Raw genomic sequence first — 57,671 nt, forward strand, 5'->3', positions numbered from 1 at the left:
CAGAAGTCGACGTTATTGGATTAGTAGAAAACCCTGATACGTATCCGATGGCCGCTAAACGACACAGCATCGAATACCTTCGCGAATACGCACACTTGCGCCCTCGTACTAACGTTATTGGTGCGGTAACTCGCGTACGCAACTGTTTATCACAAGCTATCCACCGCTTCTTCCACGAGAAGGGCTATTATTGGATTTCAACGCCTATTTTAACGGCAAGCGATACCGAAGGCGCGGGTGAAATGTTCCGTGTTTCAACCTTAGACATGATGAACCTTCCTCATGACGACAAGGGCAATGTTGATTATTCTGAGGACTTTTTCGGCAAAGAAACCTACCTAACAGTAAGTGGACAGCTTAACGTTGAAACTTATTGTACGGCAATGTCTAAGGTATATACCTTCGGCCCAACCTTCCGTGCTGAAAACTCAAATACGTCACGTCACCTTGCTGAATTTTGGATGATTGAGCCTGAAGTGGCTTTCGCCGACCTAAGCGATGTGGCACAACTTGCAGAAGACATGCTCAAATATGTATGTAAGGCCGTGCTAGAAGAACTTCCCGACGATATGGCGTTCTTCGCCCAGCGAATAAAGAAAGATGCAATAGAGCGTCTTGAAAGCCTAGTGAATTCTGAATTTGTGCGCATGGACTACACTGATGCTATCGAAATCTTACAAAACTGTGGCAAAACCTTTGAATTCCCAGTTGAGTGGGGCATTGACCTCTCATCAGAGCACGAACGCTACCTAGCAGAAGAGCATGTTGGCGCGCCGATTATCATGCAAAACTATCCAAAAGATATTAAAGCCTTCTACATGCGCATTAATGACGACGGTAAAACCGTTGCTGCAATGGATGTATTGGCTCCAGGAATTGGTGAAATTATTGGTGGTTCTCAACGTGAAGAGCGTCTTGATGTTTTTGACGCCCGCCTTGAAGAAATGGAACTATCAAAAGAAGACTACGCGTGGTATCGAGACCTTCGCCGCTATGGCACCGTTCCTCACTCAGGCTTCGGTTTAGGATTCGAACGTTTAGTTGCTTACGTAACTGGAATGCAGAATGTACGTGATGTGATCCCCTTCCCTCGTACACCAGGCAATGCAAGCTTCTAAAAAAGAGTTGCTTTACATGTACCTTTGAAGCCCGCTATTGCGGGCTTCTTTGTTTACGCCAATTCAATTTCAAATGCCTATTTACCTATACTGCTGTATAGGGAAAATACGAAAGATACGTTATGCTTTAGCAATTTCTTAACAAAAATAAATTTAAAAACAATGTTAAATAGAGCTGCCAAACCTTTAGTTAAACTGGTTGAGCGTTATCTCCCCGACCCGTTTGTTTTTGTTCTTATTCTGACTGTTTGCGTCTTTTTAGCCGCTGTAATCATTGAGCAACAACCTGTTGTTACTGTTGTTGAACAATGGGGAAATGGCCTGTGGGGACTACTCACATTTTCTATGCAGATGTTGCTGGTACTTGCCACTGGATTTATGCTGGCTTCTACTGCGTTCATGCGAATGCTGTTAGAAAAGCTGGCTCACCTTGGCAACACGCCGGGAAAAGCAATTCTATTGGTGACCCTTGTTTCACTCTCGGCAAGCTGGATAAACTGGGGTTTCGGATTAGTTGTGGGGGCACTGTTTGCCAAAGCCTTAGCACGAAAAACTCCCGTGGATTATCGACTTCTTGTGGCCAGTGCCTATTCAGGATTTTTGGTTTGGCATGGCGGCCTTGCGGGTTCAGTACCCCTTACTATTGCCACACCGGGTCACTTTAGTGAAAACCAAATCGGTGTAATTAGCACAAGCGATACCCTTTTCAGTGGGTTTAATATTGCGCTGCTTTGCATTCTTTTTATTGTTGTTCCGCTGGTAAATTGGCTAATGCTGCCATCACATCAAGACAGCGTTATTGTCAGCCCAGACAAACTCATCGATAGCATAGAACAAGGCATAGAAAAAGAACGTAGCCTAGAACAAGTAAAAAGCAATGAAAGGCCCGCTGATAAGTTAGAAAACAGTAAAATTCTGGGCATTCTCATTGGCGTTTTGGGGATAGCGTACCTTGTTAATTATTTTATAAAAGACGGCGGTTTAAACCTCAACATTGTGAATACTATTTTCTTGTTTTTGGCTATTGCTCTACACGGTACACCCAAACGTTTGCTGCAAAGTCTGCAGCAGGCAGTGAAAGGCGGCAGTGGAATTATTATTCAGTTTCCTTTTTACGCCGGCATTATGGCCGTCATGGTACAGTCTGGATTGGCTGAAAGTATGTCTCAGTGGTTAATTAGCTTTGCTTCTGCCCAGTCGCTTCCGGTGCTTACCTTTATTAGCGCAGGTATAGTGAACATTTTCGTCCCCTCTGGCGGCGGTCAGTGGGCAGTGCAAGCGCCAGTGGTGCTTCCTGCAGCAGCCGAATTAGGGGCAGATATTTCTCGCATTGCGATGGCCGTTGCTTGGGGTGATGCGTGGACAAATTTAATCCAGCCATTTTGGGCATTACCAGTGCTAGCGATAGCGGGTTTGAAAGCCAAAGACATTATGGGTTTCTGCTTAGTCCAGCTTATCATCACGGGTGTAATAATCGCCTTAGCGCTGCGTTTTTTTTAGTGGGCAAGTAGTTAACGTGTGTACTTACCCAATGAAGATAGTCTATTTATGTATACACTACGCTATTTTGTAGACACTAAATATCAATGCTTTATATTGTTGATATAACACATAACGGATGTCGTTAGCGACTAGTATGGAAAACCCAGAGCAATTAACAATAGTGTGCGACCAATGCCACACTAGTGTGAGTATCCCCACGCTCGCCCATCGTCAACGAGCGACATGCCCCAGATGTGCCCATACGCTGATTTTTTTCAAAAACAATGCCACTGAAAAATTGCACGCTTATGCCCTTAGTGCGTTATTGTTTTTGTTACTTTCGCTGCCCTTTAACTTTCTTACCTTTAAAGCCAGCGGGCAAAAGCACAGCATCGATTTGCCAAGCGGTATCACTGTGCTCATTGAAAACGACTACCTCTCGTTGGCGATTATCACAGGGCTAGCCACCGTTTTATTGCCTGGATTGGTGCTTATTGGCTTAGCCTGGCTTTCTTTCGCGCAACTTAAACAGCAGCGGCCATTCTATCTATATCGTCTATTTTCTCTCGTAAAGGCGCTTCTTCCATGGAGCATGGCAGAAATTTTTTTAATCGGTACTCTTGTTAGCCTAATTAAAATAAACGAGCTAGCCGATGTGACTATTGGGCTATCTTTTTTTGCTTTTGTTGGCTTTAGTGCATTCACTACGCTGGCTATTATGCAATTTGACCCGACACGTTATGAAATGTGGCTAAAACAAGGTAAGCCACCAACGCCAAAGCCATTAACCGTGGCCCAAGCAGACGCCAGTATTCAGCGCACGTGGGCATTGCTTATCACATCGTGCATTTTGTATATCCCTGCCAATTTACTGCCAATTATGTATACTGAAATCTTTGGGCAAGAAACGCCTAACACGATTATTGGTGGAGTAATTTCCTTATGGGAGTCGGGGTCTTACCCCGTGGCTATTATCATTTTAATCGCCAGCGTCGTTGTGCCGGTGGCTAAAATTTTAATATTAGCCTGGCTGAATTATTCAGTTCAGCGACAGCGAACCAACTCGCAACAGTTGCGCACACGATACTATCGACTTACCGAGGGCATTGGGCGGTGGTCGATGATTGACGTTTTTGTGGTAGCAGTACTGGTTTCTCTTATACAAATGGGAAACACGCTATCCATTTATCCTGGCCAAGCGGCTCTCGCATTTTGTGCGGTAGTGTTTATTACAATGATAGCTGCAATGACATTTGACTCACGGCTAATATGGCAGCAGTGGAAGCAATTACCATGACCACAAACGATCCAAATAGTAACGAGGCGACGGTAAAACCAACATCATCTATATCTAGAATATGGTTAATTCCTATTATAGTGGCGCTGATTGGTGGATGGATGGTGTACTACCAATGGACAAATCAAGGTCCGCTTATCACTATCGAGCTGCACTCTGCAACAGGGATAGAGGTCAATAAAACCCCTATCAAAGTGCGAGATCTGGACATTGGTCAGGTTAAGAAAATATCACTAAAGCCAGATCTAGACGGGGTGTTAGTCACCGCTAGAATAGACGCCAGCGCTTCTCACCTACTCAATGAAAATGCAAAGTTTTGGGTGGTAGCACCTCGCATCAGCTTTTCCGAGGTCTCGGGCTTAAACACGTTAATTTCCGGAAGCTACATTGCCATGTCTGCCGATGACAATGGCAAAGAGCAACTTCACTTTAACGCCCTATCTCGACCGCCAGTCACCCCACCTGGCACACCCGGGCTTCACGTGATGCTGCGAAGCGATGATGAGTTTGCTTATAAACCGGGCGACCCTATTATTTACAAGGGTTTTAAAGTTGGCGAGTTTGAAGATGCAACCTTTAACATTGAAGAACGTGTGGTCTATTACGACGCATTTATCGAAGCGCCTTACCATAAGTTAATTACTGTAAATACCCGCTTTTGGGATGTGAGTGGCGTAAAGCTTCAGCTTGAATCTAGTGGCGTTAGCGTTGAAACCGGCAGTCTGGAAACCCTCCTTGCTAACGGTATAACCTTTGGTATTCCCGATGGTGTGCCAAAAGGTGAGCTTGTAGTTGAAAATGCATTTTTCACCATTTACGAAGACAACACGGCCGCTTCAGACGCGCGCTACAAAGTTGCCGCTGAATACCTGCTGTTAATTGATGAAAGTGTCAGAGGCCTCACTGTTGGAGCTCCAGTTGAATATCGCGGCATTGAAATTGGCAATGTAACGGGGATTAACTCGCTGCCTGCGATAGAAGGCAATATATTAGAACAAGACTACCCTATTCCAGTGCTCATCAACATTTACCCAGGCAAAGCTCGACAGCCCGATACCGAAGAGGGGCTGAGTGCCATTAAGCAGACTTTGCGTAACTGGCTAGAGCGAGACTTACGGGCCACGTTGAGAATGGGGAACGTGCTTACCGGAGGTCTATATGTAGACTTACAGCATGTGCCTGATGCAGCGGGTAGTGGCAAAGTTTCGATAGTGAATGGTTACGAAGTTATTCCAACGGTAAGCAATGAATTTACCCAGCTTACGCAAAAAGCAGATGCCATTCTCGATAAGATAAATCAACTGCCGCTCAAAGAAATGGTGGCAAACGTACAGTTAGCGGTAGAGGACATGAAGCTGGCAGCAGAGTCGGTGGAAACCGCAAGCACCGACTTCGACCTTCTTATTGAAGACATTGACGCTAAGGCGCTCAATGGCAATTTAAACCAAGTACTGGTAAGTTTGGACAGTCTACTTAAGAACTATAGTGATGGCGGCTTCAATCAGTCGGAAATAAAAGAGACGGTAGATACGCTGCAAGATACGTTGAGAAACATTCAACCCTTGCTGCTGAAGTTGAATCAGTCACCGAATAGCCTCATCTTTTCAAAAGACGGTGGCGAAGATATTCAGCCTAAAGCACAAGAGAAATAACGATAAAATTAGTTTACAGTGCGTTGAAATATTAGGCTAAATTATCCTTTATTAGTTTAATAGTGTGTTATCTGAACGGAAAATGTATCGCATCGCAAAAAACAGCCATCAATAGCGGCGCGTTGCGATAAGAATTTGCGGAAATTAACGCTTATAAGTTCAGATGAAACGTACACTTGAAGTTTTCGCTTACTCGTCTTTTTGAGAAGCGAAATTGGCGTATTTTGATAGTTAGGGAAAGCGCGTGAAGGGACAAAATAAAATAAAAATGACGACTGGGCTTCTTTCGAAAACCCGACACAATACTTTTGCATTAGTTATTGTTTCGCTATTCTTTGCATTATCTGGCTGCACAAGCACTCAAACGTCTCTCTCTTATTACTTGCTTCATTCTGCAGTTTCATCCACGCAGTCGGAAGGTTCTTTCAAGTCATCAGCAGATTCACCAGAAAAGAGCACCCCACTGCTGATAACGAGTATTACCCTACCCGACTATCTCAAGCATCGAGGGCTGGTGTATCAAGTAAGTGATACAAACCTGCATATTTCTACGACTCACCTTTGGGCAGAACCCTTTGAAGAAGGGCTACGCAAGACGCTACGAGATCAGCTTACCAATGACAATCTAGTAGTACTCACAAATAGAGACTATCAGGGCGAGAGTGCAGTTGAACTTAGCATTCACATTTCCGACTTCGTTAGCACTTTCAATGGCAACGTAGTATTGAAAGGTCATTTTATCGTGTCTACCCAGCAACCAGAAAAAGGTCGCTATCCGTTTTTTATTGAAACAACGCTAGAAGAAGATGGGTTTTCTGCCAGTGTTATCGCCATGCGAAGAGCCTTGGCCGTGTTGTCCACTGAAATTGCAGAAAGTGCTAGAGCTAAATAAGCACAATGATTAGTATTTTTAAAAAATATGTGACGAGCGGCGTCAAGCATCACTATAAAGATGAGACTAACCGCAGGATCATGGTAGTGAATCTATTTTCCGCGGTTGGTGTGTCCATCACCTTCTTTTTAGGAATTAGGGCCCTACTTGCGCAAGAGCTCCCTCTCGCCATCATTCTGCTAACAGCGAGTGTTGTTTTTGCTCTTTCCCAACGCATTCAAATTCAATTTGGTACGCGGCGCTCACGCACAGTGTCTATTACCCTGTTGATATCGTGCTTAATGATTTTGGTATTTCTTTTACTCGTTACCGGCGGAAAAGATAACACCGGGCCTTTATGGATTTACTTGGTCCCGCCGGTGACCATGTTTTTCGCGGGGGTTGTACGAGGTCTTCTTGCGCTACTTTTATTTACCATCGCCTGCACCCTGTTATTCTTTGTTTTCGATGAGTCTTTGCTTATTGCGTCTTACTCCTACGCGTTTAAATCTCGCTTACTCTACTCGTTTTTAACGGTGACATTTCTCTCTGCTTTTTACGAATACAGCAGACAGAAAAGTTACGATATTGCGTTAGATTTGTCAGAACAGTTTGAGCAACAGGCTAATCATGACCACTTAACCAAGCTCGTTAACAGGCGCGGTGCGCAAACCGCATTAGAACGTGAATATGCGCGAATTCAGCGAAGCAGCAACACATTCTCAATAGCCATTGCCGATATAGACAGATTTAAAAGCATCAATGATACATACGGTCACGAAGCCGGCGACGAAGTCCTTCGCAAAATTTCTCGAACGTTTAGTGCTCGACTAAGAAAACAAGATATTCTTGCTCGATGGGGCGGCGAAGAGTTTATGTTTATCTTCCCAGAAACATCCGCTAGCGAAGCTGCGAACGTATTAGAAGCGCTACGCGAGGTCTTAAGCTTTGCGCCTATCGCCATATCGGATCATGATATGCACATTACCAGTAGTTTTGGAGTTTGCGAGATAACCTCCCAAATTCCTTTAGCCGATGGAATACGACATGCAGATATGTCCCTTTACCGCGCAAAGGAGTCTGGCCGCAACAAGGTCGTGGTTTACTCCGACAGGTAAAATAACTGTTTACATTTTTCGATAGTCGATGACATTGTCATAACCCCCCTTCTCCACTAGCGTCTGCGTTTTTAGCTGTCTCAGTGCTTTCTTTGTAAGGTCATGTTTAGTTACAAATATAATAGAAAATGTATCGGTATAAGCGCTAGACTATAGGCAGACTCGGCAACCACATAGACTAAACAATGAAATTGATGAAAATTGTATTACCCATAGGCATTCTTATCCTCGGGTACGCAGGTATGAAAGGTATTGAAGTATCAGCTGCCGACAATACGGCCGCCGAAAAAATTGATACGCGACCTACCGTCACCATCGATTCTTTGATTCCTGAAGACGTAAGAATACAGCTTACGTCATACGGAGAGGTTACCCCCTTAGAAACCACCAACCTTTCAGCACAAGTATCCGGCGAAGTTCAAACATGGAACCCGAAACTTGTCAGCGGCGGTTTAGTGCGCCGGGGAGAAACATTATTTACCATAGAGCCCGACGCCTATGAGGCTGCGCTACTTCTTGCACAAGCTAACGTGGCCAGTGCAGAGGCTCAACTGATCCAAGAAAAAGCGCAGGCGGATGTTGCCGCAAGAGAAGCGAAGACCATGCCCAACTCTAAGGTATCCGACTTATACCTTCGAAAACCACAGGTGATGAGCGCAGAAGCCGGGTTAAAATCAGCTCAAGCTCAACTAAAACTTGCCAAGCGTGACTTAGAGAATTGCAAAGTAAAGGCGCCCTACGATGCCCTTATTGTGTCACGCAATATTAGTACTGGCGATTATGTTACCCAAGGCTCGCCCGTGGCGGTATTAAACAATATTGAGTTTGCAGAAGTGACATTTCCCGTTGCAGGCTTTGATACCAAATTCCTTGACGCCAACTCACTTGGCAGAGAAGTCGTCATATCGGACAACAATGCAGAAGGTATATCGCTCAAAGGGGTTATTCACCGTGATACAGGCGTAGTAGATAATAACACCCGGATGTCTTATTTCGTTGCCCGCATTAGTGACCCCTACGCCATTAACTCTAACGGCCCAACGATAAAGTTTGGTTCTTACGCGTCGGTAACGTTTGAGGGCAAAGTACTAAAAGATGTATTTCGCATTCCTCAAGAGCTGGTTACCAATAGAAAGTTATGGACCTTAGATGCAGATAATAACCTGCATTCAAATAAGGTTAACGTGGTTCGTGAAGACAGTGGGGACTTTTTGATCAAGGGCGACTTTGACCCAAAAAGAGTGGTAATGAATTTACCCGAGTATCCGCAAAACGGCATGGCTGTGAAAGTTATTGAAAACCTTTCCGACTCAGTGACAGCGAAAGCGAACTAATTTAGGAACCGCCATGGAAACTCATAACGACACTCAGCACGGCCTTATCGCTTGGTTTGCGCGAAACTCAGTTGCCGCAAACTTATTAATGGTTTTTATCATTATTATGGGCATTGCCAGTTTTTTAACCATACAACGTCAAATGTTTCCCAACATTGAAATTAACTACATCACCATTAATGCAAATTATCCTGGCGCCTCCCCTCAAGAAATAGAAGAGAGTATCTTTATAAAGATTGAGGAAGCCATTAAAGACATCACAGAAATTAAACGCACGGTTTCTCGGGCGTTTAGAGGTAGCGGCACTGTCAGTCTTGAGATTGAAACAAAAGCAGAGCTCACGGACGTCCTTGATAAGGTAAAACTGCGGGTAGACGGCATTGCTACCTTTCCAGCTGGTATGGAGCCGGTCAATGTTTCGCAGGTAGAGTTTCAACAAGACGTTATTGAAATGCCTTTAGTCGGTAATCTTCCCCTTGCAGATTTAAAGAAAATTGCGAAAGAAATAGAAGATGAGCTATTGCAGCTAGGCAATGTGTCTCTTGTGCAAATGTCAGCACCTGATGACGAAATTGCCATAGAAATAAAGCCAGATACGCTTAGAAAATATAGCCTGTCAATTTCTGATATCACTCGTGCAATCAATAGCTATTCAGCAAACATGTCAGCGGGACAAATTCGCACTAATGCAGGCCTCGTATCGGTACGTGTTGAAAACCAGTTTTACAGCGGTGAAGAATTTGCTGCGATTCCAGTGAAAATAGGCGCGGGTGGTGCTCGCGTGACCCTTGGTGATGTAGCCTATATTAATGACGGCTTCGTAGAGGGCGAAAGATACTTTAAATACAACGGCATGAATGCTATCTCAATGGCGGTCAAGGCCACAAAAACACAAGATACCATTCCCGTTGCAGAAACCGTCAAAGCATACATCGAACAAAAAAATCAGTCATTTACCGAAGATGTACAAATTGAAGTGTTAGTAGATTTAACCTACTACCTTAATGCAAGACTGGACATGATGCTATCAAACCTAATTCAAGGTTCGGTGCTCGTTGCCTTTATGCTCACCTTATTTTTGCGGTTTCGATTGGCGCTATGGGTAATGGTTGGCCTCCCCGTTTGCTTTTTAGGTGCGGTAATGCTGATGCCGTTGTTTGGCATTAGTATCAACATACTCTCTTTATTCGCGTTTATTATGGTGCTTGGGATAGTAGTAGATGACGCCATTGTTATTGGTGAGAGCGCCTATACCGAAATTGAAAATCAGGGCGGCGGTGTAGATAATGTTATTCGCGGGGCCAAGCGTGTAGCAACACCGGCTACATTCGGTGTACTTACCACTATCGCTGTTTTTGCCCCCTTTACGTTAAGCAGCGGGCCCGAGGGTGCATTTTTCTATAATATCGCTGTCGTGGTTATCTTGTGTTTAGCATTTAGCCTTGTTGAATCGAAACTGATATTGCCAGCTCACTTAGCACACACGAACTTTTCCCCTATTAAACCAGACAGCTGGCGCGCGAAATTTAATAAGCGCTTTCAAAGTATTATAAACGGCCCGTACAAACGTACCGTTGAAGCGGCGATCAATGCGCGCTGGGTAGTGTTTATGATGTTTGTTGCTCTTCTTATGATCAGTTGGGGGCTAATAAGCGCCAATTATGTACGTATGGTACCTAACCCTAAAGTCCCCCATGATTTTCCTAGTGTCAGAATAGAAATGAACGAAAATGTCTCTGACCTTGCCACAATTAATGCGTTAAAGGTTGTCGAAAACACCATTCTTAGTGTTGAAGAAGAGCTAATAGAAGAATTTGGCACCGGCATGGTTCGCGACAGACTGGCTTTTAATAACTCCCGCAATGAAGGGCGAATTCTTACTCCATTAGTGAATGAAGATGAACGACCAATCGATACCTTTGAGCTGGCTAGACGCTGGCGAGAGGCTATACCTGAAATTAGCGGCATGAAGTCATTCACGGTTATCGACGATGTTAACGGCGGTGGTGGTGATGACGGCGAATTCGGTTATCTTCTTTTTGGCCCCGATATTGATACGTTGAACGCCGCAGGCTTGAAGTTTATTGAAATGCTTCAGCAGCAGGATGGGCTTTTTGATGTCAGTTCTACTATCGACCCGCCCAGTAAAGAAGTGCAGATGTCATTGTTGCCGGTGGCTTATGATTTAGGGCTTACCCTGTCGAACATTGCATCCCAAGTTGGCGCTGGATTCTACGGTGGTGAAGCACAACGAGTAATACGCAACGGTGAAGAGGTGCGCGTTATGGTTCGCTATCCTGAGCTTACTCGCGAACGATTTGCCGAATTAAAATACTCTCTCATTACCACTCCCACTGGCGAAGAAGTCATGCTTGGCGATGTTGTCGTACTTGAGGAAAAACCAGGTATTAGTTATATCCGCCGAGAAGGTGGATACAGAAGCGTATACGTATGGGGCAATATTGACGAGGAAACCGTTGAGCCAAATGAAGTGGTAGAAGAGATTAAAGAAACCTTATTACCTCAGCTTAAAGAGGAGTTTCCTTCGGTGATGACCGAGCTTGGCGGTGACATTGAAGAACAACAGGCTCAACAAAATGAACAGGTCTTATTTTTCATAGCCGCGATGGTGATGGTGTATATACTTCTTGCTGTGCCGTTAAAAAGCTACGGACAGCCGCTCATTATCATGTCGGTTATTCCGTTTAGTCTTACAGGGGCTATCTGGGGGCATTTTATTTTAGGGTTAGACCTTTCTATGATGTCTACCTTTGGTTTAATCGCCGCCGCCGGTGTTGTTATTAACGACTCCCTGGTAATGACCGACTTTGTTAATCAGCGACGCAGCCAGGGTTACAGTGTAAAACACGCTGTGGTTGAAGCAGGTACAGCGCGCTTTAGGGCTATTACATTAACCTCAATAACCACCTTTGTTGGGGTTTTACCCATCATGTTTGAGACTAGTCTACAGGCGGCCTTCGTAGTGCCAATGGCAGCCGCGCTTGGGTTTGCAGTTCTTTATGCCACCCTAGTTACGCTAATTTTAGTGCCATGCCTCTATTTAATATTACTTGATTTGAGGCTGCCCTTTTCATGGATAAAAAGAAAAGTGTTTGGAAGCAGAGGCCTTAATTCAAATGTGGATATAGGCTCCAGCGAACCTGCTGTTGATAGCAATGGTAGTGATTAGCCTTTGGCCCTCGTTTAAAAAATAGCGCACAGAGCACTGCAAAAACGTTTAACATAGATAAAACGCCCTGAGCAAACGTCAGCCTTATTTTTAAGGCCGACGTTTTTTATAGAGTAAATAAGGAATTTCCATGAGTAATGCGCTAAGTATTCGCCAAGCCACGCCACAAGATATCCATCAAATTCGCCAGTTTATTCTAGAGCTTGCGATCTATGAAAAAGCTGAGCACGAAGTTGAAGCCTCAGAAGCTGACTTACACAACACCCTATTTGGTGATAAAGCCACAGCGCATTGCGTTATTTGTGAAAATGATGGTGCACCAATTGGTTTCGCTGTTTATTTCTTCAACTACTCTACGTGGCAGGGCAAAAACGGACTGTATTTAGAAGACCTTTATGTCTCCCAACAATCTCGTGGGTTAGGTGCAGGTAAAGCCCTACTTCAGCACCTTGCGAATATTGCAGTAACATCAAATTGTGGTCGCTTTGAATGGAGCGTACTTGACTGGAACACACCGGCTATCGATTTCTATGAATCACTAGGTGCAAAAGCGAAAAGTGAATGGTTAGGCTATAGAATGGATGGCGAAACCTTAGTGAATTTTGCCAAAACGGGTCAGTAAGGTGGTATCGAGGTCATTGCCTATTGCAGTAGGCAATGACTATTTATGGGCTGCTTTATATAAAACTGAATGTATCTGAAGACCCTAGCTTGCGTATCTACACAGCACGAGTGCAACAATATTTTGAGTAATTCGCCGCTTGTCGTCTTCGCTTATTGTGTCTTCTATCTTAAACAGCTGCGGCCAAAAACACTGCCCTTTAATTAAGCTGTCGATTTCATTAACCACCTGCTCTGGGTCGTCAAACACCAATCGACCATCGGCTTTTCCCGCTTTAAGCCACCGATGTAACGACGACTCTTGCGCTTTCAGTTGCGCAACTTCGTCTTTCAGTTTTTCTGGTTCGTAAAAGAAATGTCCTATGGCAACACGGGCTAACTCTAAGTGACCTTCGCTACACATAAACGTGACTTCTTGAAAAACAAGCTCTTCTAACTGAGCGTTGAGGGGTAAATCATGCTGATACTCAACCCCAATATTCACCAAAGCGCTCTTCCATTGCTCTTTGATTAAATGCATCACCAATTCTTCTTTTTTTGAAAAATGGTTGTATACCGTTCGCTTCGACACCTGCGCTAGCTCCGCCAGTTTATCCATACTGGTGCCGTTAACCCCAAACTCTTGAAACGCTTGAGTAGCGGCTTGAATGATCGCTTCGCGTTTCTTGTCGCTTCGCTTACGTGTAGTTTCAGTCATTTAATAAAGTCTTAATGAATGTTGTCACTCATTTTACACTGAACAGTTTACTTTTCAATGTGACCAAACTAAAATGCACTCATTAGTTTACTTTGTGAAGAAACACTCGTCGGTCTATCCTGTTTCTTCTACTCCCATTTACTTACTTAATATGGATTACAAAACACTATGTCCATGATGCGAATCTCTCGTACCGCTTTTGTCACCGCCCTCACCTTATTCACACTTGCTGCGTGCACGTCTGAAAAAAGTGAAACATCAGAACCTGACTCACCACGCTATGTGAAGCTTGCTGATGTGAGTAATATTCCTAATTTTGATGAGTTTACGTTTCCGGCTGTGGTATCTGCCGTAAAAACAGTAGATTTGAGTTTTGAAGTGTCTGGACGTCTTATTCAAACCGATCTAGTCACCGGCAACGATATTGAAAAAGGCAAACTGCTTGCAACCATAGACAGAAAGCCCTTTGAACGTCGCATGGAAGAATCAAAAACACGTTTAGAGCAATCTGAGCGTGAGCTTAACCGCATAGAAAAAATGTTTTCGCAAAAGCTAGTGGCGCAAAGCACATTAGATTCAGCAAAAACATCGTATGAGCTAGCAATGCTGGACCTTAAAAACGCAGAGCAAGATTTAAGTTATACCCAACTTTACGCCCCATTTGATGCCAAGCTGTCTCAACGATTGGTAGAGAACAACAGCTTTGTTGCAGCAGGTACACCCATTGCTCGTCTGCAAGACGTGTCAAAAATATACTTTAACATTAACGTGCCAGAGCGTTTGCTTACCGCAAATTTAGGCCGTGGTATTAAGCAAGCCAGCGCAACCCTTGCCACCAATAGAAGCCAATGGTATCCGGTAAGCTATGTAGAACACTCTACTCAACCCGATCCGGTGTCGCAGACTTATGAAGTGGTTTTTGCCATGGAGCCTCGGGATGAATTACCGCTAACACCAGGCGCTCGCGCTATTGTAAAAGTGAGCTTGCAAGGTTCTATGTACCCTGAAGGCCTAGTTGTTCCAGTTAAGTCTTTGGTTGGCGATGAGAACAATGGGTTTGCAGTATGGATTTTTGATAAAGCCACCAGCCGCGTCACTAAGCAAGCGGTGAACGTAAAACACATTGAGAACGAGCTTGCCATCATCGAAGGCGATATTAGTCTAGGTCAGCGAGTTGTATCTGCTGGTGCAACGAAGATGACCGCTGACATGAAAGTACTTCCCTACAAAGGAGAGAAGTAATTCATGGATATAGCACGCTTTTCAATTGATAAGCCGGTTAATGTTTGGCTAATGGTGGTGATACTGCTTTTGGGCGGCATTTTGGCAATGACTAAAATAGGTCGCTTGGAAGACCCTGCGTTTACGATTAAGCAAGTAAAAGTGTATACCGCCTACCCTGGCGCAAGTGCACAAAAAGTAGAACGAGAAGTGACCGAGCGATTAGAAATCGCTATTCAGCAAATGCCTCAGTTGAAGAAAGTAAACTCGGTGTCATCGCCAGGACTATCTGAAATTACCGTTGAAGTTAAAAGTACTTACGACAGTGATGTGCTGCCGCAAATATGGGATGAGCTAAGAAAGCGCATTCGGGATACAGCAAGCTCCCTTCCTACTGGCACTCAAGACCCCGTTGTCTATGATGACTTTGGCGATGTGTACGGTTTGTATTACGCCCTAAGTGCACCTGACTTCGACACACGAGAACTTCGCGAATTTGCACGTATTATTCGCCGCGACCTTCTTACCACAGACGGCGTGGCCAAAGTGAATGTGACGGGTGTACAAAACGAACAGATTGTGGCCTACATAGACCCCTATCAGCTTGCGGGTCTAGGTATTTCTTTTCCAGATTTAGCCTCACTGTTTCAAGACAATCTGCGCCCGTTTAACGGCGGCCGGGTAAAAGTAGATGAAAAAAATGTTCGCATTATCGTCGAGCGTGCTCCCGATAAATTAGAAGAAATATCTAACTTATCTGTGGTAATTCCAGGTACTAATCGTTCCTTGCGCGTAGCAGACATTGCAACGCTTAAACTTGAACCTGCTGATATTCAATCGGTATTAGTGCGTTACAATGGCGCCGAGGCATTAACGTTAAGCGTATCTGCCCTTGCAGACGTCAACATTGTAGATGTGGGCGAGCGTGTTAATGCCAAAGTCGACGAGCTATTAAAGCAACTACCAGTGGGAATTACCCTTACGCCTATTTACGATCAAGCCTCAGTGGTTGACGAGTCGGTAGATGGCTTTATCACCAACCTTGTGATGTCGGTTGCCGTTGTAACCCTGACCTTGTGCCTGTTCATGGGCTGGCGCTCAGGCGTTGTGGTTGGCACCGTATTGCTTGTTACCGTGTTAGGTACAATCCTCATTATGTGGCTAATGGGTATTCAGCTTCAGCGTATATCGTTAGGCGCAATGGTTATTGCCATGGGTATGTTAGTTGATAACGCCATTGTGGTAGCAGAAGGCATGATGCTTAGAATGGCCACGGGCACAACGGCAAAAAGTGCAGCAAGCTTTATTGTAAAACGTACTCAATGGCCATTATTAGGGGCAACAGTAATAGGTATAGCCGCATTCTCAGGCATTGGTTTATCAAATGATGCCACCGGCGAATTCCTTTATTCACTGTTTGCCGTAGTACTCGTGTCGCTTATGATCAGTTGGGTGCTAGCCGTAACGCTAGTACCCGTGCTAGGCGCTTATTTTTATAGAAAAGGCATGTCGCAAGGTGAAAACGACAAGCCATCTGCCATGCTGAGTGCCTTTAAGGGCGCACTATTAAAAGCGCTTAAATTTCGCTGGATAACCATAGCAGCCCTTGTCGTTATTACCGTTGTGGCTTACGGAAGCTTCGGCATGGTAAAGCAAGGCTTTTTCCCACCGTCGAATGCGCCGTTGTTTTTTGTTCATTATTGGGGGCCACAAGACCGCGACATTCGCGCTACTGAAGAAATAGCTCAACTAGCTGAAAAACGCATTCTTGGTATGGAAAACGTGACGGCGGTGACTACTTTTATAGGCCAAGGTGCAGATCGCTTTACTTTGACCTATGCCCCTAAAAGCGCTAACGAAAACTATGCGTTTTTCATGGTGCGGTCAGAAACACTCGATGCTATCCCCTCTATTCAAGCTAAACTTGCTGATAAGCTCAGCGACTTAGATTTTGATGCAAACTTTTACATGGAGCGCATGCAGTTTGGCCCTGGGTCGGGCGCAAAATTAGAGGCTCGCTTTTCAGGGCCTGATGCAGAAGTGTTAAGAGAATTGGCAGAGCAAGCAAAGGCGCTGTTCTTTGACGATGAGCAAATTATTGATGTACGCCATAACTGGCGTGAGAAAGGTTTTGCCATTAATACCCAGTACGACAATTACAACGCTGGTATTGCAGGCGTCTCTCATTCTGACTTTAGCCAAACGGTGCAATATGCAAGTAGTGGTGTACAGCTTGGAACGGTGCAAGACGGCGACTATGCCTACAGTATTATAGCCAAAATGGGTAAGGCAGAAGACACTGAACTTCAGTCTATTCGCGAGTCACAGGTGTGGTCGTCACAGCAACGCCAATATGTGCCATTTACACAGGTATCAAAAGGTCTCGAACTGATTACCGAAGAAATGCGAATTCATCGACGAGATCGCCTGCGCACCATCACGGTTGAAGGTGAACCAGGCCCCAATGAAACCGCTGCAAAAGCATTTGAGAGAATACGTCCTGTGGTTGAATCTATTGAATTGCCGCCAGGCTACCATCTTGAATGGGGTGGTGAATTTGAAAGTTCTGGAGATGCTCAAAAAGCGTTGGGCGCGGGGCTACCTGCAGGCTTTTTAGTGATGTTTATCATATCAGTGCTTCTGTTTGGTCATGCTAGACAGCCGCTTATTATATGGCTAGTAGTGCCAATGGCCGTCGTAGGCGTGGTTTCTGGCTTGCTAGCAACCGACATGCCCTTTGGATTTATGTCATTGCTTGGCTTTTTAAGCTTGTTTGGCATGCTAATTAAAAATGCCATTGTATTGATTGAAGAGATTGACCTTCAAATTGAGGAAGGGCTGGCCATTAGAAAAGCCATTGTAGAAGCTACGTTAAGCCGTGTTAGACCCGTCGCATTAGCTGCTGTAACCACTATTTTAGGTATGGCGCCGCTGTTGTTCGATCCATTCTTTGCGGATATGGCGGTGACCATTATGGGCGGACTGTCTTTTGCTACCGTGTTAACGCTCATCGCTGTACCTGTGCTTTACAGCCTGTTGTTTAAAGTGAGCTACCGTAAATCTTAAGGTTAAGTAGCGGCTAAGAACGAAAGCGATATACAGAAAAAAGCGGCCAAAGTCCCAGTTAGCGGACTGGCCGCTTTTTTGTTTTTTGGTTGTTTAAAAACGTACTTCCCTCACCCTCTCGCAGCGTTACCGCTTCGATTCAACACGCTGCTGCATAAAGCGCATCACATCGCGCCAAGACACCATACCTACCGGCTGTGACTTTTCATCGACAATGGGAATACAGGATATTTTGTTGCTATTGAATAGCTCAATAGCGGTGAAAATTGATGATTCTGGAGACAGAGTAATAACCTCGCGGGTCATTATCTGATGCGCCCTTTTGTCCAGCGTTGCCCTATCGGCCATTCGCTCACTAATAGTATCAACAAATGGGCTAACGGCCTTCAATAAGTCTCTGTCCGAAATAATACCCTGTAGCTTGTTGTCATGAACAACCACCAAGTGATGAAAGCCCGTTGCGGCAAACAGTTCGCGCAAAGACTGTAAACTGTCATCCATATAAACGCTCACCACGCGTTTAGACATTATATTTGCAACACTCATACTAAAGGTCTCGTTTTGCTATTGAGTTAAATTGAAGCTGTAAGATTCGAGGATAAAAAGTGCACCAAATAAAAGCAAGGACAACTGCCGTTGACGCAAAGCCCAACACAATCATCATTTATAAAATAATAAAGTAATAAATCGAAAGGATTATGTATAAAAACCCGCTAGCAAGAGCCCGCAATACCCCTTAGACTGCGAACATAAAAATAAAAACGACAGGTAAACCGCAGTGTGCGTAAAGCATACTACAACAAAGGCTTTCGTACGTAACTTTACGCTACAGAAAGGCTCATACTTATCATTTTAGCAACAAGGGTTCTCAATTCAATGGCACAACAAAAAGTAGGTTTAGTGGGCTGGCGCGGTATGGTTGGCTCAGTATTAATGCAGCGCATGCAAGAAGAAAACGATTTTGCGCATATTGAGCCCACCTTTTTTACCACCTCACAAAAGGGCACACCTGCCCCAGTTTTTGGTAGCAATTCCGCAAGTGATGGCACTCACAATGGAAATGGTGTCTTAGAAGATGCCTTCGATATTGATGCACTTTGTCAGCAAGATATCATTATTACGTGTCAAGGCGGTGATTACACTAAAGCCGTTTACGAAGACTTGCGCGCAACCGGATGGAATGGCTATTGGATAGATGCAGCGTCTGCACTTCGAATGAATGACGATGCTATTATCGTACTCGACCCGGTTAATATCAGTGAAATTACATCTGGCATAGACGCTGGCGTTCGCACGTTTGTGGGCGGCAACTGCACCGTCTCATTGATGTTATTAGCACTTGGTGGTCTGTTTGAAAAAGATTTAGTTGAATGGGCATCGCCGATGACCTATCAAGCTGCATCGGGTTCTGGCGCTAAACACATGCGAGAGCTTATCTCGCAAATGGGCGCTATTTCTGACAATGTAAAAGCTAGCATTGAAGACCCAGCGACCGCCATTCTTGATATCGACCAGCAAGTGGCAGAGTTTATTCGCAGTGACGATTACCCCAGTGAACAGTTCGGCGTACCGCTAGCGGGCAGCCTTATTCCTTACATTGACTCTCAGTTACCGTCTGGGCAAAGTCGCGAAGAATGGAAAGCGCAAGCTGAGGCAAATAAAATATTAGGCATTAGCAACGCTGCGCAAAAGGAAATACCTATCGACGGTATTTGCGTGCGTGTTGGTGCAATGCGTTGTCACAGTCAAGCCATTACCATTAAGCTTAAAAAAGACCTTCCTGTAGAGGAAATAGAAACAATTTTGGCATCACACAACGAGTGGGTAAAAGTGGTTCCTAATGATAGAGACGCTACTATGCAGGAGCTTACTCCCGCCAAAGTAACGGGGACATTAACCATACCTGTTGGTCGAGTTCGCAAACTTGCAATGGGGCCAGAATATATTTCCGCTTTCACCGTAGGCGATCAGCTTTTATGGGGTGCCGCAGAACCACTTCGCAGAATGCTGCGCATAGTATTGGCTGCATCTGAAAATCAGCTTTAAAAAACGGGCTGTGGCTTTCCTAAATGCGCGAAAAATTGATGTCGTAACTTGATGTCAAAAGATGCGCAATAACATTTTTGCATTTGTAATAAAAAGCTCCGTTTCTGCAAAGAAACGGAGCTTTTATGTGAGAATAGCTCGTCCTATTCAGGGCATCAGCTCGCTGGCCGACAAGTGCGGCGACCCCGCTCCGTTTTTTTCAGCTCGCTTAACCAATGACACGATATGGCTATTCACCGGAGTATGGATATTGAGTATTGCGCCTTTACGCACAACTTCCCCGTTTAGAAAATCGATTTCAGTTGGCCTGTTGAGCTCTAGATCTTCATACATGGAAGAGCGTGCTTGAGGGTCTATTTTTAGCGTGGAGGCGGCAACCAACTTAAAGAGGCCGTTTGGGAGTAACAAAATATACGGCATAAGAGAGGGTATAACCTTACCCAATCGCGCTGGCGTAATCCCTTTAGCTTTAAGCACAGCCAACGCCTCTTTTTGTACTGCTGCGACTACTTTTCGATAATCTCTATTACCTAGCTGTTGCTGAAGTGGAATACCAGAGAGTGCATTAACCGCATTATTAAGGTTAATAATTAACTTACCATACTGGACGCTAGTCAAATCATTATAAACATCAACGGGCAGTGTTGCATTGTGTAGCTGCGTGAGGAGTGCCTGGCAAACATTATCTTTATTTTCTATTGCTAAGCTGCCTTGAGTGCCACAATGAAAATGCCCTTCACCTTGATAAAAAATATTAAACGGAACCATCCCCTTCAATACTGTTTGTTGCAGTGAGGCTTGAAGCAACTCGCCATTGCCAACGCCGTTTTGAAAACTCACCACTACCGCATTTGGGGAGGCATATTGCTTTATCAATGCCGCTGCACTCTCTGTGTCTAAGCTTTTAACGCACAGTAATATGAAGTCGGCTGCAGCAAGTACATCGTTATCTGTAGTGAAATGAATTTCACTGCCACTCACCGTGCTATTTCGATGTTCCCAATCGGTTAATCGCAACCCGTGCTGCGCAATATCGTGTTGTAAGCGGGCTCTTCCCACCAGACTTACATTGGCCCCAGCGGCAATTAGACACCCACCAATGTAGCACCCCACGCTGCCTGCGCCGAGTATGACTATTTTTGTAGTTTTATTATTTGTCATTAGTTTCAAATCCAGTAGAGCATTAATTGGTTGGCGCTACGTAATCGACATTTTTTGTTAGCCTGCTACGACCTACTAATAAGACGAGCTATTAACTTCAATCATCTAAAACATCTTATTTATCGGCCTAACCATGGATGCAGTCGCATATCCCACCCTTATTGTTCTGCAATATAAATCAGCAGTATGCCAACACATTAGATAGTTAGGTTGCTCTTAATCCATCAAAAAGTAAACACGCCAGTTGCCTGTTTATATGTTTGCTCTCCTTTGCAACCGACGAATGAATGAGCGCATTTTTTTGAGCGTAAAGTAAAAGAAAGCGAAACAAACAAAGTCGAAAAAAATGTACTTATACTTTGAAAGAGAAGAGGCATTTAACGCTAAGTCTGCCTCACCAATAAAAGACATAGGGTTAATAGAAAACGGAAGGTTTAAATAACTAAGAACACTGTATTGAAGAAGTTTACTGCATAGTGTTATGCCAAGAAGAAGAACGACTCCATCGAAAATTTTGTGAGCGAAAGATATGTTTTTCATAGCGCAGCCCTAAAATGTATAAATCTGTGCCAGAAATAGCGACAAATGAAACACGTTATTGTGATGCGTATAAGCTTAGTGCAAACGGCTGTTGATAAACTACTGTACCCCAGCCCTAAATTAGCACCGTTAGAAAGTATCCCTAATTATTACCGTTAAATGATGCTTTTATTGCAGAAGATATTTACCCATTGCACCTTCAGATATCTACTCACGTATGGAGTACCGCGAGTTGTATTTTGCACTACAGATGTGTCTTTCAATACATTTGTAGTAGCATGTCGCTCTAGTCAAATGGTTTTAAAGAGGCGCCAATGTCAGATGATCAACAAAATAAAACTCAACAACCCATTCAAACAGTAAGCGACCTTGCAAAACACCTTGATTACTCGTTTCTCAACAGCCTTGTTATGGACCCAGATGCCAGAGTCGATGGCAGTGAGCACAATCCAAGACAAGTTTTCTCAGGCCATTACGTACCGGTAACGCCTACCCCAATAGCTAACCCGAAGTATGTCGCTCATAGTCACACCTTCTTTAAGGAATTGGGGTTTGATAATAGCCTGGCTCACACGCCTGAATTTATGCGCTTATTTTCTGGTGATATGTCTTCCCTCCCCTCTGATATAAAACCACATGGGTGGGCTACCGGCTATGCACTGTCAATCTACGGCACTGAATATATTCAGCAGTGTCCATTTTCAACAGGCAATGGGTATGGAGATGGGCGAGCCCTTTCTATATTGGAGACAGTGACTAACAAAAAGCGCTATGAAATGCAGTTAAAGGGCGCAGGCAGAACACCATATTGCCGAGGTGCCGACGGCAGGGCTGTGTTGCGCTCCAGTGTGAGAGAGTTTTTAGTACAAGAGCATATGCACGCACTAGGCATTCCTACGTCTCGTTCCCTCAGCTTATTTATGTCTCAGTCGGAAACGGTGGACAGACCTTGGTATTTGGAGGGGTCGAACTCCCAAGACCCCGAAGTGATGGTGCCAAATCTCGTGGCCATATCAACCCGCGTTGCCCCCTCATTTATAAGAGTAGGTCAATTGGAGCTTTTCGGAAGAAGGGCAAGAAGCAATCAACACCCTTCGTCTTTGCAGGAGCTTAAACTGCTGGTTGAGCACTTAATTGAGCGTGAGTATAAGAATGATATTGATACTAACCAGCCATTTGAAGCTCAGCTAGTCGCCCTTGCTACTGCGTTTCGAGACAGACTCACATCGCTCGTGGCGCACTGGGTTCGAGTAGGCTATTGCCAAGGTAATTTCAACAGCGACAATTGCGCGGCGGGAGGTTATACACTGGATTACGGACCATTTGGGTTTTGTGAACTGTTCGACCCAGCTTACCAACCATGGACGGGTGGAGGTCGCCACTTCTCATTCCTTAATCAGCCCGTAGCAGCAGAAAAGAACTTCGGCATGTTTTGTCGTGCAATTGAGCCATTGCTTACCGACACGCCACAGGAACTAGAGGCACTGCGCAATATAAACGAAAACTTCGCCTCGGTTATGCAGCAAAAAATGAACACCATGTGGGCAGCAAAACTGGGGCTTGCTGCTTATGATAATGAACTACTGCTTCAACTTTTACACTTAATGATGCGCACGGGTGCAGACTTTAACCACTTTTTCAGAGAACTATCTCACCTTCCTAGTGATGTTGAAGCGCTGACGACGAGTTTTTACGCACCACTAAAAGAGGATATGGTTGCTCAGTGGAATAAGTGGATTCAAAATTGGCGAGCACAGCTAGAAAAATCAGGTGAAAAGTCATCTGAAGAGACAGGGAAAGAGTCAGATAATGTTGACGAATGCGCGAGAAGAATGAAGCTTACTAACCCTAAATTTACGTGGCGTGAATGGTTCGTGGTGCCAGCGTATAAAGACGCAGAAGGGGGTAACTTCGAACGCATTCACGCTTTGCAAGACATGCTTACCAAGCCATACGATGAACGGTCAGAACATGAGCAAAGCCAGTATTACCGGTTGCGCCCAAGAGAATTTTTTGGCGCGGGTGGCATTTCTCACTATAGTTGTTCTTCTTAACACCGCGCAGCACACATAGCACCCAGAGCGAATACAAGTTACTTCAAAATGCTGTTTATATCTAAATTAAGGCGCTGTCATCTCAGACAGCGCAATCAGTTTCATCGTTATTTTGCTTCGACAAAACGCTCTTCTAAGTAACCAATAATTGCTTTAGAGTCATACATCCATTCAACGCCTTTTTCGTTTTCGATGCGAAGGCATGGCGTTTGAATTTTTCCGCCGCCCTGTAACAACTCTTCTCTATAGGGCGAACCCTCTGATACGTTTCGCTTTTGAATGGGTACATTGTATTTATACATTGCTCTTCGCGTTTTGATACAGAAAGGACAACCAAAGAATTGGTACAACGCTAATTTCTGACTTTCTTCAGCCACTTGCACTTGCTTTTCTGGCGAACGCTTTAGTTTTGTGCCGCGGGTAATAACATCGAAAAACGCGATGATGGCACCGAGTAAGTTGCGAATAAGGTTTATAAAGAGTTTCATTTTACAGCTCTACTAACGAATGATGAAAAGACGGCGTGATTGTACTACTTAGTGTCACCTGTTGATAATTAAGATCGGGAAATTTATTGATGTGCGCAATGCTAGCGTTCGTATTCTTAAAAAAGTTTTTAATTCTTCTATATCCATACGCTGAGCGTGATACATAGAAAAACGAGACGCCCTTACCTCATTCATAGCCCTTTGATGAGCAAACAGCATATGCAGAGGAAAACTTGTGCTAATGTGTAACATTAGGGCGTGATATTTATACAAAAAGAGAAATGATGAAAAAGCTGTATTTATTACTTTGTTCTTTAGCGCTTGTAGGCTGCTCTATTACCCCGCCTGAGCTGGGTATAAGCGGTGAATCGCTTAAAGACTGCCCTGCTACTCCTAACTGCATTAGCAGCATAAACAATGGCTCTGGGGATATGGCACCAATTATATTCAACGGTTCAAAGGCAAACGCAAAGGAAAAATTGCTTAGTATAATACGTTCACTACCTCGAACTACCGTAGTTGAAAAACGAGATAATTACTTGAGAGTAGAGTTCAGGTCGCAATTATTTGGCTTTGTTGATGATGTTGAGTTTTTACTATCTCAAACACAAAGTAATAAAACGAAAATTGACTTTAGGTCGGCATCACGGCTCGGGTTGTCCGACCTAGGTGTAAATAAAGCGCGAATGAAAAAAGTTACTGCGTTGTTTGCCAAGTAATACCTTTTCCGGTTTTTAGGATAAGGTAATTCAACTAGACTAATGGCTGACAGCTTTCACACCAATATATCCGGCGCCCATTCCGCTGCCCTTTAATTATTGGTGTAACACATTCTCTACAAGGAAGTTCCTCGCGATTGAACACCATAAACCGAACGCTTTCATAGCTTCCCTTGGTTTTTGCAAGCGCAGTGGCAATACTCGTTGGCACTGTATGCCCTCGTGTTTTATACGCTCGCTTACCTACCGCTATCGTTTGTCTGGCAAGGGCCTCTATTTGCTCTGAGTTTAACTGCTTAGGTTTGTAGTCAGGATGCACGCCTGCGGCAAACAGTATTTCACTTCGCAAATAGTTACCAATACCCGCTACAAAATGCTGGTCGAGATACAGCGCGCTTAAACTGCGATTGCAGAAACGCGCTGAAAGAAGTCGTTTACTGAGGGTTTGCCACTTTAAATTCTTCTGCAGTATGTCTGGACCAATCTTTGTCAAAAATGGATGGGCGAGAAGCTCTTCAGGCTGATAAATACCAATATCTGACGCACTATAAAGCAATGCGCTCTTTTCCTTGGTGTGAAGCGCTAATCGAAGAGAACGCTTGGTAGCGGGTAACTCGCCTCTTTTTGCTGTCATCCAAACGCCATAAAGTTGATTATGAGAGTAAACCGAAAGCTGATTATCGAAATGAATAAGCATGGCCTTTCCTCTCGTCTCAACTTGCTCAACCCGTCGGCCTTTAAGCTTGGCAGCGCCTTGAGTTAGGTGAGGCAAACCAACTTCTATATCTTCTATCTGCTGACCTTCAATAACCTTAGCAATTTTATCCGCAGCAAGACGAATTTCAGGACCCTCTGGCATTTCACTAAACCCTTATGCGGATAACAATAAAACTAATAATACTAGGAATTTACGTTTGAAATCTGTGAAGGGATTTTAATTTTTTTGGTAGTTTATAAACCAAAGTTATTCAGACACAAAAAAGCCCCGTTCTTTTCAAAGAAACGGGGCTTTTTTGTTTATTTGGCGGAGAGAGAGGGATTCGAACCCTCCCCCCTTTAAGTAAGCAATTGATTTTAAAAAATAAAGTGATGATAAATATGGGTATTATTTAATAGTTTTTTGCTCTCTCTGATCCCAAATTGATCCCATCATTTAGGTAGGTTGAAGCTTGGCTTCTTCTTCACTACTTTCCTAGCGCAACAAAGTAAACTAAAGAAAAACATTAGTAATATACTAGGTTCTGATACATTTACGATATTTGAGTTCTGAGCTTTCTCCCTAACTAAAGCGACACCAAGGGTTCTAGTGTGTACATTCATGTTACCAGTTAAATGGGAAACATATATTTCACTCGCATAAGGACGATTGAATGTTGTGCTAAAAAAGTCTCCTTGTACCAGAACTCTGTTGGGTGCCTGTACTGTTGAGGTATTTTCACCAAACTGTGCGTAGGAATAAGATAAAGGATCTACACCCGTAGTATTGGCAGATAAGGTGTAGGTATTTCCGAATAATGTCGTAAATTGTGTAAATGGATCTTCACTTAAATTGTCACCTCGTACATAAGGTCCCTTTTTATCTTGAAAGGTGCGGTAATCAGTATCAATCTCTAGTCCAAAATTAAATGTATTAAGTAAACCAGCGACTTGTTCATTATTTGCTAATTTCCAGCCACCACCATCGTAACTTTGAGCTATTCCCGAAAGAGCCTGGTTTGGAGATAAGTTAATAGTTTTTGACCACTGCAACCACTCCAAGTTATCACTAGAAGAGATAACTCCTTTGTCAGTATCTAGCGAATAACCATTAATCGAAATAATACTCGCGCTACTAGGTGCGTGAACACTAAAAAACAAAAAAGTAATTAAATAATATGGTCTTAACGACATACAACATCCATGTAAAAAATTAATTTGTCGTGAAGACTAAATCACTTAAGTAGCATTTACAATATACCGTTGACGTCGAATCAATCGAAATCATAAAAAATAGTCAGCAGTTTGAAAATCTTTTTAAGTTAAAAAATTAAGACTCGAAATTTTCTACAAAATTCGAAACTACACTTAACAAATTAGTACAATTATCATCCAAATTACCAAGTGAAATATTCTGTAAAAACCTTATTAGTGATGGCTATTATGGACTATTTGGCAGGTGAATTAGTTTGGGTTGACGCTCAATAACAACAGAGTGTATGGACTCCCAAGCTTTCAATTTTTGCTTATTATCTAAATTAATTCGCATTGGTACTGTCGGCTGCCGACACTTCTCTTTCTTTTTTAACCGATTTTTTTCTAGTGGCTTATTTTCGGTAGACCAAAGATTATCTAACTTGATATTAATCATTTTAGTTTTTTCAGGCGAGTTGCGAAGCTGAACCGCACCTGCATAAAACTTTATTGTTGTTGAATGATTCGCGTGAGTGAGCTGTTTACAAAAATCTTCGACAGCGACCCCAGCATCCTGAAACGTTTTTACTGCCGTATGTCGCAATTGCTTTGGAGGTATTGGCTCTTCAATGCCTGCATATTCTTGCAATCGATAGAATTCTTTTCTGTATTCTTTTTCAGTGTAAGGATTTCCTGTAGCTGGGTTGATTACGAGCGGCGTGACACTCTGAAGCTCCACTTCGTTATTCTGGTTTAATACTTCGAGTTGTCTGCTACTGTAACCCTGGGCATCATCTATTAAGCGCTCTAAATAGAGTTTAGCTACATCGAATACGTCTACAACACTCAGACATTTATTGTATGTTTTGGGTTGTTTGAATTGTTCGAGAACAAGAGACCGGACTACGTTAATCTTATAGTCACCATTTTCGTCTCTTAACACATCTTCCAATGCAATAGCGCGAGCTTCACCAGATCGTGTAGCAACAGACTTTGCAGTTAATAATGCTGAATCTCTTATAATGTGTAAGTTATGTTGCAACAACTCTTCATGACTCAGCGCCTCTAAAGTCTGTAGATCATCTACTGAAAGTGTTTTTGTATCGTCAACTGTTTTTTCTTGTTGCTCGAATCGAGAGAGGTATTTCTTCAGCTTCTTGAAATCAACTGCGCCTTGGTTTACCAGCGTGATATTCATAAGCTTCGCTCTGGATATTATCTGCTCTAACATCCATAACGTTTCTTTGATTGTCTTCCAACTAAGTGCAGAATTATCTAAATTGGATGTAACCCAACTCTCTACATCATAATGATTAAGTTTTTCCAGTGGTATATGATTAAAATGCTTCACAAGTCGATTTAGAAGCGTTTTATAACCTTTTATAGTTGCAGGCTTTAAACCTACCAGCTCATTGCTCTGGTAATCTGCGCAAACATCTTTGACCGTTATTCTTACTGAGCTACGCTTCTCACATCTTGTTTTCTCAGTAATGAGATCACACTCATTTGCGATTATGAGTTCTTTTGATCTCTTTGCCGAAGATACCGCCCCATTAAATGTCGCATCACCTAAATTTATTCGTATAGGCTTACCTTTTACCCTCTTTGCAAATCGAATCACTTTTCCATGATTGCTTAAATTTACGCCTCCCAAATCATCTATAAGAAGCTTAAGCACTGCTTTATCAAGCAAGACATCACAGTTTTGTACCAACCACTCAAAGTCTAACTCGCCGTTTGGGAGTAGACCATTTATTGTAGTTTGGCTATTGGGAAGCATCACTAAACGTCAGTTTTGGAAAAGTCTGAGACGCTACACGGTGTGAATCATAGCTGGTTTAACGATAAATAATGAATACATATTACTGCTCTCTGAATACTAGGTTGAGAACAGTGTAAAGAAAAATCCATTTTCTCCCTAAACTTCTATGTTTTTGAAAACGGTAAATTTATCTATATTTTTCAAGTGTTTATTAATAACAATAGAAATTCTCAAAAAAATAAATTTATTTTTTTGGCTTTATCAGAAGGGTATTTATTCCGAAGGGTGCCATCCATGGCGAGGACATAATCGTTTCATATCCAATCAAGTAGGCTTTCAAAAGTGGCAATTTTATGACGTTAATCAAATCTCCAGAGTGTAGTGAGTAACAATTCACGGCCACTTTTAGCTCTTGAGTCATCTTTATAATATGCTCTCATACCGAATAACACTTTATGAAGACAAACAAGGTTCAGGAAAACAAAGCCTAGGTTTAACGTCAAAAAAAACGAAGCGAGGCAAATACCGCTGACGGTGCCCAGGGCAAGGCAAATTACTTGATGGGCCTCCAACTCACTCACCAATCACCCCAGCTATCATCAAACGAATGGTCCGTGGAAGTATCACTTAAATCATCATCTAAAAAGTTCGTCGTGGTGGCGTCATCAAAGCTATCAGTGTTAACACTTAAAATACTCGAAGTTCCAATATCCATATCAGCTGTGTCTGATTCATCAATTGAATTGCTCATTTGATGCAAGCCATCCATTAGTGCTAAATCGCTTTCAGTTCCTAGTTTGTCGCAGACACCAAGTGGATTGCCTCCGACGTCAATATGAGAGCAACTATCGACAAACGGTAAACCTGAGCAAGGATTGACCACAGTCAAAGAGCTGTCTTCCATACCCGATGGCGAATCAATCGTTTCTGATTGAGTAAAGTCAGTCTGGTGAGTAAGGTGCGGTATGCCAATAAGTTCTATCAACGACATTATCTTTTTCATTAAATTCTCCGTTAAGTGATTGTCTACAGTAGAAAATTTAATGAAATTGTGATACTTTTCAAATTCTTTGACTGCAACGTTCAGCAACAAAAATTTGCCGAATGTCTATCTTCCTCTTGTTTATTTCGGTTATTGGCCTCTATCAAGGATAGAGCGCAGAGCATCGTCACTTATCTTCCGTCATCCCACTGATTTAAAAAGTCAGCTAAAACATCACCGTGACAAGATTCAGGTTTACAAAAGCACCCTAGTCGCTTTCCAGCTAATTTATAAACTTCTTTTTTTTCTTTATTTGGAAATTTTTCAAAGTCGAAATCATATTTATATTTACGTATTACTTCTTCTCTATCATCCCCCTCTTCAAACATTGAATATGGATTACCCCAGTAAGACCCCCTCCCAATGTATTCATAGCTAGGTGTACTCTTTTGCGATTGATACTCGGTTTCACGCTTTATATTGATAACCCTAGTCAATTTTACTCTTATCAATCTGAACGGTTTATTATTCAAAGTTAATGAATTTGTTTCTTCAGCAAACTCTTCACCGTCATCAAAAATAATAGCATGTGAAATGTCATTTAATCTCCAAGCATCCACCTTACGGCTGACAATATGACCAGAGCTTTCAGCACATATTTTTTGAATCAATTCGTTTGGATCATCGGTAAAAATAATTTCAACCTTTCCTAGAGTTGAAGTGATTTTTTGCACCTTTCTTACGAATTTTGAATAGCAGTTGAAAGGGCTTGGATAAAGTATTAGAACGCTGTTCATTAATATAAGTGTTTCACTGTTAATTCTAGGTTAGAGTGCTCGTTTAAGTATTGTATGACCAAGCTTCGGTGGCATAAATGGGGTTCGTGTTCACTACAAAGTAAACAACCATTATCAAGCAGACTTGACGTAATCAACTTTTCAATATTTCTTTGGCTCATAAGGTTTAAAAATTTGTCTTCATAGGCTATCCAAGGTATTTCGCCTTTTTTATAGGCACCAAGCATTTCCTTGGTGGGAGCTAACTCTGGCGAGTGTACGTAATCAGCCCCACAAAGTTCTTTTAAGAAAAACTGAAGATCGTTTTTTTTCGCAAAGCCTGCTAGCTGCGAGACATTATTTAATCTTACGTCAATAAGTGTCTTAACGTCAGATTCTCGCAGGAAAGTAAAAAATGTTTCCGCATTTTTTTTCGTAAAGCCAATCGTATATAAATTCATCACGTCTTCCTTAAAAAATAGTCGCAACTAATTTAAAGCAATTACCTTCATACTCTTCTCCTAAGCTAATGCAAAGTATCCCTTTTATAGCGCTCTTATCTTGAAAAAGAGCGTCGAAACTGGGATCGGTCACAGGTAAGTCATACCCATAACCATTGTATGTAAAAGATGCTCTTCTTTTTTTAAACGGACTGAGATATAGAGTTAAATTTGTCACTTGCACTAAATATAAGCTTTGAGAAATTACTAGTTGGCCGGAATCAATAGTCGCATACCTTACCCTATCACCTTTTCCCCATAAATCTGATGGGTGGTCTAAATAATTGACAATGTTATTACCCCCTAAGGTGAAGTTTTGTTGCCAAATACTGTCATCAATCAAGTAGTTTTCAGGTTGGTTTATCAGTGGCGCATGAGCCGAAAGACCGATAGTTACCTTTTGTAAAGGCTTTACGTTAAAGGTGCCGTGAGGGTTTCGGCACTTAGCTTGGCTATGTGTTAATTCCTTACCACAACGGTCCGACACGGGTCTTACCCAATGCTTTCCGTCCAATGTTTTTCCGGCAACGCAATGCTGGCCGTGTTTAATAGAGTTTGCAAAAATTACTGTTTGTATCGATTGCTGATTCATAAAAGGCACTCTGAAGTTAATAACTCCTATAGTAGTGCCAAAATCAAACCATAAATAAAATCACCAATTAATTCAAATAGATAAACAAAAACACATCGTGCAGCGGCGAGATAAAAATAACATTAATTACTAAATAATAAAAATTTTTAACTTGTATTTACTGAAATGCTGAATCTACCAATCCGCTTAACGTCGTCTAACACATTACTGCCTAAAGCCTTGTTCGGTAGAACCTTTAAAACTTTGTTGCCATCCGCTTTTCGATTAACTTCCCACACGTGATTACAGTTAGAATTTCGAATGGCGAAGCAATTGTAATCCCTAGAAACCCATTGTTCTTCATCAGCTTTTGCACCACAACAAGGACAATACAACAACTCTTCAAACCTTTCTGCGGCCTCCATCACGGCATCAATTGCCTTAGCGATGGAAACGTCCTGCTTATGCCCTTCCTTGAAATCCAATAACCTTGGCTTTACGTCTATAAATGGCTTTATCATGGTGACGCTATTACCTTCAAGCTGCCAATGTCGCCTCGTATTTATACTCTCCAAAAATCGTATCAGGGCTGACGGAACTCTAGATAGTGTATTTCCAAGAGCTTGAACTACTTGGCTAGCTAACCACTTCGAGATCAATATTGCCAACTGTTCCAATGAATAGAAATTGATAGGAGAAGCGCAAAGGTTATGTTCTCCCGTTGCTTCATCAGCATCTATAGAAAGCAATACTCTTTGGTAGCTTTCCATCAACTCTATATCTGATTGGTCAATATGACTGTTGAAGCACGGTACAAAGCTTAGATTCTGTTCAGGTGACTTTAATACGATCTCAGAGGCATCTGTTAACTCAAGATATACGGTCTGATTTCCATTTCTTTCAAAATAGTTTGGTGACGATTCCTTAAAACCGAGTTCATGCAGCGTTCGTTTCACTAAGTCGCAACAATATTGCGAATAAGCATTAGCAAGTTTCTTATTTCGTTCAAAGATTTGTTTAGGGTCGAGGTTGTTAGCTTGCTGGGTATCCAACCAACTATTCCATAACCTTGCTACATGACGATAATGCTGGTCATGTGACAAAACGTTAGTCATATTTAATTTTAGTGGTACATGAACCTTATTAGTCAAAGAGAGATACAAACCGGAATGCTGTAATGTTCTCACTTTTTTTAACATCTTTGTTAGGAGTTCAAGTGTGGCAATACCTTGCATTGCGGCATCGTCTGCCTGCTCATCATCGGAAAAACCTTCTCCCCACAAAGTAAAAATACTGTCTCGCAGCTCAAAATATATACCCTCTGCATTTTGGAAACTCATTGCTTGCTGGAATATTTGTTCTAACCTTTCTACCTCCAATATACGTTTTACCAGATAGCGTTCGATATTCTCCAATAGTTTCACGAACACTCGATTTTCATAAATATTAAGCTGATCTTCACTTTCCAAGGCGAGAATTTTTTTAGGAATAACTCCTGTGAGTGTTCTGGTTTGCCAACACTCTGAATGCGAGGCCAAATGAGCATTTGCGGAACCCGCTATTTTTTTCGCTCTGGATATTGGAACAAGATGCTCTTCATAAACTAACTCCATTCTAGGTCTTATGGCTATTTCTTGCAGATGACCTTTTCTAAGGACATCAACTAATAACTCTTCAAATTTAGTTAGTTCAAAGCGAGCAAGCAGTTTATCTGGAATTAGAAAAGAACTATCTTTCCCCAAATCATTCGCTTCTTGATATGCGAATATTGCGCTTTCGATAATCTCAAGCTCAGTCTCAAGTTGTTCCGACTTTTCGTTCTTAACAAATGAGCCTAACTGGTGTTCGATTTGAAATTTATCGGTTCCATCGTTAACAAGAGGGTCAGCTGGCTGAATTTTTGAATGTCCGTTAAAAACACACGTCTCTTGTGCAGTATATCTTTCAGATGTGATTTGCTCTGGAAGCTGTTTAACCAGCCTCCCTCTAAACCTGTCATACCAAGCAATCATCAAAAGCTACTCTTTTTCTTCAACTCATTATTTAAGAGTTTTAAACTCGCCTCCGGTGTTGAATTGAAGCCTTGAGAACGCCAAAACGCTTTCAATGCATCAATGAGATTTGAGATGTCATCATGTTCCGTGTCATAGCGCCCAGTCGCTTTACCAGCTCTTAATACCTTAGTTGCTAACATATGATCTAAGGCAAAACCTAAATCACTACCACACTCAAGCATGACAGGAATGAACCTAACAAGGTGCCGCTCAAGTCGATTTCCCCAACTAACGTTAAAATCTTCCTCTAATATCATTGAAAACTCAGAGCCATCGAGTTCTTGAATAAGCTTAGCGACCTTAGAGCGATGTGTATTTGCCGCTCTTTCGAAAGCGACTTCTAATGATTCAAAGCTGTAGCTAATAGGCTCATGGTCTTTGTTTATTTCAAACGTATTTTTATGTCTCGGCAGTTCCATGACATGGGCACGATCATAAGTTTTATCGGCAAACTCGAAGGTTGTTTCATCATGGTTAGCTGTGCCTATAAACCACAGGTTTTCAGGTATTCTAATTTTTCTCCCTTCAATCAAGTTTTCCGGTCCATTGGGTTGGCCCGTTGTCATCAAGGTAAGAATACGGTCTTTGGGATCTAACTCCAAAGCAGATAAAAACTCTGCAAAATATTGTTCTGGTCTTGAAAGGTTCATTTCGTCCAACAAAACAATATAAGGACGATCGCTAAATGCCGGAGATTGTGCTTCATACAATGCTTGTAACGTTTCTTGTTCGTAAAATTTCTTCTCGAATGCGTTAAAATGACCGACTAGGTCACCTTTATCTCGCCAGCCAGCTTGAACAGAAATAGTTTTCACACCGCCACCAACTGCTCTAGCAAATGCCTTTGCCAAGCTAGTTTTACCTGTACCGCTGATTCCTTGTAAGATGTGTAAACGGCTCATAGCAAGGCCTGCGATAAACAGACAAATATCTTCAAATCGATAGTACAGCTCCTTTTGCTCATTCGCATCCCAAGCAATACGATGCTGAAGCTCATTCGCAAACTCGCTTAATGAAGGAACAGATTCGGTTCTTCCTTTGGCTCTTAGTTTGCTATCTAGCCCCAAAAGAGCGGGGAAGGCAGTTTTGGCTTGTTGCTTATTAACTAAATCATCAACGTCAGCGCTTAATTGATCAACTGCTGCTTTCAGCAATTGATTGTGCTTTTCCAAAGCTTGTTTCTGTTTTTGAATCTGTTCTAACTCAATAACAGACTTTCGACTTTTCGTGAGTTGCACTTTGTTTTGCTGTAACTCTGTATGAGCATTGTTGTATTCCTGCTCTAGTGCCTCGTATGTCTTTTTGAGTTGTTTAAAATTCTCTTCAAGCTGCTCACTAGGCTTTTCATCTAACTGTGAGCGCAGAGTGTTTACTGTTTGCTTGTAATGACTAAGCTGTTCAATAACCTCTTGCGGCGTAGCGTCTTCAAACTGTCTTTCTAATTCTTTAAAAGAACTTAGCTTTGCAAGTAACTGCTTTTCACCTTGATCATACTGGGCGATTTGTTTCTCAAGGTTTGCTTTCTGGTTTTCGAGTGAAGATATCTGATAAGCAAATTCTTTTTCGATTTCATTTTTAAGTGAAATTTTATAACTACTTGCTTCTTCGTCGGTTAATTGCGCCTGCCTACGCATCCTCTCAATAAGTGCTTTTTCTTGTTTTAACTGAATCTCTTTTTCATCTAATTCAGCTTCTTTAGCGAATAACTGTTGTAGCTTTTCATCCAGCAAAGTCTTTTCAGCTTCGTTTAACGTTTGCTTTGACTTGTTTAGCTCCTCTAATTCTTTCTCAAGCTTTAGCTTTTTCTGCTCCAATGATTCATGAAGCTTATTTTGTTTTTCTTCAAATGAATTGAGCATCTCCATGTGTTTTACTGCGAACCCACTTTCAGCGTCAAGTTCTTGTTCCTTCAGCTCTTCTAGTTTTATGGCTAATTCAGCTCTATCTTCAGCAATTTTTTTCTTACTCGCCAACAGCTCTTTAGTTTGCTTATCTAGCTCTTTCTTTTCAGCCTCGGCTTTCTTCTTTAGTTCTTCTAACGATTCCTCTAATTGTTTTTGTCTCGCTAAACTTTGCTTATTCTCTACTTCAACCTTCTTGTTTTGCTCTACTAACTTTTTAAGTTCGCCAACCAACGTTTGAATATCATTACCGAAAGTTTCTGAAGCGACTTTCTTTTGCTCTTCACTCGCAGCATCGTGTGACGTTTTCGCTTTCTTAAACTTTTCAGCCATAGCGCCGACAAAAGAGCCGTTCTCACTCTCCACTAGGTTATCTACGGCAGCTAGAGCATTATCTAATTTATCAAGTTCTACATTTGCTGTATTTGTAGCGGTTGCCTGCGGCTTCCTTGCTCGGTTTCTTTTCGCCATTATTTCCTTCCTAATACTTTTTCTAAAACTGTTAATAATTCATTTGTTGAATCGAGGTGACTTTGGACCTCTTCTTTTGTCAAAACTTCACTACTGGCATGACTCGCCTTTCTATTTCTGTCGTCAGCAAGTCGAATAGCATCATCTAACCAATTAGGTAGCAGCGTGGATAACTGCTCAACAACATGTGGTAACGTCAATAGTACGGCGGCTAGCATCGGCTTTAATGATTGATTTCCTCTTGTCATTGCTGACTGAACGTTGCCCCCTTTGACGGTTGATAACCTTTTCGCTGAAAATGTACTGACGCCGTTAACGCTTAAATAAATTTGCTCAACAAGCCTTTTGTCATGCTGAAATATAGGTCGTTCGCCATTACGCGTAGTATTCCAACGCATGACTAATACTTCCCAATCGCTGTTAGACTCATCAGGTTTCATTAAGGTTTTTAACCAAGCTTCGATTACTTTTTGCAGCTCGCTCAATAATCCTTCTAAATCTTCAGATCTAGGGGGTTTAAAGTCATCGACTCTCTTTTCGACTCTCTTTTTAAACCTCAATGTTGCTAATACATGCTTCTCTATAAGCGAGTATTGCTGTACCCACGGGTAGCTAGCCAATAACTCAACTTTTGCCTGCTCTTCAAAAAGCTGTTCTTGTTGGTTATGACCTAGTGGTTGTTCGTCTTCTGCAATCCCCATCACCTCACTAACTCTAGAAGCAAGGTGCTTATTCGAGGCTAGCAGCAGCTCAGCAATATCGTTCAATTCTGGAAGAGTTTCAGTTAATCCTGTGGGGTCAGATAAATACCACGAGCGCTCACCAGAAATTGTTGAAAATAACTTGGTGTGGATAAACGCTGCGATAGGCTCAGGCTCAATAAACTCAATGGAATAGGTAACTTCTAACGTATCGTCAGATACATAAAAATCAGCTTGCTTTAACTGGTTCAATACTCTGCGATAGGCTCTTAAGCTGGTGTTCATCTGCTCTGATGTTGGCGCTTCTGGCTTAACGGTATCACTGATTAACAAGGGCTTTACTAACTTACCTGAGCCTTTGCTTCGAACAAATTGAGGGAAACGCTCAGTAAAATCCATTCCTTCAATGTGTGGTAGTGTAGAAAGTACCCTCGGCATCAACTTTCCCGTTGTAGCATCTTGCAGTATGTAATAACTTGTTTTCTCGTTTGTAGATTCTTCTACACCTAGAAGTAACTGCTTGGCTTTGTCTGTATGGCTCCAACCATAAAGATAACCTTCATTAGTTAATTGAGCTAATATGTGCCTGATAAGCTCTTTATCTAAATTGCTATATCGACATAATTTTTCGTTTTCACGGCACCCTGCCAAAATAAGCTTTAGCACTAACATCTGAAAAATATTTAAACTTGATTTATTTTTGGGAGCAGCTACTCGCCATAGATAAAAAGGCCAAAAAATATCTTTTTCATTCTGGTATCGATTCAGCTTACTTTTCAAATAGCAAGCATCCTGAATATCTCTGTGTGTAATCATGGTCTGCCCCCACAGAGTTCGTGAATAAATGCCCACACTTGAGGAATGGCTTCTTCAGCTGAGTCGCAAGAAAACATCTCTTTGTCACCAACAACTTTGATTAAGCTCTTAGCGCGACTAAACGCTACGTTTAAACGGTTTGGTGTGCGAATGAAACCGTATTTTTTTCGATATCCATTCTCATCTGATGCCTTAATGTTATTTGAGCGAACCGTTGATAGGATCACCACATCAAACTCCTTTCCTTGAAACGCATCAACAGAACCAACTCGAATTTTTTCATCTCCCTCTTCAGTGGTTTTAAAGCCAGGCAGATACTCCCAATCATCTTCCAATTTTTGGCAAATGCCTACTTGCGCAAGCTTATTTAGAATTAACTCTCGTTGGGCTGCAAAAAAGGTAATTACACCTACACTTAAATTAGGATTTTCTGCAAAAAGCTCTTGCACTTCACTAACAACTTTTTGTGCTTCGCAATCACGTTGCCAACTAGTCCCTGAACGTTGCTCTTTGCCAGACTGAAGCGGCAGGTCAATCCACTCGGCTACTTTACCTTTGTACTTAGCAATACCGAGTTCGAAATGATCTTTGCTTAAGCCTGCTTCAAGCTTTGGCTCTCCTTCAGCTTCATAAAACGAACGACTTACAAAACTACCGATATCTGGATGCATTCTGAACTGGGTATCCAGCATAACTGTTCGTTGAATTCCGTCTTTGGCTTGGCGAGCTTTTAATTGCGTATAAAGTCGCTCGAAAAGACTCATTTTGATGGCTTTAGCAGTCTCTTGTTGCAAGTCACCTGCTTCAATCATTTCTTTTTCAATATCAGGTTCTAACATTTGCGGTAGCTGGAAGTGATCTCCAACCAAAACTATTCGCTTCGCTGCTAAAGCCATTGGAATAAACAAATCAAGCGGGTTTGCTCTGGCAGCCTCATCTACAATAACGGTATCGAAGGTAAAGTCTCCGCCGACTTCATCCAAAGAGCTATTAATCTGCTCTTTATACTTTTCAACCTGTTGACCCGCAGAGCGCTGACACGATGCACCAATTGACGTGGTGTAGTCTCTAACACTTTTTGCAAGGTAATCCGGTTGATACTTGATTAAGTCTAAATACTCCTCGATAACATCAGGTATTCCCGCTGCACAATTCATTGCGTGCTTAGCGATTACGTCGTTCAATTGATGGAGCGTTGATATTTCTTCTTTTGAAAGCTCAACTTGTAACGACTTAGGTCGGTAATCGGGGATTAAATCGTCGAGTAACTTATTTTTGATTTCTCTGAGTTTTTCAAAGTCTTTGGCACTTAGAGTCAGCTTCTCGATAATTTTATCTAGAACTTCTACTTCTTCTACAAATCGCCCTGTTCTGCGTAAAGCGGATAGACACTTGAAAGACTGTTCATAACCATCATCGTCATACGCTCGCTCAGAGGTTCGTAAACCTCTAACTTGACGCAGCAATAATCGGTTAGAAGGCGGGTTGTTCTCATCAACTTGAGTGTCAAACTGTTGCTCAAGTTTTGCCTTCAGGGACTGAGGTATATCAAAACCGTGGTTTATTCTAAGGTTATCAATATCTTCAAGAAGACTTTTTATACGCTCGTGTTTTTGCTTTTTATCTACACGCGACGCTAATATGGCTGCTATGTCTTTTCGAATATTATTTATAATTTTATAACTGCTGTCGTTTTGAGATAGCTCATTCGCGACTTCAGTCAAATTATGTATTTGTTTCTTGCTCCATTGCTCCAAAAGAAAAGGGGCACGCGTGTTGTCATCCGCTCTAATAGCGGGAATACCAAACGCTTCAGATCTGGCAATGACATTATCAACCGCATCATTTTGATAGCTGGTAAGTAGTATTTGCCCCGTTAAATTACTTTTATGTTCTTCCGCCAACCTATTTTGTAACGCACTAATAACTTGAGTTTTGCCTGTGCCTGGAGGCCCAAGAATTAACGCTATATCAGGTGTATTTAAAGCAACGTCTAGTGCTTCTATCTGTTTTTCTGTTGGCTCACCTTTGAATGAACTTCGCGCGGCTGCGGTTAGCGGCTTCAGTTTGTGTTTGGCCTGCTTTTGCCTTGAGATACTAAAATCTTGGTCTTCCAATAACAGACGTAGATCTTTCATTGGGTTCAAGAAGTTTGTAATAGCATCCCTAGCCTGCTCGCGTCGCTGCGTCTGTACAATTGAGCCACTAATCGACAAATAAATAACACCTTTTTCTTCAGGCTTTCCGTAAGAGTTTAACTTGAGCGTTATATACTGATTAGTGTGCCCCGAAAATCGAGCAGAAATACTTTCTACCTTTTCATCCTTCTCAAGCCCTATATCACCAATATTATTCTCTAACCAGCTAGGCAATCGCTTGTTTATCTCTAACGTATGGTTAGGCTCTTCTCTTAAAGTTGCGGCAATCTGTTTAACTTTCTCAATATCTTTTTCTTGGAAGTAAAACTTCCACTTAACATCATCAACTGAGTCTTCTTTATCGATTTTGATATAACGAACGAAGCCAGCGTTGTTGGCAAGTTCCACCGCCTTTTCTTTAACTTTTTGGTTGTATTGGTTCCACAAGTTTATGTATGTTGAATTATCACGATTTAACTCCTCAAGTTTTTGCTTAACTAAAGGATCTTGAATGCGGGCTGCAACCGTATAGTCAACAAACGATAACTCACAATCTAACGAACTTAAATTGAACTTGATTTTACGATGCAGCTTTTTAACTGATTTCGCCCACACCCTTTGTTCGGGCGTAAATTGCACTTCAAGTAAGCTATTTTTACCTACAATCGTTAATCCTCTGTTATCCGCGACGCTTGCATTAGATACCGCCGTTAACACTTTCGACTGATTATTAACTTCAAGTACAAACTCGCTTTTTAGCCATTCCGCTACGCTATCAATGTCTTTATTTTTTAGCTTTGCGAGTTTAGAAACTTGCTCAATAATATTCTCGTCTACCGACACTTGTAGCTCGTGAAAATCCAAATAATTTGGTAAGCAAGGGATCGTCTGAATAAGCACCTTCTTTTCTTGTTTAGAAATCGGTATCCAAATAAAGTGCTCAATGTCACCATAGTTATCAAACACTTCAGCGTTGGTAACTTGTGCCAAAAGGTCATTTTGCTTAATAAACAGCTCGTCGTGGGTTAAATGAAAAGAGATATCTTGCTTACAATCAAGCGCCGAAATAGCCTCCTCTTCAATGACAATTTCAATAATCGTTTCTTGAGTTAAATGTCTTAAGTCTTGAGTAATCATCAGCCTACCACCTCAACCTGAACAAATTAGCTATTTGTGGCTCCGGCGTATCAACGATCGGCACAATTATTAACCACCTATTCGCTCTCGTTGAGGCAGCTATGGGCGTTTTAGAGTTGAACGTTTGAAGTTTGTGTTTGTCTAGTTCTAACCTAAAGTCTGCAAACCCCATCTCAAAAGATTTAGCACCTATCGGAGTGATCTCTAAACCCTCTTTTGAAAAACTTAGGGATAACAGTTCTTGTGATTCAGACCAGTACAGAGAACCAGGGCAAGAGTTTTTGATTACAATGGTTTCACCAATATTAAGCGTTTGGTTGCACCCAGTATTTATGTAAGCATCACGAACATCAGCATTTTCTAAAGCCGTGATCGACTCATCATACAAATAGTTACGAATATACAAAATTTGGCGGCCGCCTATTAACGAATCACAAAAAGGACACTCTAATTTTCGGTCACGCACCACATAGTTAAAAGAAGCATTGCATTCGCTGTTTTGGCACTTCACTAGCATATGCGTAAGCTTTTCCAGAACCCCCGCCCATTCAGCTAAACTTGGCCTAGCTAGCGGTTCGTCTTTACCCGCGTTGAAGCACTGCTCGAATAAACTATAAAGTGGGTTTAACGCTACCAGTTCTAGTGGTATGCCTTTGGGATAATCTTCATCTAGGGCATTAGAATGATCTGTTGGGTGGTATATCCAAGGCAGCTCCCCCGCAAACGCTCTCTCTTCGTCTTCAGGTGTCCCATTTTCAACAACCTCACCAATAAATGGGTGATTAGTTGTCAATAACTTCATCGCAACAACTGCAAAACTCCATGCATCCGTTAGCGATGAAACAAGGCTATCGCCATTAACTACTTCTGGAGCACCAAACCCAGGGCTAAAGATTCGACCTGCCTGCCCTTCTTGTTCTACTGAATCAAAACTTTCGCGCTGATTAATGCAGATATTGTCACAATCAATCAGCCATACTTCAGAGTAATCAGGGTTTTCTGAAACAAATATGTTAGCTGGTGATAAATCACCATAAGCTAATCCCCTCGCATGGAGATCTGACAGTGTTCTGGCAAGCTTTGCCAAAATAGTCATCCGACGCTTTAAGCCACCTGTAGATAAGTAATGATCTATTGAACCCTCTGAAGCGATTAACTCTTCAGTTTCATTCATAACTTTTTCTAGTGGAATTAACCCGTCCATCAGTTCCATTGCATAACCAAAGTTATTTCCTTTCATAGCAATGCGCGAGAAGGGTTTAGCAATGTTTAATTGCTCTAAAGGCTGCCTCATTAACCAATGAACATGCTCAAGCCATTTTCTCTTTTTATTTTTGTCTCGCTGGGTGCTCATTTTTACTAGCACGTTATCAACTTGCGTTGTACAAACAACTCCCTGCCCACCATGTCCAATCTTTTTAACTAACTCAAACTCTTGACCAAAAGTGTCAGTAACTATCCGTTTTTTAGTTTGCCCACTTGCCATTTTTATATCCCTTATTCTGCACAGCTAGCTCAAAACCAATATTGCAAGTGTTTTGTCATCTGTGTGATTAGGCGTGCCCCAATTTCTAAATTCGTTTTTTAACCAAGCTTTAGCTTGCCTAATGCTCTTGCCATCAGTGCTTTCAACAATTGAATTAACGAACGCCAGTTCCATACCTTGGTTGATATCTTCACTAATGCCGTCGGTCATCAACGCAATCACATCGCCTACTTTCAATTGCTGCTTTGTAACTTGCCAGTCGGAAAACTGTTTGGATTTTCCTAAGCCTGTAGTGATGTTGCCAAAATCATTTGTATCCGAACGCTCAGTTGTCTGTTGCGAAGTTAAAATTAAACCGTCGCCTATCTGAAACGTTCTTAGCTCTCCGCTATCAGAGACCCAGGCAATCAAACACGTTGTTACCGCGTCGTTGGCTGTCATATTGCCAAGCGAGTCCAGCCAGTGTTGATAAATCCGCTTGATAAGCGATTTGCTCTCAATATTGAAATCAACCGTCTTGATGACGTCAAAAGCAGCTCGGCATGCTTGCCTTGATCCTATATCCGAATGAGGCTTAGATCCCATGCCATCGCAAACCACAGCTAGCCAGCCATTTGGCACTCGCTTTACTAGCACTGAATCTTGATTAGGCTGACCATTTAACAAATGACCAGGCCCAATAACAGAAACGCTTAAATGGCAAATGCTCATCACAAGCCTTCTAGGTCTAAGCCCAAGTCGTCGTCATCGTGGTCTAATTCATCAAAGTTAATCGGCGCAAGTTCGTTGGGGGTTCTACTTTGCGAGCGTGCTGTTACACTCATAGTGACTGCTCTAAAGAAGCGGTGAATATCTCTGGCTTCATTGGCTTTAAATACTCGCGCTTCTAGGTCGTTGTTGAATGCTTCAAGTACATCGATATTAGCTTCAGCCCCTATTGCCATTGCAAAGCGGCTGGCTTTTTGACCTCGCTCACTGGTGGTTAAACGTTCTAAACCAGCTTGCCAACTGTCGGTAGGGATACCGTCAGAAAGTAAAATTAAAACAGGGCGATAATCGCGAGACGTAATCAGTTCTTTGTCTTCAAGCACCTCAGTAGCCAGTTCGAACGCATGTCCCATTGGTGTGCGACCAAACGCATCTAGTGGCTGCATAGCCTCTATTTCTGACGCTTTAGCAAGTGGTAAGTGCATCTCAGCGCTATCGCCACCAAAGGTAATTAAACCCACTTGAATTTCAGCTTGTCGTGCAGATTCTTGTTTGAATGTCGCAACCATGTTCTGAACGGCTTCATTTAGGGCTGCGATCTTCCCGTTTACCGACATACTGCCACTGGTATCCGCTAGAATAATGACAGGGAGTGCTCTTGCTTTTGCTACTGCGAATTTTTTTAGACTCATTTTTGTTTCTATCCTTTTAACTTAGATTGACTCAATTCAATCAACTGTAAATTAATGTAAGTGTTTGTGGCTGTGCTTGAATGGACGGATCTTTCTGAGGTCTTTATTTCGGAAGGCTGTCAATACTGTTCCATTTGACGACACAACAAGCTGGATTCCATTCATCGCTTTCAGATCAGGCTCAATAGAGCCATATCTTTCAATTTCTTTTTTTCCAATAACATAGTAGGTAGCGCGTCTTGCGTGAATAACGCGACCATATTTGTAAGTAAGCATTACCTGCTTTTTAGATATCCCTCTTTGCCCTTCTCTTGTCTGCGCGTGCTGGCTGTTTGTAAGGTCTGGTGCAATTAAAAGTCGATCATCTTCTTTCACAATAAAGGTCATGTTTTCTTCCTCATATGATTGGATACATATGAAATAGCGAAAATCAGACCAAAATATAAGAGACTGTTTTTATTGAAATTTACACCACAAGCATAAATAAGTAAAGTAAGTATAATTACTAAATAATAATAATAATTACTTTTATAATTTTTGATACGCTGCAATGATAATTTTTAATTGCTCTAGCAATTTTTTACACTCACGCTTGGTTACTTTTCCTTGGTTTTGAAAGTAGTTTCTAGGGTGAATAAGGTTGCGCATTGTACGAATATTATGTGCAGCATTTGCAGCTTCATAATCCAGTTCACCGAGCTTTTTAAGGGATGTGATAGCTTCGTTTAAACTAATTCCTACACCATCGCGATAGTAATCGTGTTTTTCGCTTTCAGATAACCAGTCAAGAATAATGGCTTCTAAAATTGAGCCACAGAGCACCATTGAGGATTTATACAATCCTTTGTCAATGCATACTTTCAGTTCTTTTAAATCATCTTTTATCAATTTTTCGATAATGCTGCGCTTTGAAATACGTAACTTTTCTAGCTCTTCTAACAAAAAACTATCTTGCAAACGGCCTTGGTCTTTAGTGCCTGCAATGAGGTTATTGATTTTGTCGAGATCTGACTCTGGTGTTTGCAGCCGTTGATAAAGCTCATCGATTTTCGCCAAGGTGTCATCATCAGGTAATAAAATAGGTAACTTTTGAAAATCATTAAGCGCAACACGTGGAATTACGCTACCGATCGCCATTTTGAGCGAATACTTTTTGGCAAACTCACTTTGTAAATACAAAGATAAGTATTGTGCTGAAACTGCTACGTTAGCCCGAAGGCGAACATGAAAACTATGTGCTGGAGCGTAAACACCTTTCAACTCTTTGGTGACCAAAAACACCTTTGAGCAATTGGGTGTGATAATAATATCGCGCTCCGCCAACACCTGATTTGTCGCATCACCTTCAGTAATCGGTAATTCATTCTGGTTACAAGGTAGCTTAGCTTTCCCTACTAACGGCCATTTAAACACTTGCCCCTGAACCAAGTCACCCCGTTTAACTGAGTTCACCATTTTGATATCGGCTAACTTTTCTAAGGCTTCAAATTTGGCTTTTTTGTAGCGGTTTATATCGATTTGATTGTCCGGATGATAAAAAGCAACCTGTAAGCGTGACATATCAAGCTCGTTGACTGGCACTTTGAAAATATTGAACGGCTGCTCTTGTTGCTCATTCTTTGCGGAACTAGCTGCGCCAAAAAGTTCTTGTTCAATTTGCGCTAGAAATTGTGTGAATGTTTCGGTGTAAACAATATTAGGTAACTCGCCCGATTTATCTGCTTTGTGTGTTAGTTTAGAATCGACTGGGCTGCTCTTTTGTGCTGGAGCATTCGCCGAAAAGTCGGCCATTAGAACGTCACTAACAGGCTCATAGCCCAAGACTAACAAACTAAAAGATACACTGGTGACAGGCGACCAAATAGCGCCAACATCAACCAAAGCATGTAGAGCATATTGCTCAAACACAGGTGCTAGCTGCCGCTTATGTTTCGTGCTGTTTATCCAAAGGGATGGCACCACAATAACTTGAAAATCGTTTGCTGTGCCTTGTTCCTTATTTTCGCTATTAGGGTTTAATGCATAATCAAGGTATTCACTGATGTTGTTTTCATCTTGCGGGTTAATACCGAGTAATTGGCGCTCTTCAATGGCGTTGAGTAACTGTGACATAAAACATCCTTGTTGTTAGTTAATTTAATCCTATAATTCTCCAGAGAAAGCCTTTTGGCTTAAGGAATTAAACAGGTTGTTAATTTCTGATTCGTCAAATTTTTGAACTGTCTTCTTGACTTGGCTTTGAATATTCAAAAACTCCATTTGTCGATTTAATGGAGGATTAATTACAGGTAACTCCTTCACTTTTCCGACATTTAATATTCCCATAGTTCCTCCATGAGACATATTAGCTATTTTGGTTAGCATTTCTTTAGTCGTTAAAAGGAATTTCATAAACCAAGGGTTCGCTAGCTCACTATCAAACTTCACTTTCATTAATCGAGGATTAATTATTCCTTTTTGGTACTTGTTAGGAACAACTGAGATTTTGCCAAAGCTACCGACAAGGCTAATTAGCATATCGCCTTCATTTATCGAGCAAGATTTCAAACGTTCAAATTTTTCTGAATCAATATAATAGTCTCCAAATTCAAGATCGTCTTTTATTACCTGCTCCTGTCCGTAAATTTTGTACCCGCTCTCTACGTAATCTTCTTTTTTTAGGGCAGAACCAAATGGCCCAGCTTTTATTGAATATTTTTCTTTAGCTGCAATATCTTCAACTCTCTTAACTTCCCACCCTTTAGGGTTAGTCACCGGATCGCCAAACATATCTAAAAACACGCTGCGGAGAAAGTCGTCGGCGAGGTCGATGGCTTGTTTGCGTTTACGGCGGATGGCATCGGCTTTATCTAAAATCGCCGCAATTCGCTTTTGCTCGTCGAGTGGTGGAAGTAGTAATGGATAAGCTTTCAAAGCTTCCATATCAACTCCACTTTGACCTGCGGTTCTCTGAGACAAACCGTCAATGAAGCGAAATAGCTTTTCCTGTTTTAAAAAATAAAATAAGTAATTTCGATCTACCTTTTCATTTGGTTGAGCTTTCATGAGAGCTACATTGTATGCACCTTCTAGCCCCCTTAATATCTGAAATACCGGAGGCCCATAGCGCCCGATCATAACATCATCCTTGGAGCAAAATTTCTTAGTCGAGTCTATTGGAACATAAGTTAAATTACGGTCAGACTTATAGTCCCTAATTTGCAATAATCGAACATAACCATCTTCTAGCTCATACTTGAACGCCGATTTAGGGGGTTGAGAGCCGCCAACAAACGAAACAACAGAGCCTAGCTCTACAACAGGCCAACTCACAGCATCTTCTCCAAGTCTTTTAAGTCAGCTAATATTTCACTCTCCAAATCAACTAACTTGCTCAAGATCTCTTTTGGGTGATCGTATTGCTCTTCTTCATATACCACTTCTTTATAGCGGTTAATGGACAGATCATATTTGTTGGCTGCAATATCGTCTTTGCTTACCCAGAAGTGTTTCTTTTCGTCTGTAACGATACAGTCATTTTCTTCTGTTTCCGCAATCGCTTTATCACGTGCTTTAAACGACGCGACTAAATCTTCCAAGTCGTTTTCTTTTATGATGGTGCGTTTATCGTCTAATGACAAGCCATCGTTCTGTAAGTCATAAAACCAAACATGATCAGTAACTGAGCCTTTGGTAATAAACAAAATCGCCGTTGAAACGCCCGCGTAAGGTTTAAATACCCCTGATGGCAGCGATACCACGCCTTGTAATTCGTTGTTTTCAACTATGTGTTTGCGCAGTTGTTGGTGGGCTTTTGATGAGCCGAACAATACACCGTCTGGTACGATGATCGCTGTTTTACCACCGTTTTTCAGCATACGAAGAATTTGAGCTACAAATAACAGCTCGGTCTTTTTGGTTTTAACCATACGTAAAATAGCATCGTCCACGTCTTCTTCGTCTAAGCTTCCCTTAAACGGTGGGTTAGCTAAAATCATCGAGAAGGCTTCTTTGCTTTGCTCTGGGTGGCGCTCGGCAAAACGACCACTTAAGGTGTCTTGATAATGAATATCTGGCTCGGCAATACCGTGCATCACTAAGTTCATTGCAGCAATACGTAACATGGTCGAGTCAAAATCAAAACCGTGGAACATGTCTGTGTCTACATGGTCACGGTGCTCAAGTAATAGGTCACCACTGTAAATTTTTACCTGCTGTTGCTGGCCTTTCTCATCGATTACCGTTTCGGTATGAATCCCCTCAGGAGAGGTGTATTTCTCTAAAAGGTATTCATAAGCAACGCTTAAAAACCCTGCTGTGCCACAGGCAGGATCGCATATGCGGTCATTAACCTCTGGATCTAACATTTCCACCATGGCACGAATGATATGGCGCGGTGTGCGGAACTGACCATTAATACCTGCTGTAGTCAGTTTGCTCAGAAGGTATTCGTACAAATCCCCTTTGGTATCACTATCTTCTAACGGTAGTTTATTGATCATCTCAACCGCCGAGACCATTAAAGTTGGCTTTTGGATCATGCATTGGGCGTCTTTCATAAAACCGCTAAACAATGAACCTTCGCCAGCAATGTCTTTAAAATGCGGGAATACTTCATCTCGCACCACTTTTAACATGGTATCTGCATCTTGATGATGGAAACGATGCCAACGAATATGTTGCTGTTCCTCGCTAAAGCGACGCTTAAAACTGGTGCCTCGCAGCTGCGCACGTTTTTCATCGCGCTGCTCGTGTAAATCGAGTAAACGAGCATACATTAGGAAAGTGATCTGCTCGATAACGGTAAGCGGGTTTGCTATGCCTCCCGTCCAAAATTCAGACCAAAGTTTGTCTACGCTGCTTTTTAATTCGCCTGTTATCATGGTGTTCTCTTTATATTTCATATGCCCGCACCAACATAAAGGCACGGGCTTAAACTGTTTAATTTGCTGCTAAAATTACGTGAGTTGGTAAGATGTGATAGAGCGTTTGTTAATGCCGTACAAGCCTTCGCGCTTTTTAGTGGTAGGAAGTGTTCTTGCTCTTACCGAGAAACCTTTTTTTACCACGTAATCCAACATGGTTTGTTCACAATCAACTTCAATACAATCAATAAGTTTATTACCTTGTTCGCTAACGCGAAATGCAACTTTGCCCGTTTGAGTATTTTTCATTCGAACCGGATAAAGATGATCTCCTGATTCGTGTAATAGCTTTAGTCGCATACTCATCCGCGATTCTGTTGTACCAGTCATTTTCATTCCTTTAGTCACTTCTTCCCTCAATCGTTGAGACAGGGTCAGGTAGCTCGAGCGATTTTAGCAAAGCGAAAACATCGTCTTCACTGTTACCTAATACACCTTCATAAATTCGGTTGTATGGCGCTTTGTCTAAGTCGGCCATTTTTATGCCGCCGCTGCGGGCAATATGCCCAACTAACATATCGATTATACGCTGTGCTTGTGCGCTCATACGATGGTTTTGTAAGTGCTCGGTAAAACTTTGTTCAATGTATTTCGCATCCATACCAACAATGCTTCGAAGTAAGGTATCGAGTGATTTACTCGACTCTGGATAAAACGATTTTAGCGTTTCGATATCCACATCTGCATGACGTGTATGGATAATACTGTTTAGCTGTAAAACCTCGTTTTCGGAAACAGCCTGGCCGTTTCTAATCTTTTGTAATACTGGATGACTATCAAAAATTGGCTTTAATGCTTCTTCAACCTTCTGCAAATAAATTTTGTAATCGATAGATTCAATTTTGGAAGCGCGAGCACTGATTTCATATTCAGCAGCATCTTCCTTAATATCGAGCAACTTTGTGGGTGCAGGAGGCGGTAAAATTTCCCCTTCCAGTAGCCACATGATATCACGCAGTGCTAAACGAGATTGCTCCAACTTTTCAAAGGTTGGCATAAGCCAGTATTCATCGCTGAGCAGATGCTTAATGTATTCCGCCTTATCTTGAACTTGTTTCATATTGACTGGTAAGCGGTCAATCACAGAGAAGATTTCAGCTTTTAGCTCGCCAAGCTCAGTTGGCGCATCAAACAAAGTTTGCTGAGTTTGCGCAATAAGTATATCCCAGCGTATGGCTTTACTCTGCTTGCGGGTATCCAGCCATTGCATCAGCGGCGCAATTTCAGTTTCTAGCAAATGTACCGTTTGTTTTGCGTATTGATTTAACAGCTTTTCATCTGACATTTGCTCGACAATTTGCCAGCTATCGCGAATATTGATGTTGCGTTTATCAAGTGAATCAATGTCTTGTTTAAGTAACTTAGCTACCACTAAAAACGACTCGCGTTCAAACTTGTTAAGTGCGGTAGAGGCCAGCAGCATACGCATTTCAAAACGCTTCTGTGCTAACGATTTGGTAACAGTTGGCTCGGTTTCTTCGTAATCGAATTCGAAATAATCAAAATTATTCCAGTGGTCAAAAATTAAGAAGCGTGTTTTGTCTTTGCCCTTGCCAAATAGATCGGGGCATAAACGTGTTCCACGCCCAATCATTTGCCAGAATTTGACCTTTGACTTAACAGGTTTTGCGAACACTAAATTGACAACTTCTGGCACATCGATACCTGTGTCCAACATATCTACCGATATTGCCAGAGTGATATCTTTCTCCGGCTCGCCTTCTATGCCTTTGAACTGATCGATGAGGGCTTCGGCACGTGGCTCGTCAGAGTGAATAACTTCACAGAAGCCATCACTTAACTCTGGATACATGTCGTCAAACAATTCTTTGAGCAAACGAGCATGGTCAATACGACGGGCAAAGATAATCGTCTTACCAATGAGCTGTTCGTCTTTGTCTTTGATACCATTTTCCATCAAGTTTCGAATTATTTGACGATTGGTATCAAGGTTCATAACCGCTTTATCAATGTCTTGAGCATTAAACTCTAGCTCATTTGGATCTTCACCGTTGTCTTCTAGTTCTGCGATTTGCTCATCCGTTAACGAGCGCTGATTTATCCCTTCTCGTAGAAACTTAGTGGTCATTGTCATTATATCGAATGGCACTAAGTGATCTTCTGCAATGGCTTTTTCCAGCGGGTAATTCGCCGTAGGACTTTTGTAGTCGCAACCAAATAGCTGGCAGGTAGAGCGAGATACCATTTCTACTGGCGTCGCCGTTAAACCTACTTGCAGACAATCGTAATATTTAAAGATATTACCAAACACGTTATAGACAGAGCGATGTGATTCATCAGCAATGATAAGGTCGAAGTATCCGACATCGAAGTCTTCATAGATGCTCATCATGCCTGGGTATGTAGCAATAAAAATACGGGCATTATCTCGATATTTCTTCTCACTCTTACCCACTACGTAAGGCTTAGCTTGTAAAAAATCGACAAAGGCTTTGTTGGCTTGTTTACGTAACTCTTTGCGGTCACATAAAAATAGAATTCGTTTTGCCCATTTTGCTTCTTGGAGTGATTTAGTTAACGCAATTGAAACCCTTGTTTTACCAGTACCCGTAGCTTGAACGATTAACGCTTTTCTGCGTTTTAGTTCAAAGGTTTCATGAACACGTGTGATGGTTTCTAATTGATAGCGTCGGCCAGCGATACCATGATCTATTTCAACTGAGGATAACGGCTGTTTTTCGACTCGTTGAAACTTTACTAAATGCTGCAATGAGCTTTTGGAGTAATAACCATAAATTTTACGAGGTGGATACTTTTGAACGTCATCCCAGATGTATATATCGTGCCCATTGGTATAAAACATAACAGGGCGCTGCCCGTACTGCTTTTCTAGTGCATCGGCATAATCCTTCGCTTGCTTTTTGCCAAGCCTAGCATCTTTTGAAGTTCGCTTGGCCTCTACTACTGCAAGCGGCTTGCCGTCGTCATCCCACAGTACATAATCAACATAACCGATAAACGTCTTCGTTGGTTGATATTTGACTTCTATTTCTTGACCAACCTGTTCCGTTGAAGTGCCGTCATCCGACACATCCCAACCCACTTCTCTCAATTCTGAGTCGATGAGATATTTTCGAGTAGCGTTTTCATCGAAGTTTAATGTTTGAGAAGCGACTTTGCTGAAATCAGTAAAGTGCTGCATTACAGCTATATCGGCGACAGCGGTGGCCTGCTTATTCTTTTGTAGTAGCTCTTGATAGGCTTTGCGCTGCTCTTCTAACTCGGCCATTGCTTGTTTATGCAGTGCCTCGCTTTGCTCTAGCTTTTTCTTTAATTGGCCGTCAGGTTTTTCTATTTCTTTATATGCCGGAATAGCATCGCTTTGTACATTGTGAAACGAACAATATAACCACGCCCCCACATGGTAAGCTTGCTTAACCGCAAACAGTGCATCACCAGTGGTGCCTTTGTTGTCGTGGACGGCTTTGTTACCTAAGTTTTTGAGTAAATGAAACTTATCTAGAATTGCTGAAGATGACAGCTGAACAAAGTCTTCTCCCTTCAACTGCTCGTTAAATGTTGCACGGGGTAAGCAAGGTAACTTTAAAGTTCGATAAATCCAGCCAACTAAATGTTCACTGTATGAGCGCAGTTTTATAAGCGAGCCAACAGGGTCCGAATAGGTGTACTCTTCGGCGTAACCGCCAAAGTCAGCTAGCTCAGGCCAGTCATTTCGTAAAAACTCAAAATTCATCGATTGCTTCATTCCGATTGATTTCCTTATTCCTCAATTTGCAGGTCGAGTGCCAAGTTTTTATTCAATAGCGCTGTAGGCATATTACTCTATTTCAATATCAAGTGCTTCTATCCACTTAGTGATCACTTGTTGGCTATTTAAGCCTATCATTTTTGCTGCTTTCGTTTTGTTATTACCCGCAGCTTTCATTGCCGCTTTTACATATTTTTTCTTATATTTTTCAACGAGATTATTTATATCTACTTGTTGACCAAGTGACAAGAAGATTTCGGACTCATCAGAAACTGGAGCACGAACTATTAGCGCGTTTTTAATATCTACGTCGGTGATTGTTTCTGCGTCTGACCACAGAAAAGCGCGATTAATTGTGTTCCACAACTCTCGTATATTGCCGTGCCAAGGCTGCGACTTGATAAACTTTACTCCTTTTTCAGAAATATTCTTACTTTTATAACCTGGGTATTTGTTAGCTGCTTGGTTGAGTTCATCAACTAATTCCAAGACTAATGGCTCAATATCTTCATGACGTTCCCTGAGAGCTGGGATATGCAGTAGTCCAACCGCTAGACGGTAGAATAAGTCTTCACGAAAGTCACCTTTTTCAACAAGTTGCAGCAAGTCTCTGTGGGTCGCTGCGATAATCCTAACATCAACTGAAATTGTTTTGTTATCGCCAACTCTAGTAATTTCACCTTCTTGTAAAGCTCTTAACAGCTTTACTTGAACACTTGGCGTTAATTCGCCAACTTCATCAAGAAATAATGTGCCGCCACTAGCTTGTTCGAATAGGCCTTTGTGTTCACTATTAGCTCCAGTGAAAGCACCTTTGACATGGCCGAATAAAATAGAATCAACTAGTGATTCTGGTAGCGCTCCGCAGTTCACGGTTTTTAGTGTTTTGCTAGCTCTAGGACTCGCAGCATGAATAGCATTGGCAATCACTTCTTTACCCGTTCCCGTCTCTCCTAAAACCAAAGCTGGCAACTCAAGGTCAGATTCAGCGACTCGTTTCGCTTTAGAGATCACATCTTTCATTGCTTGTGATTCAGCAACGATAGTCTCGAATAGTTTGTGAGATGAAGGCGCTTTAACGGCTTTATTAGCAATACTTTTCGCAGCGGATTTTGCGTAAGCCACACCAAAATCGACTGGAACGTCCACATTTTCTATTGTGTTATCACGTCTAGACTGGATGAAGTGTGTGTTATGTTTACCTTTACCAACTAATACCGATGCAACACTCATTGCGGGTGTACCAGAAGTGATATTGATATAAAGCTCTTCACTTTCCTCAGATAGTTTGGAAATCCACTTTTCTGTTTCTCTTATTATGGTCGGATAATCAGTTGGGCCAGCTATATTGGCTTTGAAGATTGCAACATTGTCGTTTGGACGGCCAGCTTCTTTGAGCTGTTTCACTAACCACTTTTCGTAAGGCTTCCAGTCTTTTTCCCAAGCGTTTGCAAAAATAAAAATGCGATCAAATGGTTTAGGGTTCTGTAATGCTATCGTGGAAATAGCAGCATGTTCATTTTGCTGCATATTTTCAATATCTGTATTTCCTATCCATGTGTAAAGAGTAGTCACCAGTTTTAAGTCCGCGTTATGCTCCAATAGATAACTAATATTACATAAGATAACCATATTTACTATTTCTGGACGTCTCAAGCCATTTTTATCTGAACATATCGTCATATTTATGGGTGAGACATTTAAGCTGATATTAGGGTGGCAGCACTAAAATCGAAGATTAAGAAAACGCATTCGGTACGAATGTGTAAAAAAGCTTGAGCAACGCTCAACAACGATTGCGCAGTGAGTTGCTGTGTGAAACACAGGTGCTCACGTAGTAGGAGTCAGCATCGCAGATTAAGCCTAATTTTCGTTTGCCTCAGCAAACCAAGCACAAGTTGAGAATCAACTTGTGCTTGCCTGAGTATCAACGATACGAAAGCTGCTAGGTGTATCCGCAGCAACGCTTTTCCCGAAGCAACTGAAGGGAAAATTAGGCTTAATCAGCGGTAGCTGACTCCTTGTAAAACTTCTGTCGCCGACACAACGTGGCAAGAAGCAGAGCAGCGACGAGTCGCGTCAGCTCTGCTGTGCAGAAGGTTTACTACAACGAAGTTGTTTGTACTTTTCGGTAGAAAAGTTCAGTAGCTAGGCAGTATGCCTAGCGTGGCGAAGCCTCGTCATAATGCAAAGCATTGTGCCCTACCCTGCTTATTTCTCCCAATGCGCTCCTATGTAATTTTTAATTTAAATACGGAGAAAATTATGAATTATATAGAACGAGCTATCGATACATCTATGAATCACATATGCATCACAAATCCAAACGATCCAGGGACACTTGGATTGCTACGGGAAAATGCGGTCATAGCTATAATCGGAGGTTTCGGTGTTTCGACTAAGACAATACTTCAAAGGCATCTCAGCACGAGCCGCGAAAGCGTTAACAAACTCGTAAATCGTCTGAAAAAGAAAGGTCTAGTGTCGGTTCATCATACTTTTTCTAATACTGATAGGGGCTTTATTGTTCTAACGGCCCATGGAATCAGAGAAGCAGAATTCTTACTAAATCGTGAATTGTATCTTCGCTCCGATATAAGTCGAGTAAATGAAAGAAATCTTATTCACGACTTGTCAGTCCAACTTGTAGTGCTAGAACTCGCTAAAACGCAAAAAATTAGCGGTTTTGCTACAGAACGAGATATTTCAATTCAGTTAGAACAACGCGGAAACGATCCCCGATTGATTGATGCAATCGTTATAGATGCTGTGAGCAACCAATCTATAGCAGTCGAGATGGAAGCTTCTAACTCAAAAAATAAAGGAAATGGTGATATTCGTCGCAAAATTCTCAGCAAATATTTACAAGAACTTGAGAGTAATAACGGGCTTTATGATTTTGTTTATATGTATAGTCATCGACAACGGTTTCTCACACAAATTGAGAAAGCACATACTAAATTGTTTGCTTCACAGCGGTCATCATTCACACCTGAGCAGCAAGAACTGCTCACGAATCGCATAAAATTCAAACATAATTTCTGTAATACGATTTATGAGTTAATGTTTAATAGCAAAAGACAGCTTAACGATAACAAACTAGAATTGGCACGAAAAGACATGTACCTACTTCAACTAAAAGAAATTGAGAAGTTGGCACAAACATCAGGTGACAGAGTTGTCGAAATCAGAAGAGATGGCTTTGTTGAAGCCGGCAAGATAATGGGTTTGATAGAGTGACGACTTAAAAATTCTGGCCTTATGGGAGCCTTCCGGCTCCCTTTTTTTGTCCTCTGATAGCTTCGACAGTCTACAGCAGTCTCGGTGACTGAAGCGTTCTATCTACTGCCAGCACCTCTAGCAAGCAGCGAACCAGCGGGAAAGTACAGTGAGGTTTACTGAGCTTTCAATATGGTTCTCATATATTAAAAATATATTGATAAAAACTGTGGTTCCGCACACATCCTTATATAGTCTCGAATGCAGGAAATTTTAATTCTTCATCAATAACAGCGAATTTTCCTTGCGTGGATCCTAATTAGTTGTAGGACAATAACTGATGAGGAGAAGCTACAAATGAGGATAGACTACGAAAGCGTTTTCAATGCATGTATTAAAATCAGCGGTAAATGGATGTCGTTAAGTAACGCTCTGATTGGCATCGCTGCTGTAAATACCCTTTTGAATACAGCTTTTATAATTCTCGGTCATACTGAATACATTGAGTTCCAATCGCTCTCAAACAGACTGATTTTAGTGTCGTTTGCATGCATTGGCATAGCATTGCTATTGGCTCTGGTATCTTGGTATGCGTTGCGAAAATTAGAAAGCAAATGATATTGAGCACCCCGCTGTGGGGTGCTTTTTCTAATTTTTCGCTAGTGGTACAGTGCTGAGATAGTGCTAGTCGTTAAAATTATGTCATTGATAACCATAAAGGTTATTTTCTATTGTGTTATTTCGCGAACAGCGAGACGCACAAAATCATCGCTAGAAATCGAAAAACCATTAATGTAGTTACAAACAGCAGGGCTACCAATCACTCCCTCTTACTCGGAAAACACAGAAAATAGGGTGTAGTCAGAGTGGTGGGTGCAAAAACTTAAAACAAAATAATCCAAATTTCTGTCAGCCGCCTCCACCATCACCTTACTCACAGGCGATTTGAGACAGCTTCCTCGCCGTCATTTTTTTCAAACAGTGCTTTCCACTCTTGCTCGGTGAAGATTTCTGTTCTTGCATCGTGGATTTTTGCATTGATCATATTTGACTTTTGTAAATTCCTTGCACTACTGCGCGCTAATAAATGCGTGTAAGTGACTTTACCATCAGCTATAACTAAATCACCCTGACAAGCCTCTACACTTTCATTAGTATTTCTATAACTAATATCTCTTTGTGCATAACAGATCTGAGTTTCTATTAAAACGAAGTTCGGATAAGTTTCACTGGCTTTAGCGAAACCCAGTGTTTGACTGTTATCGTAATCCCAGCGGTAATAGTTTCCCATTCTATGGAGGGTTGCAGTGAAAAACTCTTTTGTCGTGACTTTAGAGCCGAAGTATCGCTTTCCATTTACATAGATAAAATCTGCATCCCACAGTGAGAAAAAAGAACGCTCAACTGAGTATGGCTCATATCCTTCCGGCATTATAAGAAGGTCATTGGCATAGCTTTTAGAGAGAGTTTCTCCAAAAAATGATTTTTTTGTCCCATATGCCTCAAATTCTCTAATAGGTGATTCAAGTTCCTTGTTCATTTTCCAATCATGTTCCACGACGCCATTTTCAGACAAAAGAACTAGGTTCTTAGTATGCTCTTTTGCGGCTAAAGAAACGATATCGTAAACTTTCTTATACCCACATTCACGATCACAGTCTTCCTCTACTTCTACCCAGAAGAAGGTTTTCTTCAGGTGATTTTCATATCTATTTCCTCGGAATAGTGCGAGTGGATTAAAAAAGTCGGTCAATGCTACGCCGCCACCAAAAAGCTGGGCGATAGCAAACCCCAAAAACATATCTCCACCGTCTGTGACTTGTCCTAATGCTGACTCTTTAAAACGATAGAAGTTGTTGGATAACGCTTTTCGCTGGCCGTTGACAACCTGCATCGCGTCGTTTTTTGAGATGATGCCAAAGTCCACCATGGTTTGATAAGACTCTGGCATAGCTGGTGGTGCATTTGTCACAGACTGAGAGTCGGCGTTGTCGGTACTGCTGCAAGCGGTCAGTAATATTCCGAGCATCCCTGAGAGAATAAGAGACTTTTTCATGAATTTAATCCTTTAAACTAGCGTATTTACTTAGAATGTTTTAACTCCATAGTCTCACATACTGCTCACCCTGCATCTTTTGGAGTTTTTTATATACCATTAAAAAACTAGCACACTTGGGATATCAGTTAAATTGTTTTGATGGAAAGCGAACAACGTAGTGTCCACTCCCCCTTTAACTGGACAGTACCACTGCTGATGTCCGCTTGGCTCATTGGAGCCTTCATTTCCACACAGAACTAACTTGCGGAATACGTGTATCTCCGCAGTTTATACGCTAGTTATTCGACGGTAGTATCACCGCTAAGTTATTGTGTATAAGCGCCTTAAGAACCGTTCTTGGTCTTTGGTTTCAAAGCTCAGCTCTTTGTAGAGTTAAATCATAAAAAAGCGCTCTTTCGAGCGCTCAATAAGCGGATTAACTTTTCCGCAAAAGCCATAGCTTCAGCAGCATATACAACACCGCAGCCACTATCGCTCCCAATAACAATCCATCTTCTTT

The 57,671-nt window shown here is 41.9% G+C and carries 42 protein-coding genes (2 of these 42 only partly in view); 15 read left to right on the plus strand and 27 right to left on the minus strand.

Annotation, left to right across the window (positions count from 1 at the left end; translation table 11 throughout):
• The 9 genes from asnS to GTQ48_RS06415 form a co-directional block, all read left to right on the plus strand.
• Window positions 1-1,118, plus strand: partial view of an asparagine--tRNA ligase gene (asnS, locus tag GTQ48_RS06375; protein ID WP_163105681.1) — the 3' portion only. 280 nt of this gene lie to the left of the window's left edge; 1,118 of the gene's 1,398 nt are visible here — the last part of the coding sequence; the start codon falls outside the window, past its left edge; it ends in the stop codon at window positions 1,116-1,118.
• 162 nt (window positions 1,119-1,280) lie between these two features.
• Window positions 1,281-2,618 carry a short-chain fatty acid transporter gene (locus tag GTQ48_RS06380; protein WP_163105682.1) on the plus strand — a complete coding sequence of 446 codons (1,338 nt, stop codon included), beginning with the start codon at window positions 1,281-1,283 and terminating at the stop codon, window positions 2,616-2,618.
• A gap of 136 nt (window positions 2,619-2,754) precedes the next feature.
• Entirely contained in the window at window positions 2,755-3,897 is a 1,143-nt protein-coding gene (locus GTQ48_RS06385; RefSeq protein WP_163105754.1) for a paraquat-inducible protein A, read from the plus strand.
• The gene (gene pqiB, locus GTQ48_RS06390; RefSeq protein WP_163105683.1) at window positions 3,894-5,549 is read left to right on the plus strand and encodes an intermembrane transport protein PqiB; all 1,656 of its coding nucleotides are present in this window, start codon (window positions 3,894-3,896) and stop codon (window positions 5,547-5,549) included. The genes GTQ48_RS06385 and pqiB overlap by 4 nt, the downstream gene beginning before the upstream one ends.
• A gap of 244 nt (window positions 5,550-5,793) precedes the next feature.
• Complete coding sequence (locus GTQ48_RS06395; RefSeq protein ID WP_163105684.1) at window positions 5,794-6,441, plus strand: ABC-type transport auxiliary lipoprotein family protein; 648 nt, start codon at window positions 5,794-5,796, stop codon at window positions 6,439-6,441.
• Between the two features lie 5 nt (window positions 6,442-6,446).
• Complete coding sequence (locus GTQ48_RS06400) at window positions 6,447-7,538, plus strand: diguanylate cyclase (protein WP_163105685.1); 1,092 nt, start codon at window positions 6,447-6,449, stop codon at window positions 7,536-7,538.
• Between the two features lie 185 nt (window positions 7,539-7,723).
• On the plus strand, window positions 7,724-8,872 hold the full coding sequence (locus tag GTQ48_RS06405) for an efflux RND transporter periplasmic adaptor subunit (RefSeq protein WP_163105686.1): 1,149 nt from the start codon (window positions 7,724-7,726) through the stop codon (window positions 8,870-8,872).
• Window positions 8,873-8,885: 13 nt separating this feature from the next.
• Complete coding sequence (locus GTQ48_RS06410) at window positions 8,886-12,062, plus strand: efflux RND transporter permease subunit (RefSeq protein WP_163105687.1); 3,177 nt, start codon at window positions 8,886-8,888, stop codon at window positions 12,060-12,062.
• A gap of 130 nt (window positions 12,063-12,192) precedes the next feature.
• Complete coding sequence (locus tag GTQ48_RS06415; RefSeq protein ID WP_163105688.1) at window positions 12,193-12,684, plus strand: GNAT family N-acetyltransferase; 492 nt, start codon at window positions 12,193-12,195, stop codon at window positions 12,682-12,684.
• Between the two features lie 84 nt (window positions 12,685-12,768).
• Here GTQ48_RS06415 and GTQ48_RS06420 read toward each other — a convergent pair whose 3' ends face one another.
• A complete protein-coding gene (locus GTQ48_RS06420) occupies window positions 12,769-13,380 on the minus strand; it encodes a TetR/AcrR family transcriptional regulator (RefSeq protein ID WP_163105689.1) in 612 nt (203 codons plus the stop codon).
• A 168-nt stretch (window positions 13,381-13,548) separates the two neighbouring features.
• Here GTQ48_RS06420 and GTQ48_RS06425 point away from each other — a divergent pair, with 168 nt between their 5' ends.
• Both GTQ48_RS06425 and GTQ48_RS06430 read left to right on the plus strand, forming a co-directional pair.
• On the plus strand, window positions 13,549-14,622 hold the full coding sequence (locus GTQ48_RS06425) for an efflux RND transporter periplasmic adaptor subunit (protein ID WP_420837594.1): 1,074 nt from the start codon (window positions 13,549-13,551) through the stop codon (window positions 14,620-14,622).
• Between the two features lie 3 nt (window positions 14,623-14,625).
• Window positions 14,626-17,667, plus strand: coding sequence for an efflux RND transporter permease subunit (locus GTQ48_RS06430; RefSeq protein WP_163105690.1), 3,042 nt, complete (start codon window positions 14,626-14,628; stop codon window positions 17,665-17,667).
• A gap of 126 nt (window positions 17,668-17,793) precedes the next feature.
• On the opposite strand, the gene GTQ48_RS06435 is transcribed toward GTQ48_RS06430, so the two are convergent.
• Entirely contained in the window at window positions 17,794-18,213 is a 420-nt protein-coding gene (locus tag GTQ48_RS06435) for a CBS domain-containing protein (protein ID WP_163105691.1), read from the minus strand.
• Between the two features lie 330 nt (window positions 18,214-18,543).
• On the opposite strand from GTQ48_RS06435, the gene asd reads away from it, so the two are divergent.
• On the plus strand, window positions 18,544-19,713 hold the full coding sequence (gene asd / locus GTQ48_RS06440) for an aspartate-semialdehyde dehydrogenase (RefSeq protein ID WP_163105692.1): 1,170 nt from the start codon (window positions 18,544-18,546) through the stop codon (window positions 19,711-19,713).
• A 147-nt stretch (window positions 19,714-19,860) separates the two neighbouring features.
• On the opposite strand, the gene GTQ48_RS06445 is transcribed toward asd, so the two are convergent.
• Window positions 19,861-20,874, minus strand: coding sequence for a 2-dehydropantoate 2-reductase (locus GTQ48_RS06445; RefSeq protein ID WP_163105693.1), 1,014 nt, complete (start codon window positions 20,872-20,874; stop codon window positions 19,861-19,863).
• 854 nt (window positions 20,875-21,728) lie between these two features.
• Here GTQ48_RS06445 and GTQ48_RS06450 point away from each other — a divergent pair.
• Window positions 21,729-23,468 carry a protein adenylyltransferase SelO gene (locus GTQ48_RS06450; RefSeq protein ID WP_163105694.1) on the plus strand — a complete coding sequence of 580 codons (1,740 nt, stop codon included), beginning with the start codon at window positions 21,729-21,731 and terminating at the stop codon, window positions 23,466-23,468.
• A 107-nt stretch (window positions 23,469-23,575) separates the two neighbouring features.
• Here GTQ48_RS06450 and GTQ48_RS06455 read toward each other — a convergent pair whose 3' ends face one another.
• The gene (locus tag GTQ48_RS06455; RefSeq protein ID WP_163105695.1) at window positions 23,576-23,956 is read right to left on the minus strand and encodes a glutathione S-transferase N-terminal domain-containing protein; all 381 of its coding nucleotides are present in this window, start codon (window positions 23,954-23,956) and stop codon (window positions 23,576-23,578) included.
• A 281-nt stretch (window positions 23,957-24,237) separates the two neighbouring features.
• Between GTQ48_RS06455 and GTQ48_RS06460 the strand changes: the two genes are divergently transcribed.
• Complete coding sequence (locus GTQ48_RS06460) at window positions 24,238-24,675, plus strand: DUF1499 domain-containing protein (RefSeq protein ID WP_163105696.1); 438 nt, start codon at window positions 24,238-24,240, stop codon at window positions 24,673-24,675.
• Between the two features lie 34 nt (window positions 24,676-24,709).
• Here GTQ48_RS06460 and nei read toward each other — a convergent pair whose 3' ends face one another.
• The 21 genes from nei to GTQ48_RS06565 all read right to left on the minus strand — a co-directional run bounded on the left by nei (window position 24,710) and on the right by GTQ48_RS06565 (window position 53,526).
• Window positions 24,710-25,534 (minus strand): endonuclease VIII, encoded by an 825-nt coding sequence (nei, locus tag GTQ48_RS06465; RefSeq protein WP_163105697.1) that lies wholly within the window; start codon window positions 25,532-25,534, stop codon window positions 24,710-24,712.
• 290 nt (window positions 25,535-25,824) lie between these two features.
• Entirely contained in the window at window positions 25,825-26,565 is a 741-nt protein-coding gene (locus GTQ48_RS06470; RefSeq protein WP_163105698.1) for a hypothetical protein, read from the minus strand.
• A 247-nt stretch (window positions 26,566-26,812) separates the two neighbouring features.
• The gene (locus GTQ48_RS06475) at window positions 26,813-28,258 is read right to left on the minus strand and encodes a tyrosine-type recombinase/integrase (protein ID WP_163105699.1); all 1,446 of its coding nucleotides are present in this window, start codon (window positions 28,256-28,258) and stop codon (window positions 26,813-26,815) included.
• A gap of 646 nt (window positions 28,259-28,904) precedes the next feature.
• Window positions 28,905-29,330, minus strand: coding sequence for a hypothetical protein (locus GTQ48_RS06480; protein WP_163105700.1), 426 nt, complete (start codon window positions 29,328-29,330; stop codon window positions 28,905-28,907).
• 170 nt (window positions 29,331-29,500) lie between these two features.
• A complete protein-coding gene (locus GTQ48_RS06485; RefSeq protein WP_163105701.1) occupies window positions 29,501-30,106 on the minus strand; it encodes a DUF4326 domain-containing protein in 606 nt (201 codons plus the stop codon).
• A complete protein-coding gene (locus tag GTQ48_RS06490; protein ID WP_163105702.1) occupies window positions 30,106-30,546 on the minus strand; it encodes a DUF488 domain-containing protein in 441 nt (146 codons plus the stop codon). Before GTQ48_RS06490 ends, GTQ48_RS06485 begins: the two co-directional genes overlap by 1 nt.
• Window positions 30,547-30,556: 10 nt before the next feature.
• On the minus strand, window positions 30,557-31,177 hold the full coding sequence (locus GTQ48_RS06495) for a dual OB domain-containing protein (protein ID WP_163105703.1): 621 nt from the start codon (window positions 31,175-31,177) through the stop codon (window positions 30,557-30,559).
• Between the two features lie 146 nt (window positions 31,178-31,323).
• A complete protein-coding gene (locus GTQ48_RS06500; protein WP_163105704.1) occupies window positions 31,324-33,171 on the minus strand; it encodes a hypothetical protein in 1,848 nt (615 codons plus the stop codon).
• The gene (locus GTQ48_RS06505) at window positions 33,168-35,582 is read right to left on the minus strand and encodes an AAA family ATPase (protein ID WP_163105705.1); all 2,415 of its coding nucleotides are present in this window, start codon (window positions 35,580-35,582) and stop codon (window positions 33,168-33,170) included. Before GTQ48_RS06505 ends, GTQ48_RS06500 begins: the two co-directional genes overlap by 4 nt.
• Entirely contained in the window at window positions 35,582-37,099 is a 1,518-nt protein-coding gene (locus GTQ48_RS06510) for a hypothetical protein (RefSeq protein WP_163105706.1), read from the minus strand. Before GTQ48_RS06510 ends, GTQ48_RS06505 begins: the two co-directional genes overlap by 1 nt.
• Window positions 37,096-40,374 (minus strand): DEAD/DEAH box helicase, encoded by a 3,279-nt coding sequence (locus GTQ48_RS06515; protein ID WP_163105707.1) that lies wholly within the window; start codon window positions 40,372-40,374, stop codon window positions 37,096-37,098. The genes GTQ48_RS06510 and GTQ48_RS06515 overlap by 4 nt, the downstream gene beginning before the upstream one ends.
• Window positions 40,375-40,378: 4 nt before the next feature.
• The gene (locus GTQ48_RS06520) at window positions 40,379-41,860 is read right to left on the minus strand and encodes a serine/threonine protein kinase (protein WP_163105708.1); all 1,482 of its coding nucleotides are present in this window, start codon (window positions 41,858-41,860) and stop codon (window positions 40,379-40,381) included.
• A gap of 24 nt (window positions 41,861-41,884) precedes the next feature.
• Window positions 41,885-42,571: a PP2C family serine/threonine-protein phosphatase gene (locus GTQ48_RS06525; RefSeq protein ID WP_163105709.1), complete on the minus strand. Its 687-nt coding sequence runs from the start codon at window positions 42,569-42,571 to the stop codon at window positions 41,885-41,887.
• Window positions 42,571-43,260, minus strand: coding sequence for a vWA domain-containing protein (locus tag GTQ48_RS06530; RefSeq protein ID WP_163105710.1), 690 nt, complete (start codon window positions 43,258-43,260; stop codon window positions 42,571-42,573). The genes GTQ48_RS06525 and GTQ48_RS06530 overlap by 1 nt, the downstream gene beginning before the upstream one ends.
• A gap of 51 nt (window positions 43,261-43,311) precedes the next feature.
• The gene (locus GTQ48_RS06535) at window positions 43,312-43,647 is read right to left on the minus strand and encodes a DUF4258 domain-containing protein (protein WP_163105711.1); all 336 of its coding nucleotides are present in this window, start codon (window positions 43,645-43,647) and stop codon (window positions 43,312-43,314) included.
• Window positions 43,648-43,788: 141 nt separating this feature from the next.
• Window positions 43,789-45,372 carry a DUF4145 domain-containing protein gene (locus GTQ48_RS06540; protein ID WP_163105713.1) on the minus strand — a complete coding sequence of 528 codons (1,584 nt, stop codon included), beginning with the start codon at window positions 45,370-45,372 and terminating at the stop codon, window positions 43,789-43,791.
• A gap of 30 nt (window positions 45,373-45,402) precedes the next feature.
• Window positions 45,403-46,572, minus strand: coding sequence for a restriction endonuclease subunit S (locus GTQ48_RS17880; protein WP_163105715.1), 1,170 nt, complete (start codon window positions 46,570-46,572; stop codon window positions 45,403-45,405).
• A complete protein-coding gene (locus GTQ48_RS06550) occupies window positions 46,569-48,122 on the minus strand; it encodes a class I SAM-dependent DNA methyltransferase (protein ID WP_163105716.1) in 1,554 nt (517 codons plus the stop codon). Before GTQ48_RS06550 ends, GTQ48_RS17880 begins: the two co-directional genes overlap by 4 nt.
• 75 nt (window positions 48,123-48,197) lie before the next feature.
• Complete coding sequence (locus GTQ48_RS06555; RefSeq protein WP_163105717.1) at window positions 48,198-48,494, minus strand: transposase; 297 nt, start codon at window positions 48,492-48,494, stop codon at window positions 48,198-48,200.
• A 10-nt stretch (window positions 48,495-48,504) separates the two neighbouring features.
• Window positions 48,505-51,891, minus strand: a complete 3,387-nt coding sequence (locus GTQ48_RS06560) for a type I restriction endonuclease subunit R (protein ID WP_163105719.1) — start codon at window positions 51,889-51,891, stop codon at window positions 48,505-48,507.
• Window positions 51,892-51,963: 72 nt separating this feature from the next.
• Complete coding sequence (locus GTQ48_RS06565; protein ID WP_239060020.1) at window positions 51,964-53,526, minus strand: sigma-54 interaction domain-containing protein; 1,563 nt, start codon at window positions 53,524-53,526, stop codon at window positions 51,964-51,966.
• Between the two features lie 633 nt (window positions 53,527-54,159).
• Here GTQ48_RS06565 and GTQ48_RS06570 point away from each other — a divergent pair.
• Window positions 54,160-55,134 (plus strand): helix-turn-helix domain-containing protein, encoded by a 975-nt coding sequence (locus tag GTQ48_RS06570; protein ID WP_163105720.1) that lies wholly within the window; start codon window positions 54,160-54,162, stop codon window positions 55,132-55,134.
• 913 nt (window positions 55,135-56,047) lie between these two features.
• Here the strand turns inward: GTQ48_RS06570 and GTQ48_RS06575 are convergent.
• Window positions 56,048-57,169, minus strand: a complete 1,122-nt coding sequence (locus tag GTQ48_RS06575; RefSeq protein ID WP_163105722.1) for a hypothetical protein — start codon at window positions 57,167-57,169, stop codon at window positions 56,048-56,050.
• Between the two features lie 418 nt (window positions 57,170-57,587).
• Window positions 57,588-57,671, minus strand: partial view of a hypothetical protein gene (locus tag GTQ48_RS06580; RefSeq protein ID WP_163105723.1) — the 3' portion only. 141 nt of this gene lie beyond the right edge of the window; 84 of the gene's 225 nt are visible here — the last part of the coding sequence; its start codon lies beyond the right edge, outside the window; the stop codon is at window positions 57,588-57,590.

Origin of the sequence: Alteromonas genovensis, assembly GCF_010500895.1 — a bacterium.
Taxonomy (GTDB): domain Bacteria; phylum Pseudomonadota; class Gammaproteobacteria; order Enterobacterales; family Alteromonadaceae; genus Alteromonas; species Alteromonas genovensis.

Bases quoted from the DNA above. Each gene is read 5' to 3' on its own strand.
- GTQ48_RS06555 (WP_163105717.1), bottom strand. From the start codon at position 48,494: ATGACTGGTACAACAGAATCGCGGATGAGTATGCGACTAAAGCTATTA.
- GTQ48_RS06560 (WP_163105719.1), bottom strand. From the start codon at position 51,891: ATGAAGCAATCGATGAATTTTGAGTTTTTACGAAATGACTGGCCTGAG.
- GTQ48_RS06570 (WP_163105720.1), top strand. From the start codon at position 54,160: ATGAATTATATAGAACGAGCTATCGATACATCTATGAATCACATATGC.
- GTQ48_RS06495 (WP_163105703.1), bottom strand. From the start codon at position 31,177: ATGAATCAGCAATCGATACAAACAGTAATTTTTGCAAACTCTATTAAA.
- GTQ48_RS06505 (WP_163105705.1), bottom strand. From the start codon at position 35,582: ATGGCGAAAAGAAACCGAGCAAGGAAGCCGCAGGCAACCGCTACAAAT.
- GTQ48_RS06445 (WP_163105693.1), bottom strand. From the start codon at position 20,874: ATGACAAATAATAAAACTACAAAAATAGTCATACTCGGCGCAGGCAGC.
- GTQ48_RS06485 (WP_163105701.1), bottom strand. From the start codon at position 30,106: ATGAACAGCGTTCTAATACTTTATCCAAGCCCTTTCAACTGCTATTCA.
- GTQ48_RS06400 (WP_163105685.1), top strand. From the start codon at position 6,447: ATGATTAGTATTTTTAAAAAATATGTGACGAGCGGCGTCAAGCATCAC.
- GTQ48_RS06540 (WP_163105713.1), bottom strand. From the start codon at position 45,372: ATGTCACAGTTACTCAACGCCATTGAAGAGCGCCAATTACTCGGTATT.
- GTQ48_RS06525 (WP_163105709.1), bottom strand. From the start codon at position 42,571: ATGAGCATTTGCCATTTAAGCGTTTCTGTTATTGGGCCTGGTCATTTG.
- GTQ48_RS06575 (WP_163105722.1), bottom strand. From the start codon at position 57,169: ATGAAAAAGTCTCTTATTCTCTCAGGGATGCTCGGAATATTACTGACC.
- GTQ48_RS06455 (WP_163105695.1), bottom strand. From the start codon at position 23,956: ATGAAACTCTTTATAAACCTTATTCGCAACTTACTCGGTGCCATCATC.
- GTQ48_RS06430 (WP_163105690.1), top strand. From the start codon at position 14,626: ATGGATATAGCACGCTTTTCAATTGATAAGCCGGTTAATGTTTGGCTA.
- GTQ48_RS06510 (WP_163105706.1), bottom strand. From the start codon at position 37,099: ATGATTACACACAGAGATATTCAGGATGCTTGCTATTTGAAAAGTAAG.
- GTQ48_RS06450 (WP_163105694.1), top strand. From the start codon at position 21,729: ATGTCAGATGATCAACAAAATAAAACTCAACAACCCATTCAAACAGTA.
- nei (WP_163105697.1), bottom strand. From the start codon at position 25,534: ATGCCAGAGGGTCCTGAAATTCGTCTTGCTGCGGATAAAATTGCTAAG.
- GTQ48_RS06550 (WP_163105716.1), bottom strand. From the start codon at position 48,122: ATGATAACAGGCGAATTAAAAAGCAGCGTAGACAAACTTTGGTCTGAA.
- GTQ48_RS06415 (WP_163105688.1), top strand. From the start codon at position 12,193: ATGAGTAATGCGCTAAGTATTCGCCAAGCCACGCCACAAGATATCCAT.
- GTQ48_RS06425 (WP_420837594.1), top strand. From the start codon at position 13,549: ATGTCCATGATGCGAATCTCTCGTACCGCTTTTGTCACCGCCCTCACC.
- GTQ48_RS06515 (WP_163105707.1), bottom strand. From the start codon at position 40,374: ATGATTACTCAAGACTTAAGACATTTAACTCAAGAAACGATTATTGAA.
- GTQ48_RS06385 (WP_163105754.1), top strand. From the start codon at position 2,755: ATGGAAAACCCAGAGCAATTAACAATAGTGTGCGACCAATGCCACACT.
- GTQ48_RS06460 (WP_163105696.1), top strand. From the start codon at position 24,238: ATGATGAAAAAGCTGTATTTATTACTTTGTTCTTTAGCGCTTGTAGGC.
- GTQ48_RS06520 (WP_163105708.1), bottom strand. From the start codon at position 41,860: ATGGCAAGTGGGCAAACTAAAAAACGGATAGTTACTGACACTTTTGGT.
- GTQ48_RS06405 (WP_163105686.1), top strand. From the start codon at position 7,724: ATGAAATTGATGAAAATTGTATTACCCATAGGCATTCTTATCCTCGGG.
- GTQ48_RS06420 (WP_163105689.1), bottom strand. From the start codon at position 13,380: ATGACTGAAACTACACGTAAGCGAAGCGACAAGAAACGCGAAGCGATC.
- GTQ48_RS06470 (WP_163105698.1), bottom strand. From the start codon at position 26,565: ATGTCGTTAAGACCATATTATTTAATTACTTTTTTGTTTTTTAGTGTT.
- pqiB (WP_163105683.1), top strand. From the start codon at position 3,894: ATGACCACAAACGATCCAAATAGTAACGAGGCGACGGTAAAACCAACA.
- GTQ48_RS06380 (WP_163105682.1), top strand. From the start codon at position 1,281: ATGTTAAATAGAGCTGCCAAACCTTTAGTTAAACTGGTTGAGCGTTAT.
- GTQ48_RS06530 (WP_163105710.1), bottom strand. From the start codon at position 43,260: ATGAGTCTAAAAAAATTCGCAGTAGCAAAAGCAAGAGCACTCCCTGTC.
- GTQ48_RS06480 (WP_163105700.1), bottom strand. From the start codon at position 29,330: ATGAAAAAGATAATGTCGTTGATAGAACTTATTGGCATACCGCACCTT.
- GTQ48_RS06410 (WP_163105687.1), top strand. From the start codon at position 8,886: ATGGAAACTCATAACGACACTCAGCACGGCCTTATCGCTTGGTTTGCG.
- GTQ48_RS06565 (WP_239060020.1), bottom strand. From the start codon at position 53,526: ATGGTTATCTTATGTAATATTAGTTATCTATTGGAGCATAACGCGGAC.
- asd (WP_163105692.1), top strand. From the start codon at position 18,544: ATGGCACAACAAAAAGTAGGTTTAGTGGGCTGGCGCGGTATGGTTGGC.
- GTQ48_RS06535 (WP_163105711.1), bottom strand. From the start codon at position 43,647: ATGACCTTTATTGTGAAAGAAGATGATCGACTTTTAATTGCACCAGAC.
- GTQ48_RS06435 (WP_163105691.1), bottom strand. From the start codon at position 18,213: ATGAGTGTTGCAAATATAATGTCTAAACGCGTGGTGAGCGTTTATATG.
- GTQ48_RS06490 (WP_163105702.1), bottom strand. From the start codon at position 30,546: ATGAATTTATATACGATTGGCTTTACGAAAAAAAATGCGGAAACATTT.